The following is a 54,103-nucleotide window of genomic DNA, read 5'->3' on the forward strand; positions in this document are numbered from 1 at the left end:
GTTAAAGAACGTTTTGAGTCGCTTTAGCGTCTCAAGGGATGCGTATAATACATCCTTTATTTTTCGAGTCAACACTTAGTTTTAAACTTTCTTTCGACAATTTAAAACCGAAGTTTTATTTAACTCTCTGAGTAGTTGCTGCCTTGCTATGCATCGGCGTTTCCCTTCTCAGTGGGGTCGCATTATAGGGATAAACGAGTGAGGGTCAACACTTTATTTCCGCTTTATGACAATTAAATGAATATTGTATAAAAGGCATACAAACAAAGGCTTGCAATGAAGTTTAAGCTTAAAAAAGCACCAAATAAATGGCAGTAATAGGGAAGTTATAGTTACGCTAGGTAGAAGGTAGGTTGTTTAGTTTAAATGTTATGTTTAAATAATTAAATGCGGCTTAGTTATAGTACTTTACTGAGTAGCTCTAAATAAATTAAGAGCCGGTACTTTGCACCTTTTAAGGTTTAGCAAAATACTCAGTTAAATATCTGATGTAGAGTAGGGGGCTCATATCGTTCAGACAATAAAAAAGCGAGTTAATAACTCGCTTCTATCTACTTATACTTTTTAACTAAATATAAGTCGTTATTTTTTAACTGGGCGTTTCCAGCCATCTAAATTACGCTGTTTGCCTCGAGCAATAGCTAGTTGCTCATCTGCTACTGTATTCGTAATAACAGAGCCTGCACCAATTGTTGCCATTGCACCAATATTTACGGGTGCAACAAGCGATGAGTTAGAACCAATAAAGGCATTGTTGCCAATAATGGTTTTTGCTTTATTAACGCCGTCATAGTTACAGGTAATAGTACCCGCGCCAATATTAACCTTTTCGCCAATTTCAGCATCACCTAGGTAACTTAAGTGATTAGCTTTAGAGCCTTTACCTAAACGGGTTTTTTTCATTTCGACGAAGTTACCAACATGTGAGTCTTCTTCCATAATGGCACCTGGACGAAGGCGGGCATAGGGACCAAGCGTACATTTAGCAGCAACTGTTGCATCTTCTATGAGTGTATTAGCTTTTATTATAACGTTATCGCCAATGCTGCAGTTTTTGAGCACACAGTTTGGTCCAATTTCCACGTTATGACCTATAGTCACTTTGCCTTCAAAAATCACGTTTATATCTATTAGTACATCTTCACCGGTGGTGACTGTTCCGCGAACATCTATACGGGCAGGATCGGCAAGTGTTGCCCCATTAAGCATTAATTCTTGTGCTTGCCATGCTTGGTACGCACGTTCAAGACCAGCTAGTTGTATACGATTATTAGCGCCTTCTACTTCCATTGGGTGATCTGGCTGAGCTGATGTAATTTCGACACCTTCGCTATGCGCCATTGCCACTATGTCGGTTAGGTAATATTCGCCTTGTGCATTATTGTTAGATAAGTTGCCTAACCAGCTTTTTAGCAATCGACCATTAACGGCCATAATACCGGTATTTACTTCGCTAATAAGTAATTGCTCTGGGCTGGCATCTTTTTGCTCAACAATACCCACTAACTTGCCATCAACACGTAGCATACGTCCGTAACCATTTGGATTGGCTAAATTTACGGTTAATACCGCTAAACCATGTTTAGGTGTCGCAGCTAATAAACGTTCAAGCGTTGATTGCTTAGTTAAAGGCACGTCACCGTATAAAATCAGCACTGTATCATCGTCATTAACATGAGAGTTGGCTTGCGCTACTGCATGACCCGTACCTAACTGCTCAGCTTGGAGTACCCAATTTACGTTGTTGTTGGCCAGTTGTTGTTGTAATAGTTCGCCACCATGACCGTAAACTAAGTTAGTAGTAGTTGCACCTAGTGCTTTTGCGTTATCAATAACGTGCTGCACCATAGGTTTGCCAGCCACTTTATGAAGAACTTTAGGTAGCGCTGAGCGCATGCGAGTACCTTTACCCGCTGCAAGAATAACCGTTGTTAGAGACATTAAAACAATTTCCTTTTTTCGTTGTTTTAGCTAAATAAGCGCGTACTGGTGCACAGTAGATTATGTAAATCACATCATGTGCAAATACTCAGTAGCTTAATTACTGACTACTGAATCTTGGCTGAAACACTCAGACACTTCAATGGCGTTATTGTAACGGGGATTAGTGATGGATATAAGTAACAAGGGATAAATAGTGAGCACAAAAAGTAAATTTATAATTTTTATAACATTGCTGATTTATATTACAGGCACAAAAAAGCCCACGTTATGTGGGCTTTTAAAAACCAGATAGGCTTACTTTTTACGTAATTGCTGAATAATGCGTAGCTGAGCAATTGCTTCAGCTAGTTGCACTGCGGCTTGATTATAATCAAGTTCAGCAGATGCACCTTTCGCCATTTGAGCTTCAGCGTCACGTTTAGCAGCTTCTGCAGCTTGCTCGTCAAGGTCTTCACCACGAACAGCTGTATCAGCAAGAACAGTCACTAGATTAGGTTGTACTTCTAATGTACCGCCAGCAATGTAGATGAACTCTTCTTCACCAAATTGCTTAACTAAACGTACCATACCAGGTTTAAGGGCAGTAAGTAGTGGAGCGTGACCAGCATTAACGCCTAACTCACCTTCACTACCAGTAACTTGAATCGATTCAACACGGCCAGAGAACAAACTCTGCTCTGCGCTTACTACATCAAGATGTACAGTCATAGCTGCCATACTCCCCTCCTAAGTTACATGCTTTTGGCTTTTTCTTGAGCTTCTTCGATAGAGCCAACCATGTAGAACGCTTGCTCTGGCATGTCATCAAATTCACCGTTTAAGATGCCTTTAAAGCCAGAAATTGTATCTTTTAGTGATACGTATTTACCAGACGCGCCTGTAAACACCTCTGCCACGAAGAATGGCTGAGATAGGAAACGTTGGATTTTACGTGCACGAGATACAAGTTGCTTATCTTCGTCAGAAAGCTCGTCCATACCTAGGATTGCAATGATGTCTTTAAGTTCTTTATAACGCTGAAGAACTGTTTGAACGCCACGTGCTGTATCGTAGTGCTCTTGACCAATTACTTGTGGGTCAAGTTGACGTGAAGATGAATCAAGTGGGTCTACCGCTGGGTAGATACCAAGTGACGCGATATCACGCGAAAGTACTACAGTTGCGTCTAAGTGAGCAAAGGTAGTTGCTGGAGATGGATCCGTTAAATCATCCGCAGGTACGTATACCGCTTGGATTGAAGTGATTGAACCCGTCTTAGTAGAAGCAATACGCTCTTGTAATACACCCATTTCTTCAGCAAGTGTAGGCTGGTAGCCTACCGCTGATGGCATACGACCAAGAAGTGCAGATACTTCTGTACCAGCAAGTGTGTAACGGTAGATGTTATCTACGAAGAAAAGTACATCGCGACCTTCGTCACGGAACTTTTCAGCCATAGTAAGACCTGTTAACGCTACGCGTAAACGGTTACCTGGAGGCTCGTTCATCTGACCGTATACAAGCGATACTTTATCAAGTACGTTTGAATCGTTCATCTCATGGTAGAAATCGTTACCTTCACGTGTACGCTCACCAACACCGGCGAATACTGAGTAGCCGCTGTGCTCGATTGCGATGTTACGGATAAGTTCCATCATGTTTACGGTTTTACCAACACCGGCACCACCGAATAAACCAACTTTACCACCTTTAGCGAATGGACATACAAGGTCGATAACCTTGATACCAGTTTCTAAAAGCTCAACTGAACTTGATTGCTCTTCGTAAGTAGGCGCTGCACGGTGAATAGACATACGGTCTTCTTCGCCGATTGGGCCAGCTTCATCGATTGGCTCACCAAGTACGTTCATGATACGACCAAGTGTTGCTTTACCAACTGGAACTTGAATCGACTCACCTGTATTCATTACCGAAGCACCACGACGCAAACCGTCTGTAGTACCCATAGCGATAGTACGTACCACACCGCCACCTAACTGTTGTTGAACTTCTAGAGTCAACCCAGTTAAATCGCCATCTGTTACTCTTAGCGCGTCATATACGGCTGGCACGTTGTTTTGTGGAAATTCAATATCCACAACGGCACCGATAATTTGGACGACCTTACCTAAACTCATGTCTATTCCTCTCGTTAATCTTTGCCTGAAGCATTAAACTGCTGCTGAACCAGAACAAATCTCACTAATTTCTTGTGTGATTGCTGCTTGGCGAGCTTTGTTATAAATAAGCTGTAACTCATCCATAAGGTCGCCGGCATTGTCTGTTGCAGCTTTCATTGCAACCATGCGGGCAGCCTGCTCAGATGCAGCATTTTCAACTACACCTTGGTATACTTGAGACTCAACAAACCGTACTAACAACGCTTCTAAAATAGCGTCTGGGTTTGGCTCATACAAGTAATCCCATGTGTGGGCAGATACTTCTTCTTCAGCTTTTGGCAAAGGGAGTAACTGATCTACTGTTGGCTCTTGCTTCATGGTATTTACAAACTTGTTGTATACCAAGAATAAACGGTCAATTTTACCTTCAGAGAATGCATCAAGCATTACTTTTACAGGACCAATTATATCCTGAATTGAAGGTTTATCTCCTAAGCCTGCTTTTTTAGCAAGGACTTGACCACCAAAGCGTTGGAAGAAACCAGCAGCTTTACTGCCTAAAGTTGCAAACTCTGCGCTTACACCTTTTTCTTTCCATGCTTTAATATCTAGTGCAACTTTTTTAAACTCATTTGAGTTTAAACCGCCACACAGACCACGGTCTGTAGAGATAACAATATAACCAACTCGTTTTACTTCACGCTCTTCTAAAAAAGGGTGGGTAAAATCAAGATTTGCCTGAGCAACACGACCAATCACTGTGCGTAATTTTGCAGCGTATGGACGGCTTGTAGCAACGCGTTCTTGCGCCCTTTTCATTTTAGACGCAGCAACCATTTCCATTGCGCTAGTGATCTTTTGAGTATTTTTAATACTACCGATCTTGCTTTTAATCTCTTTTCCGCTGGCCATGACTCTCTCTCCGAATCAAGGTGTGCTTTAGTTTCCTAAAGCGCACCATTAATAACTATATTACCAAGTTTGCGTAGACTTGAACTTCGTTAGAAGTTCTTTAAGTTGCGCTTCGATCTCGGCGTTGTAGTTACCAGTTTCATTGATTTGAGCCACAAGCTCTGCGTATGTGCTATTTGCATACGAAAGTAAAGCCGCTTCAAAATCCATGATCTTAGCGATCTCGATATCTTGAAGGAAACCTTTTTCAGCAGCAAATAACGACAAAGACATTTCAGCAACAGACATTGGCGCGTACTGTTTCTGCTTCATTAGCTCTGTTACACGCTCACCATGCTCAAGTTGAGCACGAGTTGCATCATCAAGGTCAGACGCGAACTGCGAGAACGCAGCTAATTCACGGTACTGAGCTAGGGCTAGACGAATACCGCCACCTAGTTTCTTAACGATTTTAGTTTGTGCAGCACCACCAACACGCGATACCGAAATACCAGCGTTTACTGCCGGACGGATACCTGAGTTGAATAGGTCAGTTTCTAAGAAGATTTGACCATCGGTGATAGAGATAACGTTAGTCGGTACGAACGCAGAAACGTCGCCGCCTTGAGTTTCAATGATTGGCAATGCCGTCAATGAACCAGTTGTACCTTTCACTTCACCATTAGTGAACTTTTCAACGTATTCAGCGTTTACACGCGAAGCACGTTCTAAAAGACGAGAGTGAAGATAGAATACGTCACCTGGGTATGCTTCACGACCTGGTGGGCGCTTAAGTAGTAATGAAATTTGACGATAAGCAACTGCTTGCTTAGACAAATCATCATATACGATTAAAGCGTTTTCACCGCGGTCACGGAAGTATTCACCCATAGTACAGCCCGCGAACGGTGCTAAGTACTGAAGTGCCGCTGATTCAGAAGCAGATGCAACAACTACGATAGTATTTGCTAATGCACCGTGCTCTTCTAATTTGCGAACTACGTTAGCAATAGTAGATGCTTTTTGACCAATCGCAACGTACACACACTTAACGCCTGTGCCTTTTTGATTGATGATTGCATCGATTGCTAGTGCAGTTTTACCTGTTTGGCGGTCACCAATGATAAGTTCACGTTGACCACGACCAACTGGAATCATCGCATCGATAGATTTATAACCAGTTTGTACTGGCTCATCTACAGATTTACGCTCGATTACACCTGGTGCAATTTTTTCTACAGGTTCAAACCCGTCATTATCTAGCGCGCCTTTACCATCGATCGGAGCACCTAGTGTGTTAACAACACGACCAAGTAGACCAGGACCAACAGGCACTTCTAAAATACGACCAGTTGTATATACTTTTACGCCTTCAGTAAGATCCGCGTACGGACCCATTACTACTGCACCAATTGAGTCGCGCTCAAGGTTTAGTGCGATAGCATAACGGTTGCCTGGAAGCTCAATCATCTCACCTTGCATACAGTCAGCTAGACCGTGGATGCGGATGATACCGTCTGTAACAGATACAATAGTACCTTCGTTACGAGCTTCACTTACAACTTCGAACTGCTCAATACGTTGTTTGATCAGATCTGAAATTTCAGTGGAATTAAGTTGCATGCTCTTTTTCCCAATTACGATTGTAGTGTTGTGGCTAAGCGGTTTAATTTACCGCGAATAGAGCCGTCGATTACAGTGTCACCCGCCTTAATAATAAGGCCTCCAACTACTGCTGCGTCTTCACTACAATTCAGCTTAACTTTGCGTGCGAAACGTTTTTCAAGTGCCGCTACCAATGACTCTTGTTGCGCTGCAACAAGAGGGGTTGCCGAAATCACATCAACGTCGATTTCTTTGTCGTATTCTGCTTTAAATTTAGCAAATAACTGTGCAACTGCTGGTAGTGCGATCAAACGTCCATTTTCAGCCATCACCTTAACTAGGTTCTGACCTTGTTCGTTGAGCTGCTCAGCACAAATTTGAATAAATAATTCAGCTTGTGTAGTAGCAGTAGGCATACCCGCTAGAAGCGCAGATGCTTTTTCATTGCTAGCAACGTGGCCAGCAAAAAATAACATCTCGTTCCAACTTTCAATAGTGCCTTTTTCAACGGCAAGTTCAAAAGCCGCTTTAGCGTATGGGCGAGCGATAGTAGTCAATTCAGACATGCTCATACCCTCCTAGTTACAGCTCAGCGACAAGTTTTTCAACGATGTCACTATGTGCAGCTTGATTAATTTCACGCTCTAAAATTCTCTGTGCGCCAACCACTGCCAGAGTTGCTACTTGCTTACGTAGCTCTTCTGTCACACGGTTACGCTCTGATTCAATTTCAGAGTGCCCTTGAGCAATGATTTTTTCACGCTCTTGTTGACCACGAACTGTCTCTTCGTCAACAATTAGCACAGCACGCTTTTTAGCTTGGTCTATGATATCAGCCGCTTGAACTTTGGCATCTTTAAGCTGTTCTGCAGCTTTCTTTTGCGCTAGTTCTAAGTCTTTTTCGGCTCTATCAGAGGCAGCTAAACCATCTTCGATTTTTTTCTGGCGAGCTTCAATTGCACCGTTTAGTGGTGGCCATACGAACTTCATACAAAAAAGTACGAACACCGTAAACGCAATCAATTCACCGATAAGAGTGGCGTTTAAATTCACAACCGCTCCTCCTTAAATAGTAAGCTGTTCAAAAAATAAAATTAAAGTACGAACAACAATACCATAGCGATACCAACACCAATCATTGCTACAGCATCGATTAGACCAGCAAGGATAAACATTTTAACTTGTAGCGAAGGTGCAAGCTCAGGTTGACGCGCACATGCTTCAAGGAATTTACCGCCCATGTTACCAAAACCAACTGCTGTACCGATTGCACCGAAGCCAATTAGTAAAGCTACTGCGATGTACTTAAGACCTAATACTAGTTCCATTTTTTTCTCCAAAGTTTCAATTGTAATTAAAGTTAAATATTAAAGGTAAAGATTATAAATTAGTGATTATCTGAACTTGCCATGCTTAGGTAAACAATGGTCAGCATCATAAATAAGAATGCTTGCAGTGTAATAACTAAGATATGGAATACTGCCCATACAAAGTGCAGTGGTAACTGCATAAAACCAATTGCGCCAATCAAGATGAAAATCAATTCACCTGCATACAAGTTACCAAATAAACGTAGTGCTAACGAAAATGGCTTAGAAACCAATGCGATAAGCTCAAGTAACAAGTTGAAAGGAATCAATAAAATTTGCACAAACACGTTATTAGAGCTAAACGGGTGAAGCGTTAGTTCTTTAATAAAGCCGCCAATGCCTTTGATTTTTATTGCAAAACCAACCATTAAAATAAATACACCCAGCGCAAGTGCAGAGGTCATATTAATATCGGTAGTCGGTACAATTTTCATGTACACGTCGTGTGAGTCCATACCGAATGCTGTTTCACCAACGAAACCTGCAAATGATGGTAAAAAGTCAACCGGGATTAAGTCCATTAAGTTCATTAAGAACACCCAAACGAATATCGTTAGGGCTAATGGCGCAATAAGCTTACTTTTACCGTGGAAGGTATCGCGTACGTTGTCGCCAACGAACTCAACGATAATTTCAATAAAACACTGAAATTTTCCTGGTACACCAAGTGTTGATTTTTTTGCGGCACTACGGAAGATCCATAAAAATATTAGACCTAATCCGATAGACCATGCGAGGGTATCCACATGCCATGTCCAGAATCCACTATCCGCACATGCTTTATTGAAGGCTAAACCGGCATCGGTCGAACACATCTTCGCATTGGTCAAGTGGTGCTGAATATGGCTAGATAGAGTAACTTCTTCTGCAGCCATGTTATATCCCAAAGTTAATGTTTAAAAAAAACGGGTGCAAACAATCCAGTAAACAACACCAACACATAAGCACTAAAAAAAGGCAGTAACACTACCGGGTAAAGCTTTAGTATTAGCGCGAACAATATGATTGTTAGCATAAATTTTAGTCCGTTGCCGCGTTTTAACGAGGCATACGCTTGATTTGCTTTACTCGCACCCATATATCTGAATGCGTAGAGGGCAAATACTAAGTGGGGGAGTACTGCTACGGTGCCTCCAGCAAATGCTGATAGCCCGGCATTTATTCCCCAACCTAAAAAAATAATTACTGTAGTAACTAACGCTACTACTCCCTGCAGAAGAATTAATTTCAATGCGGCAAGCCTATACGGTCTTGCTAACTTATTCGTCACGTTTAGTTAACCTTAATGGCGTTCTAATTGTCAGGGTATGAAAACTGGCGAAATTATACTTAATCCTGCCAGTTTTGCAACTTGAGTAGCTGTATTGTGGTGTAAAATAACGACAATTGTCTCATTTTAGACATGTTATTTATTAATGCTGGGAATAGTCTTGGTTGATACGGTTTAAAATGCCATCTAATTCATCAAGGTTTGTGTAAGAAATAACCAACTTACCTTTGCCTTTTTTGTTATAGTTTATTTCTACTTTGGCACCTATGTTTTCAGCGAGTTGTTGCTCTAACTGTTTAACATCTGGATCTTTTTCTGTTGCTTCTTTAGCGGCTACAGGCTCTAAAATTGAACGTACAAGCTTTTCGGTTTCTCGCACTGTAAGTGCTTTAGCCACAGCTAAACGCGCCGCATCAGATTGCGTATCTCCCTCAAGCGCTAATAAACAACGAGCGTGGCCCATTTCAATATCGCCGTGTTCTAACAATGTTTTTACGTCATTATTTAAATTATTTAAACGCAATAAATTAGTCACTGTAGTACGAGATTTACCAACGGCATCGGCTACTTGTTGATGCGTTAATTCAAACTCATTTAGTAAACGGTTTAAAGCAACCGCTTCTTCCATGGCATTTAAATCTTCACGCTGAATATTTTCTATTAAAGCAATAGCAACCGCAGCTTCATCGGGTACATCTTTAATAATACAAGGTACAGTATCAAGCTTAGCAATTTGCGCTGCACGCCAACGACGTTCACCGGCAATAATTTCATAGCTATTTTGAGCAATAGGGCGCACTACAATTGGCTGAATAATGCCTTGCGCACGAATTGAACTAGCTAACTCTTCTAATGCTTCTTCCGACATATCTTTACGCGGTTGATATTTACCCGAGTGTAAAAATTCGATCGGTAATTTTTGTAATTCGCTTTGTTGAGATTGCGTTACATTGTGCATAATGTCAGTTGTATTTGACGAATTTTGCTCATTGCTACTTGTTGGTGCAGGTTTTGATGAACTTAACAGCGCATCGAGTCCTCGGCCTAAACCTCTTTTTTTAGCAGACATATTATTTTTTTACCTCAAAGTTAGGCGACAACTGGCGTTGTTTTTTCTTTTCTGCGTAACATTTCACCAGCCAGTGCTAAATATGCTTTAGCACCACTTGATGCCCGGTCATAATACATCGCTGGTGCACCAAAACTTGGTGCCTCGGCTAAGCGAACATTACGCGGGATCACTGTGCGGTAAACTTTATCGCCAAAATGTTGTTTTAATTGTTCTGATACATCATTAGCTAATCGATTACGCGGATCGTACATAGTACGAAGTATGCCTTCAATTTGTAGCTTAGGATTAACTAACTTGGCAAGTTGCGTAATGGTGTCCATTAATGCGGTTAAACCTTCTAACGCATAATATTCACATTGCATAGGGACTAAAATAGAGTCGGCTGCAGCCATGGCATTTACTGTTAACATATTTAAAGAAGGAGGGCAGTCGATAAAAATGAATTCATATTGGTCTTGAATTTTTTCCAGCGCATTACGCAAACGTACTTCGCGGGCAAATAATTCCATTAATTTTACTTCTGCAGCGGTTACATCACCATTTGCAGCAATCATATGATATTCACCAGAGGTTTCTTTAATTATAACCTCTTCAATTGGCTTGTTTTCTATCAGCAAATCGTAAATAGTTGGCACGTCGCCATACTTATCTACGCCACTCCCCATAGTGGCATTACCTTGCGGATCGAGATCAATTAACAACACTTTTCGTTTTGTTGCAGCCATAGATGCAGCGAGGTTAACAGCGGTTGTAGTTTTACCTACACCACCTTTTTGATTTGCTAATGCGATGACTTTTGCCACAGTGTCTCTGATCCCTAGTCTTTAGAAAGAATAATTAAATGTCGTTGTGCATCTAAATTAGGTACTTCTAATGCAATTTTTTGCTCAAACTTAACGCCAGTCGGTAATGACTCTAGCTCTTCGCTAGGGAACACACCTTTAAGGGCAATAAATTTTCCTGAATGATCAATTAAGTGTCCACACCAGTCAACCATATCTTGCAATGAAGCAAATGCGCGACTGAGTACACCATCTAATTTAACACTTGGCTGATATTCTTCAACTCTTGACTGCACCGGAGTGACGTTATCAAGTCCTAGCTCATGTTTAACATGCATTAAAAAACGTACACGTTTACCTAAACTATCAAGTAACACAAAATGAGTGTTAGGTAATGCAATTGCTAATACAATACCAGGTAAGCCAGGGCCAGTTCCTACATCAATATAATGATGACCGGGTAAATGAGGTGCAACAACTAAGCTGTCCATTATGTGCTTAACCATCATTTCTTCAGGTAAGCGTACTGAGGTTAAATTATAAGCTTTGTTCCACTTAGTTAATAACTCAACGTAACGAACCAGCTGTTGCTGTTGTTTTTCGGTTAGCGCAATATTAGTTTGCGCTAACAATGTAGTTAATTGTTGCTGTAACACTAGGTACCCTCGCCGTTATGCAGATTTGCGTAACAAGCCTTGCTTCTTCAGATACACCAATAATAACGAAATCGCCGCTGGGGTGATACCAGAAATACGCGAAGCTTGACCAATAGTGTCTGGACGAGCATCAATCAGCTTAGCAACAACCTCATTTGATAAACCCGATACGGTTTTATAATCAAACTCTTTTGGTAAAATTGTTTGCTCATGGCGTAACTGTTTATTGATCTCATCTTGCTGGCGCACAATATAACCTGCGTACTTTGTATGGATCTCAACTTGTTCAAGCGCGGCTTGATTAGTAAATTCAGATCCTAAGCCGTCAATTGCCATTAGATCGTTATAACGAATTTCAGGACGACGTAATAATTCCTCTAAACTAGCTTCACGCGTTAATGGCGTTTTTAGCAATGCATTAACTTGATCTATCATTGTATGATCTTTGTGGATCCAGGTATCTTTAATACGCTGTTTCTCTTTAGCGATCACTTCCATTTTTTCGTTATATGCCTGCCAACGCTCATCATTCACTAAGCCTAATTCGCGGCCTTTTTCAGTTAAACGAATATCGGCATTATCTTCACGTAATAATAAACGGTATTCAGCACGGCTAGTAAACATACGATAAGGTTCTTTCGTTCCCAAAGTAGTTAAGTCGTCAATAAGTACACCCACATAAGCTTCGTCACGACGTGGAGTCCAAGACTCTTTACCCTGAACTTTTAAAGCAGCATTCATACCTGCAATTAAACCTTGAGCACCTGCTTCTTCATAACCGGTAGTACCATTTATTTGGCCCGCAAAAAATAAGCCATCAATAAATTTAGTTTCTAATGAACGTTTTAAATCGCGCGGATCAAAAAAGTCATATTCAATAGCATAACCAGGACGACAAATATGAGCATTTTCAAAGCCAGTAATAGATTGCACAATTTCAATTTGCACATCAAACGGTAAACTGGTCGAAATACCATTTGGGTATAACTCATATGATGTTAAACCTTCTGGCTCAACAAAAATTTGATGTTTATCTTTATCAGCAAAACGAACAATTTTATCTTCAATAGAAGGGCAGTAGCGCGGGCCTATGCCTTCAATAACACCACCATACATTGGCGAGCGATGTAAGTTTTTACGAATAACATCATGGGTCTTTTCATTAGTAAAGGTGATGTAACACGGTATTTGTTGTGGGTGATCACTTGGTTTACCCATAAATGAAAATACCGGTATAGGCGTATCACCTGCTTGTTCTTGCATTTTACTAAAATCAACAGTACGGGCATCAATACGTGGTGGAGTACCGGTTTTTAAACGATCCACTCTAAAAGGTAATTCACGTAAACGATCAGCCAATGCAATTGAAGGAGGATCGCCTGCACGACCACCTTTAAAGTTTTCTAAACCTATATGTATTTGGCCACCTAAAAAAGTACCTACGGTTAGCACAACACTTGGAGCACTAAAACGTAAACCCATTTGGGTAACCACACCAGTAACACGATCGTTTTCAACAATAAGATCATCACACGATTGTTGAAAAATCTTTAAGTTATCTTGGTTTTGCAATGTTGTTTGAATTGCCGCTTTGTACAAAGCGCGATCAGCCTGTGCTCGGGTTGCACGAACGGCTGGGCCTTTTGAAGAATTAAGTGTGCGAAATTGGATCCCGCCTTTGTCAATGGCCTGTGCCATTGCACCACCTAGAGCGTCAATTTCTTTAACTAAGTGACCTTTGCCAATGCCACCAATTGCTGGGTTACATGACATTTGACCAAGGGTATCCATATTGTGAGTTAGCAGCAGGGTATTCATCCCCATACGTGCGGCTGCCAATGCGGCTTCAGTGCCAGCATGTCCACCACCTACTACGATAACGTCAAAATTTTCGTGAAAAATCATTAATGGGATCCTACTTAAATCAAACCAGTAAACTTCAAAAGGGAGCGTATTCTACCTAGAATTTAGCCGAAGATAAATGATTAACAGCGGTCAAGATCTAAGTGTGTGATCTCTAATAATATAAAGGATCTTTTAAAGAGATCTTTTATTACTATTACTACTACTGAAGCACTTTTCTGTTGATAAGGTTTAGATCTTTATTTAAAACATGCGATTAGATCAGATCTAAAGTTGTGAACATGATCGGATCATCCAGCGAATAAGCTCTGATCAAAAAGGCACTTTATGCACAGGGCAATATCAACCGGATCTTATCCAATGGATAAGCATAGCTATAAATGCAGTTTAATCAGTGTTTATCCACAAAAACTATTAAATTATTAGTAAATTGTGGGTAACTTTAATTTTGTTTTTTAGCTTGATCTATTAATTTAAGCCTGTTTTAGCTAGCCAAGAGTCAAGCCAGGCCAGTGCAGTATCCTCTGGTAGCGCTTCATCAAGAATATTAAGCTCTAAGCGTTCGGCTACTCTAAGTGCACCTTTTTGTGCTAATAACTCATCTATATTGCGCCCAGCAAGGTTATAAGTATCGTAACTGGTATCGCCTAAACCAATGACTGAGTATTTTATATTAGATAAATCATCAGCTTGTATTAAATCGTCAATAAAGCTAATCAGATTTTCAGGGTAATCCCCTGCACCATAAGTGGATGTACATATTAACCAAATAGTATTTTGCTGATCTATATCGTTAAATACAGGTTGTTCATGTAGTTGCGTACTAATACCTTGAGCATTAAGTTGATCAGCTAATTGTTCTGCAACATATTCAGCGGATCCCATTTGGCTGCCAATAATAATATTTACTGCACTCATTAATTTTTGTGATCACATAGCTTTTAATTACCGCTCATAATAACTGAGTTTGTATAACAGTAAAGTTAAGAGTGCTTTTTTGTATAACTATTTTAGCTGTAATTTTAGCCTTGGTTACTTATAACGACTCAAGTTGTTGATTAAATAGGGTTTAACAAATAATCTTTAAATGTAATCTTCTGATAAAGTTGTTGATAACAGTGGGGGAAGCTCTGTTTAAAGCCACTTTTTTATTTATGATTGATCGCTAAGTTATTGATTTAAAGAATATGAAAATGCTTAAATAGAGCTTATTAAGCAATAATATATACCCTGATCATAATGTGGATAGAATGCCTGTTGATAAGTGCTATTTAGATCATAAAATAAATTTAAATGAGATCAAATAAAGCTGATCTTTTTATTAAATGAGTCAATTAACAGTAAATAGTTAGTTTTAATGGCGGATCTAGGATATTTACTTAGTTAAATACGGAAATTTAAGTCTCTATAAAAGGTAATAAAGGCTAATTGTGGATAACTGATCTGAGATTATTTATTTTTTCAGCGCAGATCATCATTAATTTTAGCTAACTTGGCCGACCAAAAATATAATTCACGCTTACTTGGTGTTGTGTTGCTCTACTCAATTTTATAAATATGCGTAATTTAGAGTCAATAAAAGCCTAAAATAGGCTCCTATATTGAATGAATTATAAACATATATTGCAGCTCTTAAGCTTAATTAAGGCTATTTTAATAGGAAGTATTACCATAATAGCCACCGTAAAATTGATCCACTGCAGTTAAAATAGCAGTCTGTTTTGTAAAAAACAGACTGCATTAATGCTATAAATTAGCCGTTTTATAGCTATTAAAGTGGCATTATTTTTAGTTAATAACGACATTACTCTAACAAATAAAGACTGGCCAGCTCTTATCAGGCATTAATATTAGCGCAATAAAGCTGTTTTTAGGGAGGAAGTATGTAGTGAAAGCAGGGGATTTTGACAATAAAAAAGAGCCTCTAGGGCTCTTTAAAATATATTTGGCAACTTATTTACCAATACAAAACGAGCTAAATATTTTTCCAAGTAGGTCATCTGAGGTGAATTCACCGGTAATTTCGTTTAGATATTGCTGGGTTAAACGCAATTCTTCGGCGAGTATTTCGCCCGCTATATGCATTTCTAACTGAGCTTTACCTGTATCTAAGTGGTACGCTGCATGCTCAAGCGCATCAAGGTGGCGGCGACGTGCCATAAAGCCGCCTTCTGTTGCACCATCAAAACCAATACAGGCTTTTAAATGCTCGCGAACCAGCTCAATACCATCGGCATTTTTAGCACTTAAACTGATGACCGGGTATTGCTGATTTTGCTCCATACCAACAACATCGCCCGATAAATCGGCTTTATTTCTAATCACTGTAACCCCTAATCCAACGGGTAATTTAGCCATAAATTCTGGCCAAATTTTATGGGGATCAGTATCAATAGTGTCGGTTCCATCAAGCATAAACAGCACTCGGTCAGCTTGGTTTATTTCATCCCATGCGCGCTCAATACCTATTTGTTCTACTAAATCAGGGCTTTCACGCAGACCTGCTGTGTCTATAATATGCAGTGGCATGCCATCTATATGTATATGTTCACGTAGTACGTCACGTGTAGTGCCGGCAATTTCGGTTACAATAGCGGCTTCGCGCCCAGCAAGGGCATTTAATAAGCTTGATTTACCCGCATTAGGGCGACCGGCAATAACAACCCGCATACCTTCGCGCATTATGCTGCCTTGCTTAGCTTGATCGGTTACCGTATTGAGCTGGGCAATAATGGCATCTAAATCGCCAGAAACTTTACCGTCAGATAAAAAATCGATTTCTTCATCGGGAAAATCAATTGCGGCTTCTACGTACATACGCAAGTGAATTACTTTTTCTACAAGTGTTTCTATGTGCTTAGAAAATTCACCTTGAAGAGACTGTAGGGCACTTTTAGCGGCTTGCTCTGAGGTTGCATTAATTAAATCGGCGATGGCTTCTGCTTGTGTTAAATCAAGCTTGTCATTCATAAATGCACGTTCAGAAAACTCCCCAGGCTTTGCTAAACGAACGCCCTCTATTTTACTAATTTCTTTAAGTAACATATCCAGTACTACAGGACCGCCGTGGCCTTGTAGTTCAAGTACATCTTCACCAGTGAATGAGTTAGGGCCGGCAAAGTAAATGGCAATACCTTGATCAAGTTGCTCGCCAGCAAGGCTTTTAAATGGCACATAATCGGCGTAGCGAACTTTAGGTATTTTACCTACTACTTTTTCGGCAACACTTTTAGCAAGGCTGCCTGAAACGCGAATAATACCAACACCACCACGTCCGGGGGCTGTTGCTTGTGCTGCAATTGTGTCTTGATTGATCATGCTATTAATTTGCCAACAATGAGTAACTTTATGGCGGTATTGTAACCTATGGATTTATTTGTAGCGAATAGCTGTGGTGAAAAACAGGTAATAAAAAAGGCGACCGAAGTCGCCTTTATATAAGTAGGAGCTTAATTAGCCTCTTACTTTAATACCTTTCTTTTCCATGCCGCGGTAGATGATGAGCATCTGGACAATAGAAATAAGGTTAGACACTAACCAGTAAAGAACTAAACCAGATGGGAACCATAAGAAGAACACAGAGAAGATAACCGGCATAAAGGTCATCATTTTTTGCTGCATTGGATCGGTAACCGTCATAGGCTGTAATTTTTGCGTAATAAACATACTGGCGCCAAATAAGATTGGTAACACGTAGTATGGGTCTTTCGCAGAAAGGTCAGTTAGCCAAAAAATAAATTCAGCGTGGCGAAGTTCTGTTGATTCTAAGAACACGTAGAACAAGGCTAAGAAAATAGGCATTTGTAGCAAAATAGGGAAACAGCCACCCATAGGGTTCACTTTTTCTTTTTTGTACATTTCCATTGTGGCTTGGCCGAATTTTTGACGGTCGTCACCAAATTTTTCTTTAAGCGCTGCCATTTTAGGCTGAAGGGCACGCATTTTAGCCATTGAAGTATATTGCGCTTTAGTCAGTGGGTACATTAACGACTTAACGATAATAGTAATGGCAATAATAGCCACACCCCAGTTACCTAAAATACTGTGTAACCACTTTAACAATACAAATAAAGGTTGTGAGATAAACCATAACCAACCGTAATCTACGGTTAAATCTAAATCTGGGTGAATAGCTTCAAGTACATCAGACTCTTTAGGGCCCATATAATAAGTCGCAGTAAGTGTTTGCTCACTACCAGCTTGAATATTAACCGCTTCGTCTTTAACACCAATGATGGCAGCATTACTCTTAGTAATTAAACTATAAAGTGTATTTGACTGATCCTGCATTGGAACCCAAGCACTTACAAAGTAATGTTGAATAAACGCAACATAGCCACCAAGTGTAATTTTATTTAGGTTTTTGTCAGCCATATCTGAAAAACTGTACTTTTCGTACGGGTCATCATCAGTACCGTATGCTGCACCTAAATAGTTTTGATCAACCATGCTGCCTTTGTCTTGTACAGTGCGCTTAACTTGTGTGTAAAGCTGTACTTGAAGTGGCGTGCTAGTGGTGTTGTTAATTGTGTATTCTAAAGCAACATCATATTGACCTTTTTTGAATACATAGGTTTTTGTAAAGTTAACACCATTACTATCAGTAAACTGTAGCGGCACTCTAAGCTCATCACCCGTTAAAGTGTATGACTTTTGCTCTACGTGGTAAGTTGGGCGACCTTGTGCAGAAGCATCAGGACCATTTAAGCCAATTAAACCACTTTGTGAAAAGTATTGTTTACCATCAAACTCACCAAGCAGCATATAAGGTGTTTCACTGCCTTTAGTTTCTTCATATTGAAGTAAGTAAGTTTCAACAATATCACCGCCTCGGGTATCAATTTTAACTTTGAAAACATCTGTTGTAATTTCAATTACAGAGCGTTTTGCTAAAGTTGCTGAGGCAGGTAACGCAGAGTCAGATGAAGTTGGTACATAATCTTCTGATTCTGATGATGTTGGGTTTAATGTTTGTGTGGTGGCACTCGGATCGGCTTTTGGCGTGTTGTAATCAGTATTCCATTCTTGAAATAATAAAAACGACACCAGCATCAGGCCAATGAATAAAAACGTGCGTTGCGATTCCATAACAGCTCTTATTTCTCGTGTTGGTGGTTAATATGGGTTAATTTTTCAGGAACGGGGTCGTTCCCACCTGAATGTAAAGGATGGCATTTTAATATGCGTTTAACTGCTAACCAACTGCCTTTTACTGATCCATGCAAATTAATTGCTTGAATAGCGTAACTAGAGCACGTTGGATTAAAACGACAATGCGGACCTAATAGCGGGCTAATCCACTTTTGATAACCGCGGATAAATAAAACTAAACAATACGTTGGCAAAGCAACAAGTGGTTTAAGTAACCTCATGATATATATGCTCCTACGTAAGTTTAGTAAATAGATACCATGTATTTAAAGACTCAATATGAGATTTCAAATGCATGATTAAAAGGTGAGCTAAAGATACCTTAATTAACCCTGTAATTCTATTGCTATTAGGTCTGTTTATTTGATTTAACTGATTTATTAGGGCGCTTTTTAAAAGGTGGTGGTTTGGGCGCACCCGGTTTGCAGCGCTCATTAATTTTACGCCACAACTTGGTCAGTTGTTTGGTTAATTCTTCATTAGACTGCTCATCAATACCACTTTTAACCATAAGCACAATATCTATATTGTCGATGTTGTGTTTATTTAAACGAAAGCATTCGCGAGCTAAACGTTTAATACGGTTACGTTGACATGCCTTTTTAACTCGTTTTTTAGCAACAGTAAGTCCTAACCGAGGTTGATCTTGGTCATTAGGTTTAGCTAAAAGAGTAAAGAAAGGAGTTGCAGCCCGGGCGGGTTCATTAAATATGCGAGAGTAATGCGAGGGAGTTAACAGACGTAACTCCCTGCCAAAGTTAAAGTCTTCCACTTATAAATTAAGCAGAAAGAACTTTACGGCCTTTAGCGCGGCGACGAGCTAATACTTTACGGCCATTTACAGTTGCCATGCGAGCACGGAAACCGTGAGCACGTTTGCGTTTTAAAACGCTTGGTTGAAAAGTTCTTTTCATAACAATCTCTTCCGATCGGTTAAAGTTAAAACATCCTATGCAGGTCGCGATCCTGGCACAGGTGCCATTGCGAGCGCGAGATATTATAGATGAAGTGTATTAAAGTCAATCATAATTACGCACTACCCTTAGAGTATACCAGCTATTTAATGTAGATCATAAAGAGTGATCTATTAGGATCATCATTAATAAGAAGTTTTCCACAGCCCCTGTATAAAAAGTGAATAAAAGCAGGGGAAAACTAAATTAGATCGCAGATTTGTTTCGCGATCCAGAGCTAATTTTGTTATGATCTATGCTCAGGCTTTAAAATTAAACTTGTATTAAATCATTGTGTTAAGTGTTTTATACCGTGATATCAACAATTTTATAAAAATCAGTCTTTTACTTGTGGATAAAGTGTCTTCATAATAGCCGGTCTTGGGTCGCTTATTGGGCCATTTAAACGCATTACAGAGGTGATTTTTAATCATTAATGATGTGCGGGAATAAAAATTATATCTCTGGGAGTTTGACTGTGTATCTGTCGGTTTGGCAAAGTTGTTTATATGTATTGCAAGATGAATTGCCTTCGCAGCAGTTCAGTATGTGGGTGCGACCACTACAAGCAGAAAGTACCGAAGATACCTTGACGATTTATGCACCTAATCGCTTTGTACTAGATTGGGTAAGAGAAAAATACCTAAATAGAATTAATGAATTATTAGTAGAGATTTGTGGTGTTGAAGCTCCAGAGCTACGTTTTGATGTAGGCAGTAAGCCTTTATTAAATGCACAGCCTGTATCTGTTGCTGGAACGCAATCGGCGCCAACTACACAAGCCAAACAACAATCACGACAACCAAAACCTGTTGTAGAGCCAGCGCCAAAATCTGAATATAAATCGAATATAAAAGAAAATTATACCTTTGACAGTTTTGTTGAAGGTAAATCAAACCAGTTAGCAAAAGCAGCAGCAACACAAGTTGCAGATAATCCAGGTGCCGCTTTTAACCCTGTATTTATATACGGTGGTACAGGTTTAGGTAAAACGCATTTATTGCATGCTGTAGGTAATGGTATTTTGGCTAATAAGCCAGATGCAAAAATAGTTTATATGCATTCAGAGCGCTTTGTACAAGATATGGTAAAAGCACTGCAAAATAACGCGATTGAAGAATTTAAGCGTTACTATCGTAGTGTTGATGCGCTAATGATTGATGACATTCAATTTTTTGCTAACAAAGAGCGCTCACAAGAAGAGTTTTTTCATACCTTTAATGCGTTATTAGAAGGCAATCAGCAAATAATTTTAACCTCTGACCGTTATCCAAAAGAGATAGAAGGCGTTGAAGACAGACTTAAATCGCGTTTTGGTTGGGGTTTAACTATTGCAATTGAGCCTCCTGAGCTTGAAACACGCGTTGCTATATTGATGAAAAAAGCGCAGCAGAGTAAAATTAATTTACCGCACGAAGTCGCCTTTTTTATTGCTAAAAAATTACGATCTAATGTACGCGAACTAGAAGGTGCGCTTAATCGTGTTATTGCCAATGCTAACTTTACCGGTCGTCCTATATCTATCGACTTTGTAAAAGAAGCGCTACGCGATTTACTTGCCTTACAAGATAAGCTAGTTACCATAGATAACATACAGCGCACTGTGGCAGAGTATTACAGAATTCGTATTTCTGATCTGCTGTCTAAACGCCGTAGTCGCTCTATAGCAAGGCCTCGGCAAGTTGCTATGGCATTATCTAAAGAGTTAACCAATCACAGTTTACCTGAGATTGGAGACGCCTTTGGTGGCCGCGATCATACAACTGTATTGCATGCGTGTCGTAAGGTTAAATCACTACGTGATGAAAGCCACGAAATTAAAGAAGATTACCAAAATTTAATAAGAACATTGTCATCTTAAGGCTGACTTTATTATGCAAATAACAATATCAAGACAACAGTTTTTAAAGCCATTAGTGCAAGTATCGGGCGCTATTGAGCGTAAGCATACATTGCCAATTTTATCTAACGTATTGTTAGCAGTAGAAAACGGGCAACTTTCAATGACAGGTACCGACCTTGAAATTGAACTCGTTGCAAGCGTGTTTGTAGGTGATGATATTGCCGATACTAAGTTAACATTACCGGCTAAAAAATTACTCGATATTTGTAAAAGCCTACCAGATGGTTCAGACCTAACGTTAAGCTTACAAGAGCATCAGTTATTACTAACCAGCGGTAAAAGTCGTTTTTCGTTAACGACCTTAGCCGCCGAAGACTTTCCTAATTTAGAACAGTGGGATGGCGAAGTTGAGTTTCAACTAACGCGTTTAGAGCTGCGAAAATTACTAGAAAGCACGCATTTTTCGATGGCGAATCAAGACGTACGTTACTATTTAAATGGTATGTCGTTTGAAGTAGACAATACTGACATTAAAACAGTGGCCACTGATGGACATCGCTTAGCTATTGCACAAAAGCAATTAAAGCAATCGCTTAATACGCAGCGTCAGCTAATTATACCTCGTAAAGGGGTGCAAGAAATTATGCGCCTTATGGTAGCCGACGAAGAACTAGTCACTATTCAGTTTGGTGCTAATCATATTCGTATTATCGATATAGAGTTTACCTTTACTAGTAAGTTAGTTGATGGACGCTTTCCTGATTACCGCCGTGTGTTACCTCGTGGTGGCGATAAAGTCATTACTGCTAATCGCGAATGGTTACGTAGTGCGTTTCAGCGAGTCTCTATTTTATCTAACGAAAAGTTTAGAGGTGTGCGTTTAAACTTATCCAATGGTTTGTTAAAAATCACTGCTAATAACCCTGAGCAAGAACAAGCTGAGGAAGTAGTAGAGGTTGGTTACGAAGGCGCCGACCTAGAAATAGGCTTTAACGTTTCTTATGTACTTGATGTATTAAACACATTAAAAACAGAAGATGTACTGTTTACATTGGCCGATTCAAACAGCAGCGCACTAATTGAAGGTGCAGGCGATGAAGAAGCAATGTACGTAGTTATGCCTATGCGTTTATAAGACTATAAGTACCCAATGAGCTTAAGTCATTTGAGCCTCAAATATTTTCGTAATATTGAGGCGCTGACGCTAGAACCAGTTAACGGCGTTAATATAATTTATGGTGAAAACGGCAGCGGAAAAACCAGCCTTTTAGAAGCTATTTATTACCTTTCACACGGCAAATCTTTTAGAACATCAAAGCATAAAAGTATTATTGCGCATCAGCAAGAGCAGTTTGTAATCCATGGCCGCAAAGCTATACACGACTTATCTATTCCTATTGGTATTAGTAAAACCCAAGCGGGCGAAACGAATTTAAAAATTCAAGGTAAGGCGAGCCGAAAAATATCAGAACTTGCACAGCTTATGCCGGTACAAATAATTACTCCAGAGAGTTACTCGTTATTTTTTGGTGGGCCTAAAGAGCGCAGAAAGTTTTTAGATTTAGGTTTGTTCCACGTGGAACATGAGTTTTTCTTTTTATGGCAATCGTTCAATAAAGTGTTAAAACAACGAAATGCGCTACTAAAAAGTAAGCCAAAGAATTATTTTGACCAAATTAAGTTTTGGGACAAAGAATTTGTTAGACTGGCTGAGCAAATAAATAAATTAAGAATGGCGTATATAAGTAGGTTTAAGCAGCAGTTTTTTGATAAAATGTGTGCAGAATTAACGCTAATACGCGATTTAGAAATAAGCTTTAATGCCGGCTGGAAAGAGAGCGAATCTCTTAGCGATGCATTAGAGTTAAACTTTGAGCGAGATGCTCGCCAAGGTTTTACTAGTAAAGGGCCTCATAAGGCTGATTTTAGTTTTAGTGTCGCTGGCAGTAGCGTTGAGAATATTTTCTCTCGTGGACAATTAAAGCTATTACTTTATGCGTTAAAAGTAACGCAAAATAGTTTAATTGAGTCAGAGACAGATAAGCAATCTATATTGCTAATAGATGATTTACCTTCAGAATTAAGCGAAGATACAAAAGAGAAAGTGGGGCAACTATTAGCTCACTGCAGTTCTCAAATTTTTATATCTTCAATTTTGTCTGAAAGTATTTCTGCTGTGGTGGAACCCATGCAACGAGAACTGCAAATGTTCCACGTGAAACATGGCAACCTAATAACAAGATAAGTGGGATTAACCATGTCTGAGAATTATGACTCGTCGAGTATAAAAGTACTTAAAGGATTAGACGCAGTAAGAAAGCGTCCTGGAATGTATATAGGGGACACCGATGATGGCACGGGCTTACACCATATGGTGTTTGAGGTCGTCGATAACTCTATAGATGAAGCCTTAGCAGGTCATTGTGATGATATTTTTGTAACGATTCACTTAGATGGTTCGGTATCTGTACGAGATAACGGCCGTGGTATCCCAACTTCAATTCATGAAGAAGAAGGTGTATCTGCAGCCGAAGTAATCATGACGGTACTGCATGCCGGTGGTAAGTTTGATGATAACTCTTATAAAGTTTCAGGTGGCTTACACGGTGTTGGTGTATCGGTTGTTAACGCATTATCAGAAAAGCTTAAATTAACAATTCGCCGTGAAGGTAAACTTCATGAGCAAACATACTCTCATGGTGTACCAGATGCGCCATTAGCCGTAATTGGCGACGCAGACACAACTGGTACAGAGTTACGTTTTTGGCCAAGTGATCAAACATTTACTAACTTAGATTTTCATTACGACATTTTAGCTAAGCGCTTACGCGAGCTTTCATTTTTAAACTCTGGCGTAAGCATTATTTTAAATGATGAGCGTGAAGAGAATAAAAGTGATCACTTTAAATACGAAGGCGGTATCAGAGCGTTTGTAGAGTATTTAAACCGTAATAAAACACCTATACATAAAGGTGTATTTCACTTTACACATACGCGTGAAGAAGATGGTATTGTTGTTGAAGTGTCAATGCAGTGGAATGATGCTTATCAAGAAAACATATACTGTTTTACAAATAACATCCCACAACGCGATGGTGGTACTCACTTAGCCGGTTTTAGATCTGCGCTAACACGTACACTTAACAACTATATGGAAAAAGAAGGCTTTAACAAAAAAGCTAAAACAACCAGTAATGCAACGGGTGATGACGCTCGTGAAGGCTTAACTGCTGTTGTAAGTGTTAAAGTACCAGATCCTAAGTTTTCATCACAAACTAAAGACAAGCTAGTTTCGAGCGAAGTTAAGTCTGCGGTTGAACAAGCAATGGCTGAAAAATTCACTGAGTTTTTATTAGAACACCCAACAGATGCCAAAATTGTTGTAGGTAAGATAATAGATGCGTCACGTGCGCGTGAAGCTGCACGTAAAGCACGTGAAATGACACGTCGTAAAGGTGCAATGGACTTAGCCGGTTTACCTGGTAAGTTAGCCGATTGCCAAGAAAAAGATCCAGCACAATCAGAACTATACATAGTGGAAGGAGACTCTGCTGGCGGATCAGCCAAGCAGGGACGTAACCGTAAAAACCAAGCTATTCTTCCGCTTAAAGGTAAAATATTAAACGTAGAAAAAGCACGTTTTGATAAAATGCTTTCATCACAAGAAGTAGCAACACTCATTACGGCATTAGGTTGTGGTATTGGTCGTGATGAATATAATCCTGAAAAACTGCGCTATCACCGTATCATTATCATGACGGATGCTGACGTGGATGGTTCGCACATTCGTACCTTATTACTTACGTTCTTTTATCGCCAAATGCCTGAAATTGTTGAGCGCGGATATATTTATATTGCACAACCACCACTTTATAAAGTGAAAAAAGGTAAGCAAGAGCGTTATATTAAAGATGATCCAGCACTAGTTGAATACCTAACAACACTTGCTTTAAATAATGCAACTTTGTACACCAGTACAGATGCAAGCGGTATTGAAGGCGAAGCACTAGAAAAAATTGTTCACGATTATCAAAATACCGTTAAGGTAATTGAGCGTCTAAAACGTAAGTTTCCTAATACTGTAATGAACCGTCTTATTTACCAAAGTGAACTGAAAAAAGAAGATCTTTCAGATGAAGCTAAAGTAATAGCATGGACTAAAGAATTAGTTGATGACTTAATTGATCGTGATGAAGATGCTACTATTTTCCAAGCTGCAACAGAGCACGATACTGAGCGCAATTTATACTACCCAGTAGTGAAAATTCGTCAGCACGGTGTAGATAAAGCGCACGTACTTCATTATGATTTTATAGCTTCACGCGATTATCAGCGCATTGCTGTTACTGGTGTAAACATTGCAAATATCATTACTGAAGGCGCTTATATTCAACGCGGTGAGAAAACACAACCTGTTGATAACTTTGTGGATGCTTTAGACTGGCTAATTGCTGAATCTAAGCGTGGCCTCTATATACAGCGCTATAAAGGGTTGGGCGAAATGAACCCAAGTCAGCTGTGGGAAACTACAATGGATCCCGATGCACGTCGTATGCTACAAGTAACCGTTGAAGATGCAGTAGCTGCTGATCAGTTATTTGCAACGCTAATGGGTGACCAAGTAGAACCTCGTCGCGAGTTTATAGAACAGAACGCGCTACGCGTAGTTAACCTAGACGTATAATTAGTAATACTACTCACAAAAAAGGAGCCAATGGCTCCTTTTTTATTTTTTCAATTGCACAAACTGCTTAAAACCTGCGTGTGCACAAGGTATACTGAGGGTAATTTTCACGCTACTTCTCAGATAGTAAAAAGCCAAATATGCAAAAATATGACGTTAAAACCTTTCAAGGTTTGATCCTGGCTTTACAGGATTATTGGGCGCAGCAAGGCTGCGTTATTATTCAACCACTTGATATGGAAGTGGGCGCTGGGACATTCCACCCGCAAACATTTTTAAAATCGATTGGCCCAGAGCCAATGTCGAGTGCATACGTACAACCGTGTCGACGACCTACCGATGGCCGTTACGGCGAAAACCCAAACCGCTTACAGCATTATTACCAGTTTCAGGTTGTGCTAAAGCCTTCGCCAGATAATATTCAAGAGCTTTATTTAGGCTCTTTAGCGGCCGTAGGCATAGATACCTTAACAGACGAAGTGCGCTTTGTTGAAGACAACTGGGAATCACCTACCTTAGGTGCGTGGGGCCTAGGTTGGGAAATTTGGTTAAACGGCATGGAAGTAACCCAGTTTACCTACTTTCAACAAGTGGGCGGCATTGAGTGCTCACCGGTAACTGGCGAAATCACTTACGGCCTAGAGCGTTTAGCCATGTATATTCAGGGCGTAGACAGTATTTACGACCTAGTTTGGGCTGATGGCCCGCTTGGGCGAGTAACTTACGGCGATGTGTTTCATCAAAATGAAGTAGAACAATCTACTTATAACTTTGAGCACGCCAACGTAGAAGATCTATTTGCTCAGTTTGATAAATGTGAAGCAGAGAGCCAAAAGTTAATTGAAGCAAATTTACCGTTACCGGCTTATGAGCAAGTAATGAAGGCATCGCATGCATTTAACTTATTAGACGCGCGCCACGCAATTTCGGTAACCGAACGCCAACGTTACATACTACGCGTTCGTGCTTTATCAAAAGCGTGTGCACAAAGTTATTATGATAAACGTGAAGCGCTTGGTTTCCCGCTGTGTAAGGATAAGTAGGCATGTCAGCACAAAACTTATTAGTAGAAATTGGCACCGAAGAGTTGCCACCAAAAGCGCTGCGTAAATTAGCAGAAGCATTTGCTGCAAACTTAACTGCAGAACTAGAGACATTAGAATTAGCGCATCAAGGCGTAAGCTGGTATGCATCACCACGTCGTTTAGGCCTTCGCGTAATAGCGCTTGATGCAAAACAACAAGATAAAGAAGTAGAAAAACGCGGCCCAGCAATTAAGGCAGCGTTTGATGCAGATGGCAATCCTACTAAAGCTGCAATGGGTTGGGCACGTGGTTGTGGTATTGAAGTAAAAGATGCGCAAACACTTGAAACCGACAAAGGCGCGTGGTTGCTGCACCTTGCTAAAGTAGCAGGGCAAGAAACTAAAACGCTGATGGTTGACGTTATTAATAAAGCGCTGGCTAAATTACCTATTCCTAAGCCAATGCGTTGGGGCGCGAATAAAACACAATTTATTCGTCCAGTGCATACGGTAACTATTTTATTGGGTGATGAGTTAGTAACAGGTGAAGTGCTGGGTAAGCAGGTAAGTAACCAGCTTCAAGGACATCGCTTTCATCATCCTGAAAAAATTACCATTAACCATGCTGATGATATTTTTGATGTTTTAAAATCAGCCTACGTTATTGCCGATTACGAGCAGCGTAAAGCGCAAATTCGAGCGCAAATAGAAGCTGCAGCAAAAGCAATAAATGCGGTTGTAGCCATGGATGAAGATTTACTTGAAGAAGTAACATCACTGGTAGAATGGCCAGTAACATTAACGGCTACATTTGAAGAAGAGTTTTTGGCAGTACCGGCCGAAGCGCTTATTTACACGATGAAAGATGATCAAAAATACTTTCCGCTTTTAGATCAAAACGGCAAACTTTTAAATAAGTTTTTGTTTGTGTCTAACATAGAAAGTAAAGATCCTAGCGTAGTGATTTCGGGTAACGAAAAAGTAGTGCGTCCTCGATTAGCCGATGCGCAATTCTTTTTTGAAAGCGATAAAAAGAAAACACTAGAAAGCCGTTTAGAATCTCTCGATAGCGTATTGTTCCAAAAACAGTTAGGTACACTTAAAGACAAGTCTGCGCGTATTAGCGAGCTTGCCGGTTATATTGCCCAGCAACTTGGTGCAGATAAAGAGCTAGCACAACGTGCTGGTTTATTGAGTAAAACTGACTTAATGACCGAAATGGTGATGGAATTTACCGACATCCAAGGTGTTATGGGAATGCATTACGCACGTTTTGACGGCGAAGCTGAAGATGTAGCACTAGCGCAGAATGAGCAATATATGCCACGCTTTGCAGGCGACAGCTTACCTACCAACTTAATTAGTTGCGCAGTAGCGATTGCCGATAAGTTTGATACCTTAGTGGGTATCTTTGGCATAGGCCAAGCGCCAAAAGGCGACAAAGACCCATTTGCTTTACGCCGTGCTGCTATTGGCGCATTGCGCATCATGGTAGAAAAAGAGCTACCGCTTGATATTTTAGACCTAGTTGCTAAATCGCAAACCTTGTTTGGCGATAAGCTAACTAATCTTAATGTATCAACCGATGTGTTTGAGTTTATGCTAGGGCGTTTCCGTGCTTGGTATCAAGACGAAGGAATAGAAGTAGATGTGATTCAAGCTGTGCTTGCACGTCGTCCGACTAAACCTGTTGATTTTGATCGCCGTGTTAAAGCCGTAAGCCATTTTCGCACATTAGACGCAGCAGAAGCGCTTGCAGCCGCTAATAAGCGCGTAAGTAATATACTTGCTAAAAATGACATTACCAGCGAAGGTAATGTAGATGAAAGTTTACTAACCGACGACGCTGAAAAAGTACTTGCGGCACAAGTAGCAAAATTTGCTACTGAACTTGCACCACTTTACGCCAGTGGTAATTACCAAGAAGCATTAAGCCAATTGGCTGGTATTCGTCAAAGTGTTGATAGCTTTTTTGATAACGTGATGGTTATGGCCGACGACGAAGCAGTTAAGCAAAATCGTCTGGCGCTTTTAAGTCAGTTAAGCGGATTGTTTTTAGGTATTGCAGACATTTCTGTACTACAAAAATAACATTATTCGATAATGTAAAAAGCCAGCGTTTTGCTGGCTTTTTAGTTTTAATTTTGGTGTATTATTAACCTGCATATATAAAGTAAGGATCTCGAATGAAAAGCCCAATAAAACGTATTTTAACCTTAGCACTTGTTAGTTTTTTAACTGCTTGTTCTACGCAAATAACGCTTGATGATGTATTACCACAACAAAAATTAGATCGTACCGTGTATTTAAGGGGCGACTTTACCTTATGGGATGCAGAGCCACAGTACCAATTTACCCAAGTAGCGCGATCGCTGTATCAAGCAGAAGTTAAATTTTCAACGCCTGGTAAAGTATACGAATTTAAAATTGCCGATGCCGACTTTAGTGAAGGTTACAACTGTGGCTACAGCGATACTCAGCCAGCAGGGCAAAAACTAACACTAGGCCAACCTGCAGTTGCCGACTGTAATACTATTTATAATTACTTTAGCTATACGCCCGCAATAAAAGGCACCTACATAGTAAGTATTGATTACAGTAATTACGACAAGCCACAAGTGACGATAACGAAGAAGTAGATTTTCTGTAGGTTGGGTTGAGTGAAACGAAACCCAACCTACGCCAGTTCAAAGCCCTTTCTTAACTACATATCTATACGGTGCTGCTTCTGCATCTTTAGCCACCAGCGTGTGATCCATAAACGTACAAAAGCTCGGAATGTCGCGAGTTGTTGATGGGTCATCAGCGGTTATTAATAACGTTTCACCATCATTCATTTTACGAATAGCAGCGCGTACCATCATCACTGGCTCTGGGCAGCGAAGGCCTATGGCATCTAATTGGTGATCGGGGTTATTAAAGCTCATAATAAATTTGCCTGTTTAGTTAAAGCGATTGCTGCACATTAGGGTTTTACATTTTATAAGTTGTAGAGTTTAGCGCAATTTAAAGCGTTATTTAACTATTTTACTCATATCTAAATTACACACCTTATTTAATTAAAGGACTTAATCAATAGAGCTTGGCAATAACAAATAATACACCCGATCACAGTATTCCAGTTTTTCAATATAACCATATAAAACAACTAAAAATAAACCAATAAAAAAGGCGAACTGCATAAAATCAGTTCGCCTTTTTAATCACCAAGATGGTTTTACATGTTTAAACTAATTAGTCTTGAACACGTTCAAATACAGTGGCAATGCCTTGGCCTAAACCAATACACATAGTTGCTAAACCGTATCGTACATTTTTGTCTTCCATTAAGTGAATAAGCGAGGTGCTAATACGCGAACCCGAACAGCCTAGTGGGTGTCCAAGTGCGATTGCGCCGCCGTTTAAATTCACTTTTTCGTCAACTACATCCATTAACCCTAAATCTTTCATTACAGGTAATGATTGTGCTGCAAAGGCTTCGTTAAGCTCAACTACGCCTAAGTCATCAATTGTAATACCGGCTTGTGCAAGTGCTTTTTTGCTTGCTGGTACTGGGCCGTAACCCATGATTGATGGATCGCAACCCGCTACTGCCATTGCTTTAATGCGTGCGCGAATTGGTAAGCCAAGTTCTTTTGCTTTTGCTTCGCTCATTACTAACATTGCAGATGCGCCGTCAGAAAGTGCAGAAGAAGTTCCGGCTGTTACCGTACCCGATGCAGGATTAAACACTGGGCGCAGCTTTGATAGGCCTTCTACCGTTGTTTCTGGACGAATTACTTCGTCGTCTTCAACTAAGATAAGAGAACCATCTGCTGCGTGACCTTCCATTGCTAAAATTTCGCGGCGAAAACGTCCCTCAACAGTTGCAGCTTGAGCACGTTGATGTGAGCGGTACGCAAATTCATCTTGCTGCTCACGGCTAATGCCATGCAGTGTTGCTAGGTATTCAGCTGTTAAGCCCATAGAGCCAGCAGCTTGTGCAATGCTTGTTGCTAAACCTGGGTGAAAGTCGTTACCGTGAGTCATAGGTACGTGGCCCATGTGCTCAACACCACCAATTAGGTAAGTGTCGCCAGCGCCAGTCATTATTGCGCGTGCTGCGTCATGCAATGCTTGCATTGACGAGCCACATAAACGGTTAACTGTTACTGCTGGTACGCTATGCGGAATACCGGCAAGTAATGCAGCGTTACGTGCAACGTTAAAGCCTTGCTCTAATGTTTGCTGTACACAACCCCAATAAATATCGTCAATTGATGCTGGATCAACTGCTGGGTTGCGATCGAGTAAGCCTTTCATTAAATGTGCGCTTAAGTCTTCGGCACGTTTATTTTTGAATACGCCACCTTTAGAACGACCCATAGGTGTGCGGATACAATCTACAATTACTGGATTATTCATGATATTAACCTTCCACCTTATAGAAAACACGACCTTCTTCGGCCCATTGACGAGTTTGCTCTGATACTTGATAAATCGCACCTAAGTGAGCATATTTGTCGGCAGTTGCCACAAAGTTAGCTAAACCTGTTTGATCTAAGTAACGGAACGCGCCGCCTCTAAATGGAGGGAAACCAACACCGTAAACAAGTGCCATATCAGCTTCTTGTGGTGATGCAACAATGCCTTCTTGTAAACAAAGTAGTACTTCGTTAAGCATTGGGATCATACAACGGTCAATGATTTCTTGTTTATCGAATGCTTTTTCTGCTTCAGTAATTGGCTTAAGCAGCTCAATTGCAGTTTCGTCATGCGATTTTTTAAGACGACCGCGACGATCTGTTTCGTACTTATAAAAACCAGCTTTGTTCTTTTGGCCAAAACGCTTTTCGTTAGCAAAAATAGTCACTGGGTCTTTATCTGCACGCGCCATGCGCTCAGGGAAACCATCGGCCATTACGCCAGTACAATGAAAAGCGGTATCAATACCTACAACATCAAGTAAGTAAGCCGGACCCATAGGCCAGCCAAATACGTTTTCCATTACTTTATCTACTTTTGCAAAGTTAGCACCTTCAACTACTAATTTGCTAAAACCTGCAAAGTAAGGGAATAAAACACGGTTTACAAAAAAGCCAGGGCAATCGTTAACAACAATAGGAGACTTGCCTAATTTAAGCGCGTAATCAACTACGGCGTTAATGGTTTTATCAGAGGTTTTTGCACCACGGATAATTTCTACTAACGGCATTTTTGGTACTGGGTTAAAAAAGTGCATACCACAGAAGTTTTCTGGTTTATCTAACGCTTCTGCAAGTAAATCAATACAAATAGTTGAAGTGTTTGAGGTAAGTACCGTGCCCTCTGGCATGGTTTTCTCAAGCTCTGCAAGTACTGCTTGCTTAACTTTAGGGTTCTCTACTACGGCTTCAACAATAATATCGGCACTTTGTAGATCAGAATCATTAAGGGTCGGTTTAATTTTGCTTAGCGTACCAAGCATTTTTTCCATCGACATATGGCCACGTTTAACTTTTTGGCCAAGTAACTTAGAGGCTTCGCCCATACCTAAGTCAAGTGCATCCTGTTGGATGTCTTTCATTATAATAGGTGTACCTTTATAAGCAGACTGGTATGCAATACCGCCGCCCATAATGCCAGCACCTAACACTGCAGCTTGTTTAATTTCTACATCGCTTTGTTTAGCAAGTTTACGTGATTTACCTTTAATGTACTGGTCGGCTAGAAATATACCAATTTGCGCGGCAACTTCTGGCGTGCCTGCTAATTTAGCAAAGTTGGCATTTTCGATTGCCATTGCTTCATCACGAGTACAGTTAGCAGCTGCTTTAATGGTTTTTAAAGCCATTACAGGTGCAGGATAGTGGCCTTTAGTTTTAGCCATTACCATGCCTTCAGCCATTGCAAAGCTCATGCCTTGCTCAACACGATTTAATTTAAGTGGTTGTAGCTTTACATTGCGTTTTGCTTGCCAATCGAGCTTGCCAGCAATTGCTAATTCAAGTGTTGATACACTTGACTCTATAAGTTTGTCAGCACTAACTACTGCGTCAAAAGCACCTACTTTAAGGGCATCTGCTGCGCGGTTAGTAGAACCTGAGGTAATCCACATCATGGCGTTATCGGCACCAATAATGCGCGGTAAGCGTACTGTGCCACCAAAACCAGGCATTATGCCAAGGGTTACTTCTGGAAGACCCATTTGTGCAGTTTCGCTTGCTACACGATAATCGGTAGCAAGTACCCACTCACAGCCACCGCCAAGTGCTAAGCCATTTACAGCGCTTAGAGTTGGGAATGGTAAGTCTTCGATAGCGTCAAAAACGTCAGTGGCTTCTTTTATCCAAGTTACTAGTTCTGCTTCAGATCTAGTAAATATAGGTAAAAATTCGAATACGTCGGCACCAATAATAAAGTGTTCTTTATCACTGGTAAAAATCATGCCTTTTATATCAGTATTTGCAGCTAATTGTTTTAATGCTGTTGCGCAATCTGAAAGGGTTTGCTGAGATAGTGTGTTTACAGAAGCTGTAGCACAAAACTTAAACTCGGCGATGTTTTCCTTTATGAAGCTAACTTCAAAGGAATCGCTTTTATATAACATTATTATTCTCCCTAGTTGACGAACTAAGACTGGTACGATGAGTTGCGATTTAATCAGTGTGCTTGCTTTGAATTAAAAATGCAACGAAAAATTTAACTTGGTTACAAAACAGTTGGTTAAAATATAGCTTGTTTGGTGCTATGGTGGAACAAAAGTTTTTGCTTATTATTTTAATTTTATTATGAAGGCATTATGAAAAAATATTTATTAAATGCTATGGCAGCGGTTTTTATTTTCCCTCTTCACTGCGTTGAGGCAAACATCGATAACGATGCATTTTTAGACGCTGAAAAAAAAGTTCGCTATGGTGATTACCAAGACTTTAAAATGGCTATAAGTAATCTTGATCATCCATTAAAGCCTTATGTTGAAAAAGTATATTGGCAACGACATCCCGATATAAAACACCAAGCAGAAATAGAGGATTACCTCACTATTTATCAGCATACGCCGCTAGAGTGGCCAGTGCGTAAAGCATGGTTAAGCTATTTAGAAAAGCATAATAAAAAAGCAGCGTATATTCGCAATTACCGTAAAACCTCTGATACTGAACTGACTTGTACATATTTAGATTATCAACTTGATTTAGGTGCGCCAGAAAAAGCGATATTTAACCAAGTAACTGATTTATGGACGGTAGGCAAGTCGCAACCTAAAGCGTGCGATGGGCTTTTTTCGTTATGGCGTAAAAAAGGCTATATGAGTAAAGAAGCTGTTTGGCAGCGGGTGACTATGGCGGCAGAAGGCGGTACTCAAAGCCTATTACCTTATTTAAAAACATTACTACCCAGTAATGAAGGTTACTTAGCTGATTTATACTTAAAAGTACGCCGCGATCCAAGTGCTGCAGCCGGATTATACAGATACAAAAATAAGTCGGTTAAAGAAGGGCAAATAGCTCTTTATGGTGTAAAGCGTTTAATTTGGCGCGATAAAGAGCTTGCTTTAAAAGCATGGGAAAAGCTAGAGCAAATATTTACTTACAGCGATGCAGCTAAAGCAGATGTGTATTATACCTTTGCACTGTCGCTTGCTTCCAGCGGACATAAACAAGCAAGCTTTTGGCTAAACAAAGTGCCAAAAGATCGCCAAGACAGCAAACTAATTCAGTGGCAACTCGGTAATATGCTTAAAACCCAAGATTGGGAGGGTATTGCAGCCTTTTTTACTGGTAAAGATAACTTAAGTCTTGGCCAGCAATACTGGTTAGCGTACAGCTACGCAAAACGTGGTGAGCAACAAAAAGCAGACGCTATTTGGAAAACAGTAGCAGCTAATCGCGATTATTATGGTTTTTTAGCCGCGGCACGATTAGGGTTACCGGTTGATTTAAATAACCAACCTTTAGTTGTTGATCAGGCGCTTGTTAATAAAGTAAAAAATGCCCCGGGCTACAAGCGTGCGAAAGCTTTTTATGAGCTTGAGCGCTTTACCTCGGCACGTCGCGAATGGAATTACCTAACAAACACCTCGAGTGACGAAGAAAAGTTAGCTGCTTCAATACTCTCCACAGAGCTGGGTTGGCATGACAGCACTATTTTTACACTGGCAAAAATAAAAGCGTGGGATAACGTAGAGCAGCGTTTTCCGTTTGCGTTTCAAGATGTATTTGAGCGCTACAGTAAGCGCAGTAAAATAGACGTGGCGTGGAGTATTGCCATTGCGCGCCGTGAAAGCTCATTTGCCCCCGATGCACGTTCATCAGCAAATGCGCGAGGGTTAATGCAGTTATTGCCCAGTACTGCCGATTACGTAAATAAAGGCAGTGTGTCGAGCCGCCGCTTATATCAACCACAAACAAATATAAGATTAGGTACGCGCTATTTGCAGTATTTAAAAAAGAAAAACCACGGCAATGAAATATTGGCAACAGCTTCATATAACGCAGGGTATCATCGTATTAAACGCTGGTTACCAGATGAAGCTATTCCAGCAGAGCTATGGATTGAATTGATCCCGTATAGAGAAACTCGCGATTATGTTAAAAACGTATTTGCCTACAGGCAGGTTTATCATACGCGTTTACACCGCGAGGGAAATATACTGGCGCCGCTACTCGAAATGAAAATGGGCGGATAATTAATAAAGGTAAGGGGATGCTAATAAGGTTAGATGTTCCCCTTATTTTGAGCGCTTTGGGTATGGATTGTGTGTGTGGTAGACTCAAAGCAAGTTAAATACAACAGATGGGTTTATTATGGATAAATTAGCCGTTTTATACGCCGAACATATTGCAACACTGCAACAACGTACTCGTACAATTTGTGAACGTGAAGGGTTAGAGGGATTAGTTATTCACTCGGGCCAAGCTAAGCGTCAGTTTTTAGATGATATGTATTATCCGTTTAAAGTTAATCCACACTTTAAAGCTTGGTTACCAGTACTAGACAATCCACATTGCTGGATTGTGGTAAATGGTAGCGACAAGCCTAAACTTATTTTTTATCGTCCGGTTGATTTTTGGCATAAAGTGCCAGATGAGCCGCGCGATTTTTGGGCTGAGTATTTTGACATTGAATTGTTATTACAGCCCGATCAGGTTGAAAAACTATTGCCCTACGACAAAGCTAACTACGCTTATGTGGGCGAATACTTAGAAGTAGCACAAGCACTAGGCTTTAGTGTTATGAATCCTGAGCCGGTACTAAATTACTTTCATTACCACCGCGCTTATAAAACCCAATATGAGCTTGAATGTTTACGCAACGCCAACCGTATTGCAGTAGATGGCCACAAAGCTGCCCGCGATACCTTTTTTAATGGTGGCAGTGAGTTTGATATTCAGCAAGCTTACTTAATGGCAACTCGCCAAAGTGAAAACGAAATGCCTTATGGCAACATTGTGGCGCTAAACGAAAACTGCGCCATTTTGCACTACACGCACTTTGAGGCAAAAGCACCGCAGCAACACAACTCATTTTTAATAGATGCAGGCGCTAATTTTAATGGCTATGCGGCAGATATTACCCGTACGTATGACTTTAAAAAACAAGGCGAATTTGCAGAGCTAGTGCAAGCAATGACTGCAGCGCAAATAGAGTTAGGTACGGGGTTAAAACCCGGCATGCTTTATGGTGATTTACATGTTGAGTGTCACAATAGCGTTGCACAAATACTTAGCGACTTTGATATTGTTAAGCTACCGGCTGAGGAAATAGTTGAACGTAAAATTACCTCTACCTTCTTCCCACATGGTTTAGGGCATCACCTAGGTTTACAAGTGCACGACATGGGTGGTTTTATGGCTGATGAAATGGGCGCACAACAAGCAGCTCCAGAGGGACATCCATTTTTGCGTTGTACTCGCATAATTGAAAAAAACCAAGTGTTTACTATTGAGCCTGGACTATACTTTATCGACTCTTTGCTAGGCGATTTAGCACAAACCGATAATAAACAGTTTATTAATTGGCAAAAGGTAGAGTCGTTTAAGCCTTATGGTGGTATTCGTATTGAAGATAACATCATAGTACACGAAGATAGCCTTGAGAATATGACACGAAATTTAGCGCTAGATTAATCACGCGTTAGACTAGCTGTATTATAAAGAGGGGCCTGTTGGCCCCATTTTTTGGTTTATAACTTGGTTCATCAACGAATGTCAGAATATAAATACCCAGCAGCAGATGCTTTTCATCAAGAAGAGATTAAAAAAAGCACCTTTATTGTGCATATTGCACATACCCCAGATTTAAGTTCAGCTAAAGCGTTTATAAAAAGTATTGAAACTAAGTATGCCGATGCACGGCATAATTGCTGGGCTCACGTAGCGGGTAAACCAGGAGGAAGCCATGTGTATGGGTTTTCGGATGATGGTGAGCCAAATGGCACCGCCGGTAAACCTATGTTAAATGTGCTTATGGGCTCAGGGCTTGGTGAAGTTACCGCTGTGGTTACGCGTTATTTTGGTGGTATAAAGCTAGGTACAGGCGGTTTAGTACGTGCTTATGGAGGCACATTAAATAATGCATTAGCTAACTTATCAACGATAAATAAAGTGCCAAGTATTGAGCTAATTGGTAGTAGTGAATACAGTATGCAAGGCGTTATTGAGCAACTATTAAAAACGAAGTATCAAGTGCTTAACATCGATAAGCAATTTACTGCTAATATTGAATGGGTTATTACTATTGATAGCCGCCAAGCGACGCAAGCAATTAAAGATATTTTTGATTTAAGCCACGGCGCGGTTGAGTTAACCATTAAAGAGTAAGACAATATCTTACTCGTTAAACTTACTAATAATAAAAGCGATACGCTAAATGCAATTTCGTACCATTATAAAAATCCTTGGGCAACTTGTTGCACTGTTTAGTATTACCATGGTGCCTCCGGCAATCGTGTCTTTAATTTATAAAGACGGTGGTGGTGTTCCTTTTGTTTTGGCTTTTATTTTTAGTGTCACTATTGGCTTAATGGCTTATTACCCTAACCGCCACGAAGATGGCGATTTAAAAGCGCGGGAAGGGTTTTTAATTGTTGTGTTGTTTTGGTTGGTACTTGGCGCGTTTGCATCCTTACCGCTGATATTTTTACAAGAGCCAAACCTATCACTGGCTGATGCGGTATTTGAAGCGTTTTCGGGGTTAACCACCACCGGAGCAACGGTACTAACCGGTATAGAGTACTTGCCTAAATCGGTATTATTTTATCGCCAACAACTACAGTGGTTTGGCGGTATGGGGATCATTGTATTGGCGGTTGCTATTTTACCTATGCTAGGGGTTGGTGGTATGCAGCTATATCGCGCCGAAATACCAGGGCCAGTAAAAGACTCTAAAATGACCCCGCGAATTGCCGACACCGCAAAGCACCTTTGGTATATATATGTGTCAATTACGCTTGCGTGTACCTTGGCATATTGGATTGCAGGTATGGATTGGTTTGACGCAATAAGCCATGCGTTCTCAACGGTCGCCATTGGTGGGTTTTCTACTTATGATGCCTCTATGGGGCATTTTGATAGCCCAGTAATTAACTTTATTTGTGTGTTCTTTTTAATTATTGCAGCCATTAACTTTTCACTGCATTACGCTGCGGTAGCAAGTAGAAATATCAGTGTTTATATTCGCGACCCTGAGTTTAAAGTGTTTTTATGTATTCAGTTAGCGCTGGTGGTTATTTGCTTTACCGTGCTTTCGTCTCATGAAGTGTATGCCAATGGCGATGAAACACTCGACCAAGCGCTATTTCATGCTGTTTCAATTAGCAGTACGGCAGGATTTGCCACCGATAACTTTTCGGCTTGGCCATTATTTTTACCAATACTGCTTATATTTTCGAGCTTTATAGGTGGCTGTGCGGGCTCTACCGGTGGCGGTATGAAAGTGGTGCGCGTATTCTTACTATACTTACAAGGCGTGCGAGAGCTTAATAGGCTAGTGCATCCTCGGGCTATATATTCTATCAAGTTAGGCAGCAAAGCGTTGCCAGACAAAGTAGTAGAAGCTGTATGGGGGTTTTTCTCAGCGTACGCATTGGTGTTTATAATTATTATGCTAGCGCTGATGGGAACCGGTATGGATAACATTACAGCATTTTCTGCTACTGCAGCGTGTTTAAATAACCTTGGCCCGGGCTTAGGAGATGTTGCATCGCACTATGGGTCTATTAGTGATGGTGCTAAATGGTTGCTTACCATTGCTATGGTATTTGGCCGTTTAGAAATATTTACTTTATTAGTGCTGTTTACGCCTACATTTTGGCGCGGATAATTTAATTGTTAGTTTATAAAGAGTATTAGGGAAAAGGATATGCCAACAACTAACCTAGAAAAGTTACACCAAATAATGTCTGGTGCCATGGTTGATCTTGAAATTTTAACACCAACAGCCAGCAAGCGTGTAAAAACAGAGTTTATAGGTTTGCTCGAAAATCGATTTATTATTTTAAACTATCCGAGCTCAAAGCGCCTGCCTACAGCAAGCGACTACCTGCACGATGGGGTAATGGTGGTAGTAAGAGCACTAATAGAGGGAAGTGGTGGGCAGGTTATCGCTTTTCGTCAGCAAATAATGTCAGTTGCATCTCATCCCGCACGCTTACTTTTTATTAATTACCCAAAGCAAGTGCAGTTATTCGATTTACGCTCGCAAACTCGTATACCTACCTTATTATCGGCCAAGCTAAAACTTAGTGATGACAGGATACTCGACGGGGTAATTAAAGATATTTCGCTAACGGGCGTAAAGTTTGATCTTAAAGACAAAGCCCAGGCCGAAAACATTAAAGGGATGCAATGCTCAATCATCCTCGATAGCAGTAATAAGCAAGTTAAAGACTTTCAGGGAGAAATTTGTAGCGTGAAAGAACACGTTCAAGGTGCTTACTGTGGAATAAAGCTATTAGCCAGCGAAGAAGAAATGAAAAGCTTTATGGGGGATCACTTTATTGACCCTTCAATACTCCAATCAGAAACCGAGTAACTGTACATTTCGCTATTTTGCAACAAAATAGCGATTTATTAAATTTAATTTTAAATAACGCATACCTGCATTGATAAAAATAAAATAATCGATAAAAAACAATTATTTATAAAAATAAAAGCTATTGGTTATTTTCATTTCAAAAATTATTCAGCTGTAACCGAGTTGAATACCCCAGCTAAACAGTCTCCTTACAGTGTGTATTTATAATCTGTGGCGTTTTTTGCTTTTTGTAAGGCATTGAATTTGTTCGAACTTATTGTTTGGGCTTAAAGTGTGTTGCAAAAAGGCAACAAAAATAGACAGTTAATTATCACCTTTAAGTGCATGTTACCTTTAACTAATTGAAGTTATTGATGTTTTAAATGTTGGCATCGAAGTTGTAATAGTTAAGCTGTATTGCATTAAACGTGATTTAAAGTGAAGCACTTAATCGCAGTTAACATAAACTTTGAAGGAAGATTGATTATGAAAACATTAAATAAAACGTTAGCACTTATCGCTCTAGCATCGTCATCAGCCGCTTTTGCAGCAAGTGATTTTGATACCCTTGATGTAGATGGTAATGGCGCAATTAGTCAAAGCGAAGCTGCTGTTGATGCAGAGTTAATGAGTATTTTCTCAGAGCTTGATACTGACCAAAACGGTGAGTTATCAAAAGAAGAATTTTCTAAAGCATAAGCAAAATGCAAGGTTGATAAAATTCTGTGTTGCCAAAGACAACCTAAGTAAGCAAGGGAGCTTATGAAAAAGAATAACAAGGAAAGTATAAACCTTAGTATATCTAATTTTTTGATAAAGCATTGAATAACATAGTAAAGGATTAAATTATGAAACAGTTAAATAAAGCACTCGCACTTATCGCTCTAGCATCGTCATCAGCCGCTTTTGCAGCAAGTGATTTTGATACCCTTGATGTAGATGGTAATGGCGCAATTAGCCAAAGTGAAGCGTCGGTAGATTCCGATTTAATCGCACAATTTGCAGAGTTAGATACAGATGGTAACGGTGAGCTTTCTAAAGCAGAGTTTGCTAACTACTAATTACTTTTTCGGTTATTTTTCACAGCCAGGGATTTCTGAGAAGGACCTCTCATTTTTAGGAGATTATTATGAAAGTATTAAATACATCACTTGCGATTTTAGTTTTAGCGTCTTCAGCAGCAGCCTATGCAGCAGTGGATTTTGCCTCTTTTGATACCAACGGCGATGGTGTTATTTCTCAGCAAGAAGCTGCGGCAAATACACAGTTAGTAAAAATATTTGATCAGCTAGATACTGACGGTAATGGCGAACTTTCTAAAGAAGAGTTTGCCAAAGTACAATAAAGCTTTAGTACCCTATATTAAAAAAGCAGCTTAACTAAGCTGCTTTTTTGTGTTTAAAATACCCACAATGTACTGCTATAAAAATATGGCGCTCACCTGAAATAGTTTTTCTACAATATTAATGTGCTTTTTATCAATTAAGAACATGATGACATGGTCGCCCGACATAATAATGGTATCGTCGTGGGCAATAAGCACGTCGTCGTTACGTACTACAGCACCAATAGTAGTACCTGCTGGGAGTTTTATATCCCTTACAGTTCGGCCAACTACTTTAGATGTATTTTCATCACCATGGGCAACAGCTTCAATAGCTTCAGCTGCACCTTTGCGTAGTGAATATACGTTAACAATATCGCCGCGGCGAACATGAGTAAGTAATGCCGAAATAGTGGCTTCTTGTGGTGAAATTGCAATATCAATATCGCCGCCTTGTACTAAGTCAACGTATGCACTGCGTTGAATAAGTACCATGGTTTTTTGTGCGCCCATACGTTTTGCTAGCATGGCCGACATTATATTTACTTCATCATCGTTGGTTACAGCAATAAACACATCAACCTGATCTATATGCTCTTCTGACAATAGCTCTTGGTCTGACGCATCTCCGCAAAAAACAATCGTGTTGTCGAGCATTTCAGAGAGTTGCTCGGCGCGCTCTTTGCTGCGCTCAATTAATTTTACACTGTGATTTTTTTCCAGTGAGCGCGCTAGGCCTGCGCCTATATTACCGCCACCAGCAATCATAATGTTTTTATATGAACGCTCTAACCTTTGGAGTTCGTTCATAACGGCGCGGATGTGTTTAGTGGCTGCTATAAAAAACACTTCATCATCGGCTTCAATAATTGTTGTGCCTAGAGGTTTTATCGCTTTTCCTTGGCGATAAATAGCGGCTACACGAGTTTCCACATTGGGAATATGCTGTTTAAGCGTAGATAGCGCATAACCTACTAATAAACCGCCATAGTAAGCTTTTACAGCAACCAAAGAGAGCATGCCATCGGCAAACTGCAGCACTTGCAATGCGCCTGGGTAGTCTATTAAGCGGCGAATGTACTTAGTTACTAATGCCTCAGGAGCAATATAGTGATCGACCGGCAAGTCATCGTTATGAAACAGCTTTTCTCGATACTTTAAATATTGCTCAGAACGAATTCGGGCTATTTTAGTCGGGGTATTAAAAATACTATACGCAACTTGGCAGGCAACCATGTTTACTTCATCTGAACTGGTTACCGCGATAATCATATCGGCGTCTTCCGCACCGGCTCTGCGAAGTACATCTGGGTGAGCGCCGTGACCAGCAACGCCTTGTAGGTCATACTTATCTTGAAGCTCGCGTAAGCGGTTGCCGTCAATATCAACGACCGTTATTTCGTTTTGTTCACCAACTAAATTTTCAGCTAGTGTGCCGCCTACTTGGCCAGCTCCGAGTATGATTATTTTCATTATTTACCAGTGTTATAAGTACCTATTGCTATGAAGTATTAGCTATCTAAAATAAGATAGATAGCTAATTGTTGTGTGCTGTATAGGTTATATTTTTTTAACTAGTTTAGCGTAATAAAAGCCATCGCTTTCACCAGGAAGTAACTGTAAACCAGGTGTGGTGGGCGTGTCTTTATCATGTAGAGGAATATGCTCAACATCATTGTTATTAGCTAAAAACTTAGCAACTTGTTGTTGGTTTTCTTGAGGGAGTACTGAACAAGTAGCGTATACCAAGGTGCCACCTGGCTTTAGAAGCGGCCAAATACTATCGAGTATATCGCCTTGTAATGCTGCTAAATCGGCAATGTCTGATGCACGACGCAACCACTTTATATCGGGGTGGCGGCGAATAACACCGGTAGCCGAGCAAGGTACGTCGAGTAAAATACGATCAAACTGTTTTTCATCCCACCAAGTGTGTGGTTGTGATGCATCACCACATTGTAGGTCGGCACCTAAGCCTATACGAGTTAAGTTTTGCTTAACACGCTCTAGGCGAGTTGCATCGCTATCAAGGGCAAGTACCTCAGCATCGGCCAATTCTAAAATATGACAGGTTTTGCCACCCGGCGCGGCGCAGGCATCTAAAATAGTGTCGTCATCTTTAGGCTCTAAAAAGCGCGCAGCTAACTGTGCAGCAGCATCTTGTACAGAACAAGCACCGGTATCAAACTCGGGTAATGAAAATACATCTCGTGGTTTAGCTAACTTTATCCCATCTATAAAATCAGGGTTAAGTGTATGCTCAATATCGTTAGCTGTTAGCATATCGCTGTATTCTTGCGTGCTGTATTGCGCTTGATTTACACGCAGCCACATAGGCGCTTGCTGTTGGTTTTCTGCAAGCAGATCTTCCCAACTATCAGGATAAGCTTCTTTAACTTGTTTGATAAACCAGTTTGGATGATTGTATAAACACACCGGAATAAGTTTGGCTTTTTCTTCAAGCTCAAGTTGTTGGCGCTGAAAACTACGTAGAATAGCGTTAATAAGTCCTTTTAAACCCAAAGCACGCAATTGTTGTAGTGCATTTACAGTTTCTGAAATTGCCGCATGTGGTGGAACACGCATGTGTTGTAGTTGGTAAATGCCCACATACAATAAAAACTGAAATATTCTACGCTTACCTTTTAACGGCTCCTCAACTAAATGTTGGCAGTAGTTTTCAAGGCTTGGTAAATAGCGTAAAACGCCATAGCAAATTTGTTGTAGCAGGGCTTTATCTTTAGGTGGCAAGCCTTGGCTGGCAAATGGTAGTTCTTGATTAAGCGAAGCGCCTTTATCAACTACGTTATATAAAGTTTCAGCGGCAAGCGCTCGTACGTTTGGAACATTACTCATTATTTTCGCCTAATATTGTGCCAGGAGTAACCCAGTCACTACGACCATTTAAAAAGTCGTTAATTGCCATTGGTTTTTTACCTTGCGGTTGTAATTGCGTAATACATAAAGCATGTTCGCCACAACCTACAATAACGCCATTTTTGTCGCTCGACAGAACGCGCCCGTTATTATCAGGCTGGTTGCTTGATTGCTCTACAACATGTGCTTGATAAATTTTTACTGGCTGCCCTCCCATTTGGGTGAAGCATACCGGCCACGGATTAAACGCGCGAATGTTACGCTCAATTTGCGCCGCGCTCATAGACCAGTCAATATTGGCTTCGTCTTTTGAGAGCTTTTTAGCGTAATTAGCCGCGGCATCATTTTGTGGCTCAGGGGTTATTTTACCATTCGCTAAGTTGTTAATAGTGTCAATAAGTGCACCAGGGCCAAGATCAGCTAATTTAGTATATAAACTGGCACTGGTTTCGGTGGCACTAATAGGGCAGCGGCTTATATGTAACATGTCGCCAGTATCTAGCCCTTCATCCATTTGCATTATGGTGACGCCGGTTTGTTCATCACCTGCCCAAATAGCACGTTGAATCGGGGCAGCACCACGCCAGCGTGGTAAAATAGAACCATGCACATTTAAACAGCCTAATCGCGGCGCATCTAAAATGGCTTTAGGTAAAATTAAGCCATAAGCCACTACAATCATGATGTCGGCATTAAGGCTCGTAAGCTCATTTAAGGCGTCTTCTGTTTTTAGTGATTGTGGCTGAAAAACCGGTAAGTTGTGCTCAAGTGCGAGCTCTTTGACTTCACTGGCTTTTAATTTTTTACCACGACCTGCCGGGCGGTCTGGCTGGCTATACACACCCACTATTTGGTGTTCGCTTTGTATCAGCGCTTGTAAATGACGTGCGGCAAAGTCCGGCGTACCGGCAAATATAATGCGTAATGGTTGAGTCACTGAGTTTTCCTAAGGTGCTTGTTACGGTGCTTATTACTATTCTGCAAATTTGGCTTCTTTTTCAAGCTTTTTACGAATACGTTGGCGCTTTAATGGCGATAAGTAATCAATGAAAAGCTTACCTTGAAGGTGATCTAGTTCGTGTTGAATACAAATAGCCAGTAGTTCATCTGCATCTAGTACAAATTCTTCGCCTTGCTCGTTAAGCGCGGCAACAGTAACCGTTTCTGCGCGATCAACTTTTGCGTAAGAGTTAGGCACAGAAAGGCAGCCTTCTTCGCTTACGGTTGTACCGTCTTTTTTAATGATTTGTGGATTAATTAATACCAGTGGTTCGTTGCGCTCTTCTGATACGTCAATCACTACAATGCGTTGATGAATATTAACTTGTGTGGCAGCAAGACCAATGCCATTTTCATCATACATAGTTTCTAGCATGTCTTTTATAATCACACGGACTTGGTCGTCAACATGTGCAACTTCTTGTGCTATTGTACGTAAACGTTCATCTGGGAATCTTAAAACTTCTAACGTAGCCATAGTTACCTTTTACACTTATGCTTAATTTAGGGTATTGTATGCTCTTATTTTAGCCATTCGCGTTCCCCTTTAACAGGTTTTGGTCAATAATAATGAAAAAACAATACAAGGAAGCCCAATGAAATCTCCATTAATTGCAATTATCGTTGCATTAGGTGCTGCATTTTCTACTTATGCTGATGTGCTAAAAATAAAAAAAGATGCACCTAAACAGTATGTTGTGAAAAAAGGCGATACACTTTGGGATATTTCTGGGGTTTATTTAAACGAACCTTGGCTATGGCCTGAGTTGTGGCAATTGAACCCGCAAATTAATAACCCTCACCTTATTTATCCCGGCGATGCCTTAGCATTAATCTACGATGCGCAGGGAAATCCACGTTTAGTGATAAATAAAGCGTACCGAAAGCTGTCTCCTCAGGGGCGAATTACCCCTAAAGGCAAAAATGCAATTACCACCTTGCCACTAGAAATGATCAGACCTTATATAACTTATGAGCAAGCTATAAATAGCGACGATATAAAAGCTAAACCTTATATTTTAGGGGCAAACGAGAACACGAAAACACAAACGTTAGGGCATATTTTATACGTTAAAGGCGATTTAAAGTTACACCAAGCTTATGCAATTTATCATAAAGGTAAGCCATATTTAGACCCAGAAACTGGAAGGGTACTTGCTAATCGTGCTGCTTATGTTGGTATGGCTCGCGCCTTTAGAAAAGGTGATGCCGCTAATGGTGAGCCTGCATCGGTCAGAGTTGAGTCGGTGAAGCGCGAAATAAAACAAGGCGACTTTTTACTTCCAGCAATGGAAGGGCAAATGCTACCAGCGTATTTTAATATGCATCGTCCTACCCAGGCTGTATTGGGTTATGTTATTGCTTCGCCAAGCGATTCTAGAGAATTTAGCACTATGGATGTAGTGGTGCTAAACTTAGGATCAGAGCAGCAAGTAGAAGTGGGTCATGTACTTGATATTGAACGCCAATCACCAAGCGTTATAGATGGTCCTCGTGGTCCTCGCTACACCGAGGACTCAAGTCGCTTTGAGAAGTTAATTTCAAATGCTAACGAGTTTTTTGGTGCTGAACCCGATGATGGAAGTACGGTTTGGAAAATGCCGAAAGAAAAAGTAGGTGAGTTAATTGTATTTAAGGTGTATGACAACGTAAGTTATGCGCTAATAACTAAAAATCAGCACCCAATTCGCGTTGGAGATATTGCAGTTATTCATTAAGTAGCGAGTCGGTGCTCTAGGAGAGAGCATGGATCAGTCATCTGGCAAGCTAGCCCACTGGCTTGCCTTTTATATGTGTAAAGGGTTGGGTATTAAAACCCTTTTAGCACTATCTAAAAACCATTCCCTTGAGTCATTGTTTGGCTTATCTCATCAGCAATTACTGCAATTAGGACTAAGTGCTAATCAAGCTACTAATTTGTTGCACACTAATTGGCAGCAAATTACGCATTATGAACAGTTAATCCTACACAATAATATAACGGTTATTAGTATTTTTGATGCCGCTTACCCCGAAGATTTAAAACAAATAGCCAGTGCGCCTTTATTGCTTTTTTGCAAAGGCGATGTGTCGTTATTAACTAGCCCACAAATAGCCATAGTTGGGAGCCGTAACGCCACTCCCACCGGGCTGGAAATAGCTGCTGAGTTTGCATATCAACTTACCTTAGCTGGAATCACTATTACTTCAGGCATGGCCCGCGGTATAGACGGAGCTGCGCATAAAGGGGCCTTAGCTGGCAGCGGAAAAACCATTGCCGTGCTGGGTACCGGTGTTGATATTTACTACCCTAAGCAGCATAAGCTACTTACAAATCAAGTATTAGAGCAGGGCTTGCTTGTAAGTGAGTTTTTACCTGGTACTGCCGCGAATGCGCATAATTTTCCGCGTCGTAATCGTATTATATCGGGGTTGTCGCTGGGGGTACTTATTGTTGAAGCTGAAATTAAAAGCGGTTCGCTCATTACCGTACGCTATGCGCTGGAGCAAAATAAAGAAGTATTTGCTGTTCCCGGATCGATTAAAAACCCACTTGCCCAAGCGAGTCATTTTTTAATTAAGCAAGGTGCTAAGCTCGTGGAGAATGTAAGTGATATTCTTGATGAGGTGAGCTTTGCTTATCAAAGTGGTTTTTTAACTCCAGAGCAGTCAACCCAAACCAATAAAGACTCCCAGTGTGAGGTGTTAAATAGTATTGGCTTTGAGGTAACCAGTGTTGATGACATTGTTCGCCGTGCTCAGTGGCCAATTGATAAAGTGCAAGCCAGATTGCTGGACTTGGAGCTAGATGATCAAATAGAGCGAGTTTTAGATGGTTACATCAGGGTCTGTTGAGCTTTGCGGGTTAATATTTGTTCAAACTGGAGGCAATTAAATCGCGGCGCGAGGTTTGTAACCTAGTGGGCTAAGTAAAAACCGAGCAACAAAGAGTTAATTGCCCCTAGGCAGAACCCTTCGGGTAGCGCCTGTTTGGCATTAATGCTGCGTTATCGCCAATTTATGGGGAATAACCACACCACATAGGCTCTGCCTTGCCTAAATACCAAACAGGCTGCTGCAAATTTAACCTTGAAAGATTAACAGACCCTAAACTAAGTACTTAAGCTAAATGCGAGGTGGTGATATGTTTGAAGTGCTTATGTATCTTTTTGAAAACTATATTCACAGCGACGCTGGGCTCTTCATTGAACCTAACGAATTGACCGATGAATTATTACGAGCTGGTTTTAATCAAGCCGAAATATTTAAAGCACTAGATTGGCTAGAGCAGCTAGCCGAATTACAGCATAGTGACACATCACCATATTTAATCACTGACTCGCCACAAACAATGAGAATATTTACCGACCACGAATGCAAAATGCTGGATGTGCAGTGCCGTAATTTTTTAATGTTTGTTGAACGCATTGGCGTTACTAATGGTATTACCCGTGAAATGGTAATGGACCGCTTAGCAGCGCTAGATAAATCTTTTATAGGGTTAGACGATTTAAAGTGGGTGGTGTTAATGGTGCTATTTAATATACCCGGAGCAGAAGTGGCTTGTGAGCAAATGGAAGATCTTATATTTGACCAGCCCGGCGACTTACTTCACTAATACCTAAATTCAAGATACCTATTAATACCTATTTAATACAAAATATGAGCATACGAGTAAATTAAATTGCTTAAGTACTTTCGAAAAAGTAATTTATATAGCAAGTATATGCCATAATCTTTGCCTTATTATTGCACCGTACTTTTTACGCTATAATTGGCCGCTAATTTAATGTAATGGGTATAGCTATTGTATCTTTAAGTGTTTTGGGTATATTAGGCGAAAATTCACCAACCTTTAGGATCACCATGAGTAAAATCGACCATTCGCTTTTCTCGGCGAATAAGCACGCCCTAGAAAAAGAATATGAGATATGCCCACAATGTGGTTCAGAGTTAGTGATCCGCAATAGTAAATCAGGCCCATTTTTAGGTTGTGCCAGCTACCCCAAGTGCGATTTTATTCGCCCGTTGGCGCATCACGATAGCAGTGAAATAAAAGTGCTAGAAGATTCCGCATGTCCACAATGTAGTAAGCAGCTGGTGGTAAAAAATGGCCGCTACGGTATGTTTATTGGTTGTACAGGGTATCCAGAGTGTCATTACATTGCCAATGAAAACGAGGCAAAGCAAAATGAAGAGCCATTACCTAGTTGCCCTAAATGTAAAAAAGGCCGTTTAGTTTCACGTAGTAATAAATTTGGTAAAATATTTTATTCATGCGATTGCTACCCAAGCTGTAAATATACGCTGAATAATAAACCGGTTGAGCAATCGTGCCCAGAATGTAACTGGCCACTGCTGATTGAGAGAAAAATGGCTAATAGCACTGTGTTACAATGCCCGCAAAAAAGTTGTATGCATAAACTTGCAGCCACTGAATAACGTTTAAAACTCCTGGAGACGATTTTGTCAGATCAATCTACTATAGCTGCTGCTATAACATGTTTAGCGCAAGGCGAAGTGATTTTATACCCTACAGAAGCTGTATATGGCTTAGGTTGCGATCCAGATAATCAACAAGCAGTTGAGCGACTACTGGCTATTAAACAGCGCCCGGTCGAAAAAGGCCTTATTTTAATTGCCGATAACTACGGGCAGTTATTAAAATATGTAGATGATGCCAAAATCCCAATGGATAAACGTGCCGACATTTTTTCAAGTTGGCCAAATGCGATTACTTGGGTTATGCCCGCAGCTAAAAACACCCCAAAGTGGTTAACTGGGCAGTATGACACTATTGCAGTTAGGGTGACTAACCATCCAACCGTAAAGCGCTTATGCCAAGAGTTTGGTAAGCCACTGGTATCAACTAGCGCTAATTTAAGCGGTCAAAATACAGTATTAAGCATTGCCGAGGCTAAAAGCCAGTTTACTGAGCAGGTAGGTTATTATGTTGATGAGCCACTCGGTGGTAATACGCAACCAAGTACAATTAAAGATGCCATGAATGGCAAAGTATTTAGAGGTTAATATGCAAAGTAAATTATTAGAGCAAGTAAAAGCCTACTTTATGGCTTTGCAAGACACTATTAGCCAAGGCCTTGAAGCAGCCGATGGTAAAGCTAAGTTTATAGAAGATAACTGGCAGCGTAGCGAAGGCGGCGGCGGACGTACACGCGTTATCACTAATGGTAATATTATTGAGCAAGGCGGTGTTAACTACTCGCATGTATTTGGTGCCTCTATGCCCGCATCTGCAACCGCACACAGACCCGAACTTGCAGGGCGAAGCTTTCATGCTTGCGGTGTGTCATTGGTTATTCATCCAAAAAATCCACATATACCAACCAGTCATGCCAATGTGCGTTTTTTTATTGCCGAAAAAGAAGGCGAACAACCAATATGGTGGTTTGGTGGTGGCTTTGACTTAACCCCTTTTTATCCTGTACTTGATGATGTAGTACATTGGCATCAAGTAGCACATGACTTATGTGCACCATTTGGCGATGAGTTGTATCCAAAGTACAAAACCTGGTGCGATGAATATTTTTATTTAAAGCATCGCGATGAAACACGCGGTGTAGGTGGGTTATTTTTTGACGACCTAAATGAACTGGGTTTTGAGCAAAGCTTTGCCTTTACGCAAGCAGTAGGTAATGGCTTTTTAGAGGCTTACTTACCTATTATAGAGCGTCGTAAAAAAGATGAATACACAGCGCAGCAACGCGACTTCCAGCTTTATCGTCGTGGCCGCTACGTAGAGTTTAATTTAGTCTGGGATAGAGGTACTCTGTTTGGTTTGCAAACGGGTGGTCGCACCGAATCTATATTAATGTCTATGCCACCGTTAGCGCGTTGGGAGTATAACTACACTCCAGACGCAGAGAGTGCTGAGGCTAAGTTATACCAGTATTACTTACGCCCTCAGCAATGGTTGAGTACACAACCAAATGATTTAATTGCTAGAGAGTGCCAGCTTTAAGGCTTCTCGTGTAAATATAAAAGGCGCTACATAGCGCCTTTTTTGTATTTAGCGTTATGCGTTAATGCTGGTTAATCATATGGCTCGCTAGCTGTCCAAACGATTGCTTAAGGCCTTCTCGTAGTAATGGATTATCTACTTCAAGGTCTAATGTTTTATTCATGCAGTACATCCATTGGTCGCGCAAGTCTTGATCAATGGTAAAAGGCATATGGCGTTTACGCAGCATAGGATGGCCATGTTTTGCTACAAATAGGTCTGGGCCGCCTAACCAGCCAGATAAAAATTCAAAAAACACTTGGCGAATTCTATCTAATGGCAGAGGATGCATATCATATAATGGTTTAGCGTATTCATCTGTAGCCATAATATCGTAGAATCTATTTGCAATAGCAAGTGCGCCTGCTTCTCCACCTAGTATTTCATAAGGTGTTTTTTCAGGTGTGGGTGTTTGCTCTATTGTGGCGGGCTTAGATTTTGAAAAAAGTCGTTTAATCATATTATTTATCATCGTTAATAGGCAGTATTACTACTGCAAAGAGGTTGCTTTAAAATGGACAAATATGCGGTTTTTGGAAATCCAATAAAACATTCAAAATCCCCCGCGATACATAAACAATTTGCTATCTCTTTAGGTGAGCAAATCGACTATCGCGCAATCTTAGCACCTATCGATAACTTTGAAAAAACAGTATCGAATTTTTTTGCTCAAGGCGGTAAGGGAGCTAATGTAACTATGCCCTTTAAAGAGCAGGCTTTTGCAATGGCAGATGAGCTCACACCATTAGCTAAAATTGTCGGTGCAGTAAATACCTTAAAAAAGCAAGCAGACGGCACGTTACTAGGCGATAACACCGACGGCATCGGCTTTGTAAGCGATCTGCTGGCTAATAATGTCAGTATTACCGGTAAACGTATTTTAATAATAGGCGCAGGCGGGGCTGCAAGGGGGGTTGTTTTACCCTTGCTGGATCATCAGCCACAGGAAGTTGTTATTGTTAATCGTACCGCCGAAAAAGCACAAAATTTAGCAAAGTTGTTTGCTCAACATGGGAATGTATCGGGTTATGGTTTTAACAATCTACCAGAAAACGATTATGCGCTTATCATAAACTCTACCTCTAGCAGTATGAATGACGAGCTTCCAGCACTTGATCAAAAACATATTACTAACTGTGAAGTAGCGTATGACATGTTTTATTCACTGCAAAATACCATTTTTATGAATTGGGTAGCGCAGTATAATAGTAAGACTAAATTGTTGGATGGCAGCGGCATGCTAGTTGGTCAGGCTGCCCAGGCATATTATGTATGGCGTAATAAAATGCCTGCAATACTACCTGTCGTTAATGCACTAAAACAGGGAGCACTTACATGAACCAAGCAATACAATTTATAGATAGGTTAGAATTTAGAGAGCCAGCGCACCAATTAGTCTTTTTTGCACAAGTAAATGGCATGCTGGTGGAATGTGTTATTGCGGTAAGTAGTTTAGGTTTGACCGATGAAAGTCATGCAACAAGTTATTTTGAAAAAAATCGTTTTGATTACGAAGAGCGCGCCGAGCAACTTATCGAAGATGAAAGTTACAACTCGGCAGGCCAAATAGAAGTCAGCTTAATTAGCTAAGTGCTTATATAACGTCGTCACTTAAGTACTCATTTTTAAGCAGTACATAGTTATCCGCAGATACTTTTAAAAATGTAAGCTCTTGCTCGGTAAGCGCTCGAGCTTGCTTAACTGGACTGCCTACATATAAGTAACCAGACTCTAAACGCTTATTTGGTGGCACCAATGAACCCCCGCCAATAATCACATTATCTTCAACAATGGCATTGTCCATAATAATTGCACCCATTCCCACCAATATACGATTACCTAACTGACAACCATGTAACATAACTTTGTGCCCAACCGTTACATCATCACCAATTATAAGCGGATAACCTTCGGGGTTACTTTTGGTTGCTCGCGATAAATGCAGCACGCTACCATCTTGTATATTAGTACGCTCACCAATGCGTATATAGTTTACATCACCACGGGCAGCAACTAACGGCCACACGCTGCTATCATCACCCAAAGTAATATCGCCAACCAATACCGATGATTCATCTATATAAACAGACGCATTAAATGAAGGGATAACACCTTTATAAGAACGGATTGTCATATCTGCACCTTTAACTAACAGTTATATTAAATTAAGAGTGTAACAGCAGAGCTTATTTAAGTGCCACAAAAGCAGTAATTGTTTATAAAACTATCAGTTTTAGGCGCTTTAGCTCAGTTACTGAGCGAACGTCGTTTTTTTTTAGTTTTTCAGTAAAAAATGCTTGATCTGTTTTCGGATCTCCCTATAATGCGACCCCACTGAGACGGGAAACGTCAACGCCTAGCGAGACACGAACTACTCAGAGAGTTAAATAAAACTTCGGTTTTAAATTGTCGAAAGAAAGTTTAAAACAAAGTATTGACTCGAAAAATAAAGGATGTATTATACGCATCCCTTGAGACGCTAAAGCGACTCAAGACGTTCTTTAACAATATAAAGCAATCATCTGTGTGGGCACTCGTACAGATTGAGTTCTAACAGCCAAGCTTAGTTCGCTAAGTAAGGCAAACAAATTAGAGTCTCAATTGAAAACTGAGTGACCAACAGAATAGTTATTTCGGTAATTATTCGGCACAGTCAATTCAATATCGAAAGATATTAAAATAAATTCAGAATTCATTGAGCTGTCGAAAGACATAAAACT

52 protein-coding genes are annotated in these 54,103 nt (G+C 40.4%); 23 read left to right on the plus strand and 29 right to left on the minus strand.

Annotation, left to right across the window (positions count from 1 at the left end; genetic code table 11):
- Positions 1-582: 582 nt before the first annotated feature.
- The 20 genes from glmU to rpmH form a co-directional block, all read right to left on the minus strand.
- The gene (gene glmU, locus I6F41_RS15860) at positions 583-1,941 is read right to left on the minus strand and encodes a bifunctional UDP-N-acetylglucosamine diphosphorylase/glucosamine-1-phosphate N-acetyltransferase GlmU (protein WP_086996480.1); all 1,359 of its coding nucleotides are present in this window, start codon (positions 1,939-1,941) and stop codon (positions 583-585) included.
- 297 nt (positions 1,942-2,238) lie between these two features.
- On the minus strand, positions 2,239-2,661 hold the full coding sequence (locus tag I6F41_RS15865; RefSeq protein ID WP_011329625.1) for a F0F1 ATP synthase subunit epsilon: 423 nt from the start codon (positions 2,659-2,661) through the stop codon (positions 2,239-2,241).
- 14 nt (positions 2,662-2,675) lie between these two features.
- A complete protein-coding gene (gene atpD / locus I6F41_RS15870; protein WP_011329626.1) occupies positions 2,676-4,061 on the minus strand; it encodes a F0F1 ATP synthase subunit beta in 1,386 nt (461 codons plus the stop codon).
- A 33-nt stretch (positions 4,062-4,094) separates the two neighbouring features.
- Positions 4,095-4,955: a F0F1 ATP synthase subunit gamma gene (atpG, locus tag I6F41_RS15875; protein WP_011329627.1), complete on the minus strand. Its 861-nt coding sequence runs from the start codon at positions 4,953-4,955 to the stop codon at positions 4,095-4,097.
- A gap of 60 nt (positions 4,956-5,015) precedes the next feature.
- Positions 5,016-6,557 (minus strand): F0F1 ATP synthase subunit alpha, encoded by a 1,542-nt coding sequence (atpA, locus tag I6F41_RS15880; RefSeq protein WP_011329628.1) that lies wholly within the window; start codon positions 6,555-6,557, stop codon positions 5,016-5,018.
- A gap of 14 nt (positions 6,558-6,571) precedes the next feature.
- A complete protein-coding gene (atpH, locus tag I6F41_RS15885) occupies positions 6,572-7,105 on the minus strand; it encodes a F0F1 ATP synthase subunit delta (RefSeq protein ID WP_011329629.1) in 534 nt (177 codons plus the stop codon).
- Positions 7,106-7,121: 16 nt separating this feature from the next.
- Positions 7,122-7,592 (minus strand): F0F1 ATP synthase subunit B, encoded by a 471-nt coding sequence (atpF, locus tag I6F41_RS15890; protein ID WP_011329630.1) that lies wholly within the window; start codon positions 7,590-7,592, stop codon positions 7,122-7,124.
- A gap of 41 nt (positions 7,593-7,633) precedes the next feature.
- Positions 7,634-7,867 (minus strand): F0F1 ATP synthase subunit C, encoded by a 234-nt coding sequence (gene atpE / locus I6F41_RS15895; RefSeq protein WP_011329631.1) that lies wholly within the window; start codon positions 7,865-7,867, stop codon positions 7,634-7,636.
- Between the two features lie 59 nt (positions 7,868-7,926).
- Positions 7,927-8,784: a F0F1 ATP synthase subunit A gene (atpB, locus tag I6F41_RS15900; RefSeq protein ID WP_011329632.1), complete on the minus strand. Its 858-nt coding sequence runs from the start codon at positions 8,782-8,784 to the stop codon at positions 7,927-7,929.
- A gap of 14 nt (positions 8,785-8,798) precedes the next feature.
- Positions 8,799-9,179, minus strand: a complete 381-nt coding sequence (locus I6F41_RS15905) for an ATP synthase subunit I (RefSeq protein ID WP_011329633.1) — start codon at positions 9,177-9,179, stop codon at positions 8,799-8,801.
- Between the two features lie 142 nt (positions 9,180-9,321).
- Positions 9,322-10,248: a ParB/RepB/Spo0J family partition protein gene (locus tag I6F41_RS15910; protein WP_086996472.1), complete on the minus strand. Its 927-nt coding sequence runs from the start codon at positions 10,246-10,248 to the stop codon at positions 9,322-9,324.
- 20 nt (positions 10,249-10,268) lie between these two features.
- Positions 10,269-11,054 carry a ParA family protein gene (locus I6F41_RS15915; RefSeq protein ID WP_011329635.1) on the minus strand — a complete coding sequence of 262 codons (786 nt, stop codon included), beginning with the start codon at positions 11,052-11,054 and terminating at the stop codon, positions 10,269-10,271.
- A gap of 14 nt (positions 11,055-11,068) precedes the next feature.
- Complete coding sequence (gene rsmG / locus I6F41_RS15920; protein ID WP_011329636.1) at positions 11,069-11,689, minus strand: 16S rRNA (guanine(527)-N(7))-methyltransferase RsmG; 621 nt, start codon at positions 11,687-11,689, stop codon at positions 11,069-11,071.
- Between the two features lie 15 nt (positions 11,690-11,704).
- A complete protein-coding gene (mnmG, locus tag I6F41_RS15925; protein ID WP_011329637.1) occupies positions 11,705-13,594 on the minus strand; it encodes a tRNA uridine-5-carboxymethylaminomethyl(34) synthesis enzyme MnmG in 1,890 nt (629 codons plus the stop codon).
- 426 nt (positions 13,595-14,020) lie between these two features.
- Positions 14,021-14,470 carry an FMN-binding protein MioC gene (mioC, locus tag I6F41_RS15930; RefSeq protein WP_182684426.1) on the minus strand — a complete coding sequence of 150 codons (450 nt, stop codon included), beginning with the start codon at positions 14,468-14,470 and terminating at the stop codon, positions 14,021-14,023.
- Between the two features lie 1,035 nt (positions 14,471-15,505).
- A complete protein-coding gene (gene mnmE, locus I6F41_RS15935) occupies positions 15,506-16,870 on the minus strand; it encodes a tRNA uridine-5-carboxymethylaminomethyl(34) synthesis GTPase MnmE (protein WP_086996465.1) in 1,365 nt (454 codons plus the stop codon).
- Positions 16,871-17,005: 135 nt separating this feature from the next.
- The gene (gene yidC / locus I6F41_RS15940) at positions 17,006-18,640 is read right to left on the minus strand and encodes a membrane protein insertase YidC (RefSeq protein WP_011329640.1); all 1,635 of its coding nucleotides are present in this window, start codon (positions 18,638-18,640) and stop codon (positions 17,006-17,008) included.
- An 8-nt stretch (positions 18,641-18,648) separates the two neighbouring features.
- On the minus strand, positions 18,649-18,924 hold the full coding sequence (gene yidD, locus I6F41_RS15945) for a membrane protein insertion efficiency factor YidD (protein ID WP_011329641.1): 276 nt from the start codon (positions 18,922-18,924) through the stop codon (positions 18,649-18,651).
- A 128-nt stretch (positions 18,925-19,052) separates the two neighbouring features.
- Complete coding sequence (gene rnpA / locus I6F41_RS15950; protein WP_011329643.1) at positions 19,053-19,475, minus strand: ribonuclease P protein component; 423 nt, start codon at positions 19,473-19,475, stop codon at positions 19,053-19,055.
- A gap of 7 nt (positions 19,476-19,482) precedes the next feature.
- On the minus strand, positions 19,483-19,617 hold the full coding sequence (rpmH, locus tag I6F41_RS15955; RefSeq protein ID WP_004335215.1) for a 50S ribosomal protein L34: 135 nt from the start codon (positions 19,615-19,617) through the stop codon (positions 19,483-19,485).
- Between the two features lie 517 nt (positions 19,618-20,134).
- Here rpmH and dnaA point away from each other — a divergent pair.
- The 7 genes from dnaA to I6F41_RS15990 all read left to right on the plus strand — a co-directional run bounded on the left by dnaA (position 20,135) and on the right by I6F41_RS15990 (position 29,846).
- Positions 20,135-21,517: a chromosomal replication initiator protein DnaA gene (dnaA, locus tag I6F41_RS15960; protein ID WP_041454303.1), complete on the plus strand. Its 1,383-nt coding sequence runs from the start codon at positions 20,135-20,137 to the stop codon at positions 21,515-21,517.
- A 13-nt stretch (positions 21,518-21,530) separates the two neighbouring features.
- A complete protein-coding gene (gene dnaN, locus I6F41_RS15965; RefSeq protein ID WP_011326734.1) occupies positions 21,531-22,634 on the plus strand; it encodes a DNA polymerase III subunit beta in 1,104 nt (367 codons plus the stop codon).
- A gap of 15 nt (positions 22,635-22,649) precedes the next feature.
- The gene (gene recF / locus I6F41_RS15970) at positions 22,650-23,744 is read left to right on the plus strand and encodes a DNA replication/repair protein RecF (RefSeq protein WP_011326735.1); all 1,095 of its coding nucleotides are present in this window, start codon (positions 22,650-22,652) and stop codon (positions 23,742-23,744) included.
- 12 nt (positions 23,745-23,756) lie between these two features.
- Positions 23,757-26,183, plus strand: a complete 2,427-nt coding sequence (gyrB, locus tag I6F41_RS15975; protein ID WP_182684425.1) for a DNA topoisomerase (ATP-hydrolyzing) subunit B — start codon at positions 23,757-23,759, stop codon at positions 26,181-26,183.
- Between the two features lie 140 nt (positions 26,184-26,323).
- Entirely contained in the window at positions 26,324-27,226 is a 903-nt protein-coding gene (gene glyQ / locus I6F41_RS15980) for a glycine--tRNA ligase subunit alpha (protein WP_011326737.1), read from the plus strand.
- Positions 27,227-27,228: 2 nt separating this feature from the next.
- Positions 27,229-29,298, plus strand: coding sequence for a glycine--tRNA ligase subunit beta (gene glyS / locus I6F41_RS15985; protein WP_011326738.1), 2,070 nt, complete (start codon positions 27,229-27,231; stop codon positions 29,296-29,298).
- A gap of 95 nt (positions 29,299-29,393) precedes the next feature.
- Positions 29,394-29,846, plus strand: coding sequence for a hypothetical protein (locus tag I6F41_RS15990; RefSeq protein WP_011326739.1), 453 nt, complete (start codon positions 29,394-29,396; stop codon positions 29,844-29,846).
- Between the two features lie 48 nt (positions 29,847-29,894).
- Here the strand turns inward: I6F41_RS15990 and tusA are convergent, their stop codons facing one another.
- The 3 genes from tusA to fadB all read right to left on the minus strand — a co-directional run bounded on the left by tusA (position 29,895) and on the right by fadB (position 33,775).
- On the minus strand, positions 29,895-30,134 hold the full coding sequence (gene tusA, locus I6F41_RS15995; RefSeq protein ID WP_086996459.1) for a sulfurtransferase TusA: 240 nt from the start codon (positions 30,132-30,134) through the stop codon (positions 29,895-29,897).
- Positions 30,135-30,441: 307 nt separating this feature from the next.
- Positions 30,442-31,611, minus strand: a complete 1,170-nt coding sequence (gene fadA, locus I6F41_RS16000; RefSeq protein WP_011326742.1) for an acetyl-CoA C-acyltransferase FadA — start codon at positions 31,609-31,611, stop codon at positions 30,442-30,444.
- A 4-nt stretch (positions 31,612-31,615) separates the two neighbouring features.
- Entirely contained in the window at positions 31,616-33,775 is a 2,160-nt protein-coding gene (gene fadB, locus I6F41_RS16005; protein ID WP_182684423.1) for a fatty acid oxidation complex subunit alpha FadB, read from the minus strand.
- A 192-nt stretch (positions 33,776-33,967) separates the two neighbouring features.
- Between fadB and I6F41_RS16010 the strand changes: the two genes are divergently transcribed.
- From I6F41_RS16010 to I6F41_RS16045, 8 genes are all read left to right on the plus strand, one after another.
- On the plus strand, positions 33,968-35,854 hold the full coding sequence (locus I6F41_RS16010; protein WP_011326744.1) for a transglycosylase SLT domain-containing protein: 1,887 nt from the start codon (positions 33,968-33,970) through the stop codon (positions 35,852-35,854).
- Positions 35,855-35,972: 118 nt separating this feature from the next.
- A complete protein-coding gene (gene pepQ / locus I6F41_RS16015; RefSeq protein ID WP_182684422.1) occupies positions 35,973-37,295 on the plus strand; it encodes a Xaa-Pro dipeptidase in 1,323 nt (440 codons plus the stop codon).
- Positions 37,296-37,373: 78 nt separating this feature from the next.
- The gene (locus I6F41_RS16020) at positions 37,374-37,988 is read left to right on the plus strand and encodes a YigZ family protein (protein ID WP_197108754.1); all 615 of its coding nucleotides are present in this window, start codon (positions 37,374-37,376) and stop codon (positions 37,986-37,988) included.
- Between the two features lie 49 nt (positions 37,989-38,037).
- Positions 38,038-39,489 (plus strand): TrkH family potassium uptake protein, encoded by a 1,452-nt coding sequence (locus I6F41_RS16025; RefSeq protein ID WP_011326747.1) that lies wholly within the window; start codon positions 38,038-38,040, stop codon positions 39,487-39,489.
- A 39-nt stretch (positions 39,490-39,528) separates the two neighbouring features.
- Positions 39,529-40,200 (plus strand): flagellar brake domain-containing protein, encoded by a 672-nt coding sequence (locus I6F41_RS16030; protein WP_089367525.1) that lies wholly within the window; start codon positions 39,529-39,531, stop codon positions 40,198-40,200.
- Between the two features lie 468 nt (positions 40,201-40,668).
- Complete coding sequence (locus I6F41_RS16035) at positions 40,669-40,881, plus strand: EF-hand domain-containing protein (RefSeq protein ID WP_058372236.1); 213 nt, start codon at positions 40,669-40,671, stop codon at positions 40,879-40,881.
- Positions 40,882-41,030: 149 nt separating this feature from the next.
- Positions 41,031-41,243, plus strand: a complete 213-nt coding sequence (locus tag I6F41_RS16040; protein WP_011326750.1) for a calmodulin — start codon at positions 41,031-41,033, stop codon at positions 41,241-41,243.
- Between the two features lie 68 nt (positions 41,244-41,311).
- Entirely contained in the window at positions 41,312-41,527 is a 216-nt protein-coding gene (locus I6F41_RS16045) for an EF-hand domain-containing protein (protein ID WP_086996434.1), read from the plus strand.
- A 75-nt stretch (positions 41,528-41,602) separates the two neighbouring features.
- Here I6F41_RS16045 and trkA read toward each other — a convergent pair whose 3' ends face one another.
- From trkA to def, 4 genes are all read right to left on the minus strand, one after another.
- Positions 41,603-42,979 (minus strand): Trk system potassium transporter TrkA, encoded by a 1,377-nt coding sequence (gene trkA, locus I6F41_RS16050; protein WP_011326752.1) that lies wholly within the window; start codon positions 42,977-42,979, stop codon positions 41,603-41,605.
- Positions 42,980-43,066: 87 nt separating this feature from the next.
- A complete protein-coding gene (rsmB, locus tag I6F41_RS16055) occupies positions 43,067-44,362 on the minus strand; it encodes a 16S rRNA (cytosine(967)-C(5))-methyltransferase RsmB (RefSeq protein WP_011326753.1) in 1,296 nt (431 codons plus the stop codon).
- Entirely contained in the window at positions 44,355-45,320 is a 966-nt protein-coding gene (gene fmt / locus I6F41_RS16060; protein WP_089367526.1) for a methionyl-tRNA formyltransferase, read from the minus strand. The genes rsmB and fmt overlap by 8 nt, the downstream gene beginning before the upstream one ends.
- Before the next feature lie 36 nt (positions 45,321-45,356).
- A complete protein-coding gene (def, locus tag I6F41_RS16065; RefSeq protein WP_011326755.1) occupies positions 45,357-45,860 on the minus strand; it encodes a peptide deformylase in 504 nt (167 codons plus the stop codon).
- Positions 45,861-45,978: 118 nt separating this feature from the next.
- On the opposite strand from def, the gene I6F41_RS16070 reads away from it, so the two are divergent.
- The 6 genes from I6F41_RS16070 to hemF all read left to right on the plus strand — a co-directional run bounded on the left by I6F41_RS16070 (position 45,979) and on the right by hemF (position 51,344).
- Positions 45,979-47,100, plus strand: coding sequence for a LysM peptidoglycan-binding domain-containing protein (locus tag I6F41_RS16070; RefSeq protein ID WP_011326756.1), 1,122 nt, complete (start codon positions 45,979-45,981; stop codon positions 47,098-47,100).
- A gap of 28 nt (positions 47,101-47,128) precedes the next feature.
- Positions 47,129-48,217, plus strand: a complete 1,089-nt coding sequence (gene dprA, locus I6F41_RS16075; RefSeq protein WP_089367527.1) for a DNA-processing protein DprA — start codon at positions 47,129-47,131, stop codon at positions 48,215-48,217.
- 289 nt (positions 48,218-48,506) lie between these two features.
- Entirely contained in the window at positions 48,507-48,980 is a 474-nt protein-coding gene (locus tag I6F41_RS16080; protein WP_182684421.1) for a DUF494 family protein, read from the plus strand.
- Between the two features lie 248 nt (positions 48,981-49,228).
- Positions 49,229-49,804 (plus strand): DNA topoisomerase family protein, encoded by a 576-nt coding sequence (locus I6F41_RS16085; RefSeq protein ID WP_011326759.1) that lies wholly within the window; start codon positions 49,229-49,231, stop codon positions 49,802-49,804.
- Positions 49,805-49,828: 24 nt separating this feature from the next.
- Entirely contained in the window at positions 49,829-50,392 is a 564-nt protein-coding gene (locus tag I6F41_RS16090) for an L-threonylcarbamoyladenylate synthase (protein WP_179807559.1), read from the plus strand.
- 1 nt (position 50,393) lies between these two features.
- Complete coding sequence (gene hemF, locus I6F41_RS16095; protein ID WP_179807574.1) at positions 50,394-51,344, plus strand: oxygen-dependent coproporphyrinogen oxidase; 951 nt, start codon at positions 50,394-50,396, stop codon at positions 51,342-51,344.
- Positions 51,345-51,405: 61 nt separating this feature from the next.
- On the opposite strand, the gene I6F41_RS16100 is transcribed toward hemF, so the two are convergent.
- Entirely contained in the window at positions 51,406-51,843 is a 438-nt protein-coding gene (locus tag I6F41_RS16100) for a group II truncated hemoglobin (protein ID WP_011326762.1), read from the minus strand.
- A gap of 54 nt (positions 51,844-51,897) precedes the next feature.
- Here I6F41_RS16100 and aroE point away from each other — a divergent pair, with 54 nt between their 5' ends.
- The gene (aroE, locus tag I6F41_RS16105; RefSeq protein WP_011326763.1) at positions 51,898-52,722 is read left to right on the plus strand and encodes a shikimate dehydrogenase; all 825 of its coding nucleotides are present in this window, start codon (positions 51,898-51,900) and stop codon (positions 52,720-52,722) included.
- Positions 52,719-52,973 (plus strand): DUF1488 domain-containing protein, encoded by a 255-nt coding sequence (locus I6F41_RS16110; protein ID WP_011326764.1) that lies wholly within the window; start codon positions 52,719-52,721, stop codon positions 52,971-52,973. Before aroE ends, I6F41_RS16110 begins: the two co-directional genes overlap by 4 nt.
- Before the next feature lie 4 nt (positions 52,974-52,977).
- Here I6F41_RS16110 and I6F41_RS16115 read toward each other — a convergent pair whose 3' ends face one another.
- Positions 52,978-53,517 carry a gamma carbonic anhydrase family protein gene (locus I6F41_RS16115; protein WP_011326765.1) on the minus strand — a complete coding sequence of 180 codons (540 nt, stop codon included), beginning with the start codon at positions 53,515-53,517 and terminating at the stop codon, positions 52,978-52,980.
- Positions 53,518-54,103 lie beyond the last annotated feature (586 nt).

It is taken from the genome of Pseudoalteromonas sp. SCQQ13 (assembly GCF_015864415.1).
In the GTDB taxonomy this organism is placed as follows: domain Bacteria; phylum Pseudomonadota; class Gammaproteobacteria; order Enterobacterales; family Alteromonadaceae; genus Pseudoalteromonas; species Pseudoalteromonas nigrifaciens.

What these genes read in the sequence shown, in the direction of transcription:
- glmU (WP_086996480.1), bottom strand. Translation starts at nt 1,941, where the DNA reads ATGTCTCTAACAACGGTTATTCTTGCAGCGGGTAAAGGTACTCGCATG.
- I6F41_RS15865 (WP_011329625.1), bottom strand. Translation starts at nt 2,661, where the DNA reads ATGGCAGCTATGACTGTACATCTTGATGTAGTAAGCGCAGAGCAGAGT.
- atpD (WP_011329626.1), bottom strand. Translation starts at nt 4,061, where the DNA reads ATGAGTTTAGGTAAGGTCGTCCAAATTATCGGTGCCGTTGTGGATATT.
- atpG (WP_011329627.1), bottom strand. Translation starts at nt 4,955, where the DNA reads ATGGCCAGCGGAAAAGAGATTAAAAGCAAGATCGGTAGTATTAAAAAT.
- atpA (WP_011329628.1), bottom strand. Translation starts at nt 6,557, where the DNA reads ATGCAACTTAATTCCACTGAAATTTCAGATCTGATCAAACAACGTATT.
- atpH (WP_011329629.1), bottom strand. Translation starts at nt 7,105, where the DNA reads ATGTCTGAATTGACTACTATCGCTCGCCCATACGCTAAAGCGGCTTTT.
- atpE (WP_011329631.1), bottom strand. Translation starts at nt 7,867, where the DNA reads ATGGAACTAGTATTAGGTCTTAAGTACATCGCAGTAGCTTTACTAATT.
- atpB (WP_011329632.1), bottom strand. Translation starts at nt 8,784, where the DNA reads ATGGCTGCAGAAGAAGTTACTCTATCTAGCCATATTCAGCACCACTTG.
- I6F41_RS15910 (WP_086996472.1), bottom strand. Translation starts at nt 10,248, where the DNA reads ATGTCTGCTAAAAAAAGAGGTTTAGGCCGAGGACTCGATGCGCTGTTA.
- mnmG (WP_011329637.1), bottom strand. Translation starts at nt 13,594, where the DNA reads ATGATTTTTCACGAAAATTTTGACGTTATCGTAGTAGGTGGTGGACAT.
- mioC (WP_182684426.1), bottom strand. Translation starts at nt 14,470, where the DNA reads ATGAGTGCAGTAAATATTATTATTGGCAGCCAAATGGGATCCGCTGAA.
- mnmE (WP_086996465.1), bottom strand. Translation starts at nt 16,870, where the DNA reads ATGATCAATCAAGACACAATTGCAGCACAAGCAACAGCCCCCGGACGT.
- yidC (WP_011329640.1), bottom strand. Translation starts at nt 18,640, where the DNA reads ATGGAATCGCAACGCACGTTTTTATTCATTGGCCTGATGCTGGTGTCG.
- yidD (WP_011329641.1), bottom strand. Translation starts at nt 18,924, where the DNA reads ATGAGGTTACTTAAACCACTTGTTGCTTTGCCAACGTATTGTTTAGTT.
- rpmH (WP_004335215.1), bottom strand. Translation starts at nt 19,617, where the DNA reads ATGAAAAGAACTTTTCAACCAAGCGTTTTAAAACGCAAACGTGCTCAC.
- dnaN (WP_011326734.1), top strand. Translation starts at nt 21,531, where the DNA reads ATGCAAATAACAATATCAAGACAACAGTTTTTAAAGCCATTAGTGCAA.
- recF (WP_011326735.1), top strand. Translation starts at nt 22,650, where the DNA reads ATGAGCTTAAGTCATTTGAGCCTCAAATATTTTCGTAATATTGAGGCG.
- gyrB (WP_182684425.1), top strand. Translation starts at nt 23,757, where the DNA reads ATGTCTGAGAATTATGACTCGTCGAGTATAAAAGTACTTAAAGGATTA.
- glyQ (WP_011326737.1), top strand. Translation starts at nt 26,324, where the DNA reads ATGCAAAAATATGACGTTAAAACCTTTCAAGGTTTGATCCTGGCTTTA.
- glyS (WP_011326738.1), top strand. Translation starts at nt 27,229, where the DNA reads ATGTCAGCACAAAACTTATTAGTAGAAATTGGCACCGAAGAGTTGCCA.
- I6F41_RS15990 (WP_011326739.1), top strand. Translation starts at nt 29,394, where the DNA reads ATGAAAAGCCCAATAAAACGTATTTTAACCTTAGCACTTGTTAGTTTT.
- tusA (WP_086996459.1), bottom strand. Translation starts at nt 30,134, where the DNA reads ATGAGCTTTAATAACCCCGATCACCAATTAGATGCCATAGGCCTTCGC.
- fadA (WP_011326742.1), bottom strand. Translation starts at nt 31,611, where the DNA reads ATGAATAATCCAGTAATTGTAGATTGTATCCGCACACCTATGGGTCGT.
- fadB (WP_182684423.1), bottom strand. Translation starts at nt 33,775, where the DNA reads ATGTTATATAAAAGCGATTCCTTTGAAGTTAGCTTCATAAAGGAAAAC.
- I6F41_RS16010 (WP_011326744.1), top strand. Translation starts at nt 33,968, where the DNA reads ATGAAAAAATATTTATTAAATGCTATGGCAGCGGTTTTTATTTTCCCT.
- pepQ (WP_182684422.1), top strand. Translation starts at nt 35,973, where the DNA reads ATGGATAAATTAGCCGTTTTATACGCCGAACATATTGCAACACTGCAA.
- I6F41_RS16020 (WP_197108754.1), top strand. Translation starts at nt 37,374, where the DNA reads ATGTCAGAATATAAATACCCAGCAGCAGATGCTTTTCATCAAGAAGAG.
- I6F41_RS16025 (WP_011326747.1), top strand. Translation starts at nt 38,038, where the DNA reads ATGCAATTTCGTACCATTATAAAAATCCTTGGGCAACTTGTTGCACTG.
- I6F41_RS16030 (WP_089367525.1), top strand. Translation starts at nt 39,529, where the DNA reads ATGCCAACAACTAACCTAGAAAAGTTACACCAAATAATGTCTGGTGCC.
- I6F41_RS16035 (WP_058372236.1), top strand. Translation starts at nt 40,669, where the DNA reads ATGAAAACATTAAATAAAACGTTAGCACTTATCGCTCTAGCATCGTCA.
- I6F41_RS16040 (WP_011326750.1), top strand. Translation starts at nt 41,031, where the DNA reads ATGAAACAGTTAAATAAAGCACTCGCACTTATCGCTCTAGCATCGTCA.
- I6F41_RS16045 (WP_086996434.1), top strand. Translation starts at nt 41,312, where the DNA reads ATGAAAGTATTAAATACATCACTTGCGATTTTAGTTTTAGCGTCTTCA.
- trkA (WP_011326752.1), bottom strand. Translation starts at nt 42,979, where the DNA reads ATGAAAATAATCATACTCGGAGCTGGCCAAGTAGGCGGCACACTAGCT.
- rsmB (WP_011326753.1), bottom strand. Translation starts at nt 44,362, where the DNA reads ATGAGTAATGTTCCAAACGTACGAGCGCTTGCCGCTGAAACTTTATAT.
- def (WP_011326755.1), bottom strand. Translation starts at nt 45,860, where the DNA reads ATGGCTACGTTAGAAGTTTTAAGATTCCCAGATGAACGTTTACGTACA.
- I6F41_RS16070 (WP_011326756.1), top strand. Translation starts at nt 45,979, where the DNA reads ATGAAATCTCCATTAATTGCAATTATCGTTGCATTAGGTGCTGCATTT.
- dprA (WP_089367527.1), top strand. Translation starts at nt 47,129, where the DNA reads ATGGATCAGTCATCTGGCAAGCTAGCCCACTGGCTTGCCTTTTATATG.
- I6F41_RS16080 (WP_182684421.1), top strand. Translation starts at nt 48,507, where the DNA reads ATGTTTGAAGTGCTTATGTATCTTTTTGAAAACTATATTCACAGCGAC.
- I6F41_RS16085 (WP_011326759.1), top strand. Translation starts at nt 49,229, where the DNA reads ATGAGTAAAATCGACCATTCGCTTTTCTCGGCGAATAAGCACGCCCTA.
- hemF (WP_179807574.1), top strand. Translation starts at nt 50,394, where the DNA reads ATGCAAAGTAAATTATTAGAGCAAGTAAAAGCCTACTTTATGGCTTTG.
- I6F41_RS16100 (WP_011326762.1), bottom strand. Translation starts at nt 51,843, where the DNA reads ATGATTAAACGACTTTTTTCAAAATCTAAGCCCGCCACAATAGAGCAA.
- aroE (WP_011326763.1), top strand. Translation starts at nt 51,898, where the DNA reads ATGGACAAATATGCGGTTTTTGGAAATCCAATAAAACATTCAAAATCC.
- I6F41_RS16110 (WP_011326764.1), top strand. Translation starts at nt 52,719, where the DNA reads ATGAACCAAGCAATACAATTTATAGATAGGTTAGAATTTAGAGAGCCA.
- I6F41_RS16115 (WP_011326765.1), bottom strand. Translation starts at nt 53,517, where the DNA reads ATGACAATCCGTTCTTATAAAGGTGTTATCCCTTCATTTAATGCGTCT.